Genomic DNA, 57,671 nt, shown 5'->3' with positions numbered 1-57,671 from the left:
TCCCGAGGTCATGGTGGCCTATCCGGGCGCTGCCGGTCCGATCTCTACACCAGTCTGGGAGACGATCCGGGACGGCATTAACGACTACCGTTATATCCTGGCACTTCGTGAACTGATTAACAGGGCTAAGTCGCGGGGCGACGGGCGGGGTGTCCACGTCGAGCGGGAACTGGAGCGCATCAGGGCAAGCCTTGGCGCCGGACCCTCTGCAGCGGAAGGGAGTTACGGCGCATGGCCGCCTGGAAGCTTTGATGAGGTTCGCGGCAGGATTATTGCCCTGATCCGGGAGCTGCGCTGACGACCTCGCGCAGGACGGACCGATTTCCGTAAGGATCGGTCAGTTCTGCGGTGAAGTGATAGGAGCTGCCGGGTTTCAAGCCGGTGACGGCAATAGTTGGCCTCCGCGAATAAAGAGCCGTTCGGGTTGTGGAAGGCTGAGTATCGGCTGCCGTGACGGTGACATTCATGAGGGCTACTTCCGGTGCGCTCGGATCGAAGTCCAGCTCAGTGCCGACCATGGCAGTGGCTTTGCCGTCTCTGACTGCCCACTGGATAGCGAGTCCCTTGGACGCCCGCGGCGGGGTCTCGTCCACGATGGTATGGTTCAGGTCGGGGTGGAAGAGGGGATCGCCGATCAGCGACGTGGACCAGTTCACGTGATAGGTGGAACGGAGAAAGCATTCCCCAAGGTCTCTGCCGCGCAAGAGATATTTCAGCAGAACCCGGTTATCCCAGAAGGTTGTGTTGGTAATGTGGGGACCGCCGCTGCCGGCTGGCGAGCCTGCCGCAGTAACGGTGACTCCCTGAGATATGAGCTGCCAGATGCCGGCGTCTTTTTTGTTGAGGCCGTTGGAGCTTTTCACAAAGCGTTCAATCCCACCTGGGTAGAATCCGGATCGCCGCCAGTCTCTCGTACCGGATTTGTCGGGGCTTGCTGTGTCGCTTGCGGGACGGACCATGAAGGGAACCCCTTGGCCACCCTCCGATTCTCGGATCGGGAAACCGAGGGCAGCGAGTTCTTTCCCCCCCGATGATTTCTCCACGACCGCCGATTCGAGGAGCGAAGAAAGCTTCGGCGTCAAGAAGCGTTTCAGGGTGTCGACCCGCTCTTCGGCATCCATTTCGGAGCGAAGGTACTTCGAGGCGTAGACGGCGTAGTCAATCAGCCGCTTGGCCTCTTCGGGGGTGTTACCGTCAATGCGTGAGACGGCGTAGGCGAAGAAGGCTCCTTTCTTTTCCCGACGCTCCCGCTCAAAGGGAGGGAGGTTGATGAAGGTGGGGGGAGGCGCTCCTTTCTGCAGGTAGGAGTAGGTGTCGGGGTGCATGTAGGGATTCCAGCGGGCTCCCCCGAGGGGATTCCGCATGGCTGTCGTTATCAGGTGATTGATTACCCCCTTGTCGGAGTCTTTTCCCCGGGAATTGTAGAGAGAGATTACGGGGGGCCGCAGGGTTGCCCAAGGGTAGTAGATGGTCTGCAGCCGCTGCTCGACAGAGGTGAGGGATCCGTGTTCGCCCCAGCTTGAGGTGACGCCGTGGTCGACGCCGAAGATGCCGTTTCCCGCATAGGGGACGCCATGCACCACGACGATATAGAGAATGTGATCCTTGAGGCGTGTGCCGTCGGGAAGGGCATTTCGTGGGTCTTCGAGGAACGTTCTCACTGGTGTCAGCAGATCTTCCTCAAGGATTTTGTCGTCGGGAATGTTATCGGGACCGGTGGGGGAGAAAATGAAGTTCCGGATGTCATGGTAGCGGAGCTTGAGGTCTCGAAGCACCGTGCCGGCATGGTTCTTCAAAGTGATAGAAACGGTGACGGTTCCGGCAAAGAACCTGGTGGCGTCGAGCCGGATGCTTCTGCCCTTGCCGTCCGCAGGGGGAGGATAGACGGCATCGTTACCCGGTTTGGCCGGAATGCCGCTGATTTGCAAAGCCGTTGAGATTGGGGGGACGACTTTTTCCTCTCCGGTCACCTCGGAACGGCAGGAAATGCGGAGGGTCTCCCAGTCGGCGTCCGGCTCTGAAATGTGGACTTCCACCTTGCGTGAATCACGGATCAGTTCACCACGGCCCGGGGCCGGGCCCTTGCCTCTGAACGCGATGCCGTTGCGGTTATCGGTGCTCGCTTCCCGGATGGCCCAGTCATTCAGATGTTTCTTGCCCGGGTGACGGCAACTCAGGCCGAGGAGATAGGGTTTCTTCCCGGATTTCGGGTCGGCGTGCATGGCCGCGAAGTACTCGGCCACTTCCCGCGAATCCTGTTCAGCGGCGCTCCCTTCACTCCGGTTTTTCCAGTCGGCGTTGTAGATGACGAGAACCCGGTCTGGAGTTGCAGCATAGGGCTTCAGCTTGTCGCCGGCTAGGGCGCTTGCAGCGGTAATGGCAACGAAAACGGCAACGATGAGGAATTTATTGAGGGGCATGGAGTCTCTCCTTGGGTTCGACCCAGAGTATACCAGAGTCTGTCTGTCGGAACAGTTTACATTTGTCACGCAGTTTCTTTTTTGTGTCGAAATTCTTTACGGATATAGTGCAGTCTGGTAAAAATATATTCATTGTAGCGTGACAGCCGGCAACGCTGTCTCTGACAATAACTGACAAGGAGCATTCATGAATTCACTCAATCGTACGGTTTCCGTCGTGGGCCTCGGCTACGTGGGGCTACCCGTGGCGGTGGCTTTTGGCAAGGTCAGGAAAACGGTCGGTTTCGACATCAACCCGGTGCGCATCAGAGAGCTCAAGGAAGGACATGACCGGACAGGGGAAGTGGAAACGGAGGATCTGAAGGCTGCTGATATCCTTTTTACCGATTCCATCGACGAGCTGAAGCAGGCGGATTTTCATATCGTCGCCGTGCCGACGCCGGTTGACGAGGCCAACCAGCCCGATCTCACCCTGATGCTGAAGGCATCGGAAACAGTGGGCAAGGCCCTGGAAAAGGGTGACATCGTCGTGTACGAGTCAACGGTCTACCCCGGTGTCACCGAGGATGAGTGCGTGCCGGTGCTGGAGAGGGTGTCGGGTCTGAAGAGCGGCAGTGACTTCACGGTTGGCTACAGCCCCGAGCGGATCAACCCCGGCGACAAGGAACATACCTTTACGAAGATCAAGAAAGTGGTGGCGGGGCAGGATGCGGCGACCCTGGAGACCGTCGCCCAGGTCTATGAGTCGGTGGTGACGGCCGGGGTTCACCGGGCGGCGAGCATCAAGGTGGCCGAGGCGGCAAAGGTCATCGAGAATACCCAGCGGGATCTGAATATCGCCCTCATGAACGAGTTGGCAATTATCTTTGGCCGTCTCGGCATCGACACCAATGATGTGCTGGAGGCGGCCGGAACCAAGTGGAACTTCCTGAAGTTCCGGCCGGGGCTCGTGGGCGGACACTGCATCGGCGTCGACCCCTACTATCTGACCCACAAGGCGGAGAAGATCGGTTACATCCCCCAGGTCATTCTGGCGGGCCGCCGGATCAACGACGGCATGGGGAAGTATATCGCCCAGCAGGCGGTGAAGGGGATGATCCATGCGGGGCATTGCGTACGTGGCTGCACGGTGACGGTGCTGGGACTCACCTTCAAGGAGGACTGCCCCGATCTCCGTAACTCCAAGGTGATCGACATCATTCGCGAGTTGGAGGATTACGGCGTCGAGGTCCAGGTGCACGACCCCTTGGCCGATGCGGGAGAGGCTTCCCACGAGTATGGCGTCCGGCTCGTCCCCTTCGGGGAGTTGAGACCTGCGGCTGCGGTGGTTGCCGCGGTTGCGCATCGCGACTACCGGGAACTGTCTGTGGAAGGGGTCAAGGGGCTGATGGGGGACGGGCCGGTGCTCGTGGATGTGAAGGGTATCTATGATCCAGCCGCGGTCCGTGCCGCTGGCATCAGGCTCTGGAGGCTGTAGCGTTACGGGTAACGAATGATTCAGATCGTCCTTTCATCGATAGCTCTGCTCCTGGCTGCGGTCTACGTTTCGTGTACGCTCTGGCGGAGCGGGCGCACCATCGCCGCTTATCTGTCCGTGGTGGCCATTGCGGTCTCGGCGTCCGTTGAATTCTGCGATTTGGCCGCAGTGGCAGGGTACTTCGGTGATCCTCTCGATTGGAAGCGTTACAGCCTCATTGCCGAAGGGGTTGTGCCGGCGGCATGGCTCGCCTTCAGCCTCACCCATGCCCGCACCGTGGCTGTTCGGTTCGTCACGATCGTCCAGAGGATTTTCCTGACGGCAAGCCTGATATTTCCCGCCGCTGTCCTCGCACTCCCGCGCTCAATGTTTTTCTACTCGCCCGACTTTGATTCCGAGCGGATACTTTTCCTCTCAAACGCCGGATATGTCTTCTACTGCGGGCTCCTGGTCTACGTTGTGATCTCGCTTATCAATCTGGAGGCCACGTTCAGCAACGCTTCGCTTTCGTCGCGGTGGAAGATCAAGTTCGACTTCATCGGTGCGGGAAGTTTCCTGGCCGTGCTCATATTTTATTACAGCCAGGGGCTCCTCTACCGGACTATAAACATGAACCTGATGCCGCTACGGTCCCTGGTCTTCATCCTTGCCTTGGGGATGATGCTCTATTCCCTGCTGGTTCGCGGCAACGGGGTCAGGATCGCCGTCTCCAGAAGCATGGCGTACAAGTCAGTGGTCCTCTTTGCGGTGGGTCTCTACCTGGTTGCTCTGGGGATTATGGGGGAGGGACTCCGGTATTTTGGGGAAGGACACCAGAAGACACTTGCACTTGGGGGGGCGTTTATCGTCGGCATCTGCCTCCTGGTGGTGCTCCTTTCAGAGAGCGCAAAGCGCAAGGTCAAGGTCTTTATCCACAAGAATTTCTACCAGAGCAAGTACGACTATCGTACCCAGTGGCTTCAGTTCACCGATCGCCTGGCTTCGGCACGGCAGGGGGAGGAACTGATGGCGGCCATTCTTTCTGGCTACTGCGCGATATTCGCCATGGGGTGCGGTGGACTGTTTGTTCGCAATGCCGATAGCAACGAGTTCAACTGGGCAGCCGGCCACGAACTCCCGAGCACTGGCGCCGTCCTGAGACCGGATGATCCGGTCCTGACTCCCATGATCGAACGGTCATGGGTTATCAATCTGCGGGAGGACTCGCCCGTTTGCCTTCCCGAGCAGGAAACCTATTTCGCCGCCAATGGCATTCAGTTCCTGGTGCCGCTTTTCGGCCCCGACAGGTTGGAGGCCGTGCTGGTCCTCGGCAGGCCCGTCAACAAGAATGAACAGTATCTTTACGAGGACTACGACCTGATGAAGACCCTTGCCCGTCAGGCGGCGTCGGCGCTTATGAACTACCGTCTTTCCGAACAACTGGCCCGTTCGAGGGAACTGGAAGTCATGGGCCGGGTTTCGGCCTTCATTATCCACGACCTCAAGAATTTGGTCTACACGCTGTCGCTGACAGTGGACAACGGTCGGGAGCATATTGCCGACCCTGAGTTTCAGGACGACTTGCTTGACACCCTTTCGAACACGGTCAACCGCATGAAGGTGCTGATCTCGCGCCTAAAAAACCTGCCGGAGAAACGGTCGCTGGAGCTTGAGCTGGTCGACCTCCACCGTCTCGCCGTCGACACTGCGGCCATGGTGCCGGGAAACGGGGGGATTTCAGTCACCGGTAGCGATACTTCCGCGGAGGTGGATCGAGAGGAGATTCAGAAAGTGGTGATGAATCTTCTGGTGAACGCCCTTGAGGCAACGGACGGCAAGGGGCCCGTGATGGTCGAGGTCGGCGCCGGAAGCGCCCCATTCATCCGGGTCAGTGATTCCGGCTGCGGGATACCGGAAGAGTTCCTTCGGACGCAACTCTTCTCGCCGTTCAAGACCACCAAGAAAAAAGGGCTCGGCATTGGCCTCTATCAATGTCGGCAGATCGTCGAGGCCCACGGCGGACGAATAGACGTGGCAAGTACCGTTGGGGTTGGTACGGTTTTCACCGTATGGTTTAACTGCGGTGATCAGGGTCGGATCGGGATAACCGAACCGGAATTCATCTGAGGTGCAATTGATGGAAAAGCTGCTCATAGTTGATGACAACGAGGATATCCGCCGTCAGCTTCGATGGGGGATTGGGAAGGAGTATTCCCTTCATCTGGCCGCCGATGGCACAGAGGCGCTGGAACTCTTCCGCAAGCACCGCCCCCAGGTCGTTACTCTCGACCTGGGGCTCCCTCCCCATGAGGACAGTTCAGAAGAGGGGTTTCGCTGCCTCGGTGAGATGCTTCGCATTGCCCCCGACGCAAAGGTGATCGTCATTACCGGTAACGAGGGGAAGGAGAACGCCGTGAAGGCGGTGCAGATGGGGGCCTATGACTTTTACCAGAAGCCCATCGATCTGAATGAGCTCAAGGTTATAATCAAGCGGGCTTTTCACCTGCAGACCCTTGAGGATGAGAACCGTCGCCTGCAGAGCGCCCTTGGGGGGAGCGGCCCGGATGTCAAAGGGATAATCGGCCAGTGTGCCGAGATGCAGCAGGTATTTTCGACGATCAGGAAGGTTGCCACCTCTGACATCTCTGTTCTTATCCACGGCGAGAGTGGCACCGGCAAGGAGCTTGTGGCTCGCGCCATCCACGCTCAGAGTCTGCGCAAGGACGGCCCGTTCATCCCCATCAACTGCGGTGCTATCCCTGAAAATCTTCTTGAATCAGAGCTGTTCGGGCATGAGAAGGGCGCGTTCACTGGAGCAATGGCCCGGGTTCAGGGGAAGGTGGAATATGCCCACAAGGGGACACTCTTCCTGGACGAAATCGGTGAGCTTCCCCTCAACCTCCAGGTCAAGCTCCTTCGTTTCCTGCAGGAAAAAGCCATTCAACGGGTTGGGGGGAGGGAGGATATCTCCATTGACTCCCGGATCATAGCGGCCACCAATGTCGATATCGTTCGCGCCATGGAAGAGGGGAGGTTTCGGGAAGACCTCTATTACCGGATCGGGGTGGTAACCGTCACGCTTCCTCCCCTCAGGAACCGCGGCGATGATGTTATGCTGTTAGCCAATTTCTTCCTGAAGCGGTGCGTCAATGAGTTCAAGAAGAAGATAAAAGGTTTTAGTGAAACATCCCGTGAATACATCGAAAATTATGGTTGGCCGGGGAACGTGCGCGAATTGGAAAACAAGGTTCAGCGGGCAGTGCTCATGGCATCGGGGGCAGTAATCGAGCCCGACGATCTGGGCTTCACCGAGCGACCCTCGGCACGAAAAGCAGGCATCGGTGAGGTGACGACCCTGCGTGAAGCCAGGGAACAGGTTGAGCGGGAGATGATCAGGGGGGCTATTACCAATAGCAAGGGGAATATCGCCAAGGCTGCGGAAGAGTTGGGAATCAGCAGGCCAACACTCTATGATCTCATGAGGAAGCACGGCATTAACGCATGATTGGTGACTGGCACGGCGGAACAGCCGTCCGCTGGTCTTGCTACTCCACCCCCTCGCCAACGACGAAATCCAACGCCTTCACCACCTTCGGGTCGTAGAGCGTCCCCGTATGCTTGTGAACTTCTGCAAGGGCATCGGCCATGTCCATTCGGGGACGGTACGGCCTTTCCGACGTCATGGCGCAATAGGCGTCCACAACCGACAGGATCCGCGAGATGAGCGGAATCTCGTCTCCCTTCAGTCCGTCGGGATAACCGGTCCCGTCATACCGTTCATGGTGGTGGAGAATCCCCCGCTTGATCTCTTCGGAGAATTCGAATGAATCCAGGAGCCCCACCGTTGTGTAAGGGTGAATCTTGAGGGTGTTTTCTTCCGAGGGGAGGAGTTTCCCCTTCTTGTTCAGGATGCTCTCTTCGAGGAGCACAAGCCCCAGGTCGTAGAGAACCGACGCAAAGAGTATTGACCTTCGCTCATCTTCTCCGATTCCGATTTGAGCAGCGATGCCCATGGCAATGTCGGGGAGGCGGGGATCCTTCTTGTGGTATTTCTTTTCGGCAGTGATGAGGCTGTCGAACGAGGTCATCAGCTGCCGAAATTCGTCCCCCTGGTGATCCCCCCCGTGGACCCGGCCCATGAAGTAGGCAACCCGTTCGCACATCGCCTGGGCCAGATCGAAGTCCCGCCCGGTGAAAGGACTGGCTGAGCGCTTGTTGTTGAGGTTCAGGACGCCGATGACCTTGCCGCCCACCTTGAGGGGGAGCGAAATGAGCGATTTGCTGTTGTACTGGGGAACGCTCTTTCTCCCAAAACGGGGATCCTGCTCGATATCCTCGATAAAGAGCGGTTCACCCTCAAGGGCGACCCACCCGGCGATCCGGTCTCCCATCCGCACGCGGGTCTGCTTGATCATGTGGTCGTCGAGGCCTCTCGCGCCCTTGATCATGAGATCGCCCGTCATGTCGTCGCAGAGCATCACCGAGCACATGTTCACATCGAGTACCTCGGCAATGAACTCCAGGAACATATCGAGGGTTGTATTGACGACGGCGTCTACCTTCTGGCGGGCGCTCTTTGGTATGATAAGCGAAACTAGGAGACCCGTGGCGGTGTTTTCCGCGACCAGATCCCAGCGATGAATGTCCACTACCTTCCGGGCCAGGTAGAGTTTGAGTTTTTCGTCGGGGGAATCGGTCTGAAACAGATGATTCGAACTGAAAAGGTAAGGGGTGATGCTCTCGGGCAGTCTGCGCGGAAGTCCTATGGATACGTGAATGTCATCGTTCTCCCGGGCGGAAATGCGAACCACGTCGCCCCGCTCCAGAAAGTAGCTCAACCCTTCAAGAATGTTGAGGAAAAACTGAACTATCCTGATTCTGTCGCCGACTACATCTGAAAGTCCATCACCTATCTCCACATCAATGCTTATATCTTTGCGGGCAAAGAGGGTTTTGATGTTCTTTGAGCCGCACACTTCATTCAGTACCTCCCTGAGGCTTACCAGGGTCTTGTTTATGAGCATCGTCTCGTCTTCAAAGCGGAGGAAGTCAAGCTGGTTTTCCACGATGCCGATCAGTTTGTCCGTCTCGCCGGAGATGATGTCGTAAAACTCTTCCTGTTCGCGCCGCGAGAGGCGTTCGGACTGCCTCAGGTAGTAAACGGAACCCTTGATGGAGTTGAGGGGGGTACGCAATTCGTGGGATACCCGGGTGATGAATTCGGTCTTTACCACGTCACTTTCGATGAGCTTGCGGTTGATCCCTTCCTGTTCTGCGGCTTTGAATCGGAGTTGTCCGACGAGAATGGCATTCTCCATGGCAATAGCTGCCTGATTGGCAATGATTTTGATGAGGGAGAACTCGTCTTCGTTGAAGGGGGCTCCGTCAACCTTGTCGTTGATGTTGAGGACACCAAGGAGCCGGTTCTTGCTTATGATGGGGCATGATGCGAAGGAGTTGGTCCGGTAGCGGTCGCGGGTTATCCCCTTGAACCGCGGCTCGTTGGCCAGATCTTCCACAAGCACGGGAGTGCGGTTCTTTGCCACAACCCCGGCAATCCCTTCGCCGATCTTTGCCCGGTAGGTTCGCACAAGGTTGAGATCTATGCCGCGTCCCGCAAGAATGTAGAGTTCATCCCGCTCGTTGACGAGCATGAGAGACCCCTTCTCGGCCCTTGTGTAGTTGATGGCCAGGTCGAGCATGAGGTTCGCGATTGCACTCAGGTTGTCCGTAACCACCAAGGCATTCGATATTTCCTGTAGTATGGAGAACTTCTTTTCGAACATCCGGAGGTCGTCTGGTACGGAGGTCATGTGAACGCCTACTCCCGCAATGGGGTATCTTTTTTCAACATCGCTGAAAGAAGAACGGGGTCACGTAATAGTACGCAACAAGAGTGCCAGAATTTAGTGTAAATATTTCATTGTATTTTCAAGGGGTTCTGTTGTTGTGGGTGGGTGTGGAGACTTTTCTGTAAAGTTTTTTGAATTTTGGCCAGTAATTGTGTCGGTTAATTTAACAAGTATTAGGGTTTGACTTTCTTCTCCAGTTGCAGGTCCAGGTTTTTTATCTTCTCGATATTGAGCCTCATTTCCTTGTTTTCCCGAGTCAGAGAGAGGTTCAGGTCCCTAAGGCTTTTTATCTGACGACGGAGTTCCGTTGTCGATTGAAGGTGACGCGGCAGGACGGCGAGCAAGTCGGTAAGTGATGACGACTGGGTTGCCCAGGGGCTGACCGGATACTCTTTCTGAAGTCGTTCGAGATATTTTACCGCATTGGCCAAATCTTCCCGATTCAGATCCGACGGCATGGACAGGAGAGCAAGACGAAACAGGGCTTCATCGGTGATCCCCCGCACTCCTTGTGCCGCCACGACCTCCTCAAGGAGCGTTTCGGCCTTTTCTGTGTTTCCCCTTTCAATGAGTTTCACCGCTTGCTCGAGCTTGTCTTGTTGTGTGGTGCGCAGGCGCTGATTTTCCAGAGACTTCTGGACGGTGGTGCAGCCTGAGAGGCAAGCCGTAACCATAAGTATGATGATCGTACGTGAAGTCATCGGGGATTCCTGCGTCGGTTGATCAGGTAGTTGCTGCCGGGAGATTTTTTCAGCAGATCCTTGATGTCGGCCGCCGCCTTTGCTATCTGCACCGCCGAGGTGAACTCTCCCTGTTGACTGATAACGACGGCCACAGAGATGCTCATGATGGGGAAGGTGCGGGAAACGCCATAGCGGTCAACACCTTCAATGGCGCCACGAGCCAGATCCTCTGCCGAATAATGGTTGCGGATGAAGTCGTCAAACCTTTTTATGACCGCTTCACAGAGGGAGCCCCCCCGTTCGGCCGCCACAACCATTACGAAATCATCACCTCCCACATGGCCGACGAAAGCGTTGCCACCGGCAAGTTCACGAACTGTATCGTGGATCAGTTCCGCGGTCAATTTAATTACTTCGCTAGCTTTGATGTAACCGTAACGGTCATTGTAGGCCTTGAAATTATCGAGATCGGCATAGCAGACCGCAAAGGGTTCACCGGATTGGAGAAGTTTGTTCAGCACTCGCTCGATGGCAATGTTGCCGGGGAGCCGGGTCAGCGGACTTGCGTCGAGGCTGATCTGCTCCAGTTCCTTTAATTTTTTCCCCATGCGTGAGAAATCCTCTGCCAGGGCACCGATTTCGTCACCGATGGGAATTTGGGGGTCGTAATCGAAGTCACCTTCTGCTATCCGGTGCATTCCCTTTTTGAGTTTTCTTATGGAGGTGGATATGGAGTGTACGTTGAGTGCCGCTACGGTAACAGCAAGGATAAAGCCTGAAAATGCCAGGAAGAGGGTTAGTTTTACCGTGTCGGCCTCGCGCCGGTCGGCTTCCGCCAGCTTTTTCCCAAGGAGCTTTTGCCGGGAAGAGGAAAGATCTTCGATCAGGCTTACGACGGCGTCGGCCTCCTTTTTGGCGGGCAAGGGCTCAGTGGTGCTGGCGGCGAAGGCGCGTTCAATTTCCTTCCGATAAGCATCGTATCTGGCAACCAGGGAGCGGAAGAGACCGTTGTTGTCCCGCTGGCCAATTTCGCCGAGAATTGCCAGGAATTCAGACTGGCGCTGACTGTAGAGAAGTTTGAATTCGTCGCTCTTGAGGATTGCATATTTCCCCGCGATACGTTCCTGGGCCAACATTGATTCCCGGAGACGATTCGCGGAATCGATTATAAAAAGATCGGTTTTCGCTATTTCCTTTGCGGTACGATTGAGGGAATAAAGCCCCATAACCGAAAAGGCGAGGGCCGTCGTGGTCAGAAAGAGCATCGCGACATAACTGACGATGAGTTTCTGGATAAGGGTGAAGCGGGTGCGGGTTTGAAGGGGTTTTGTTGAGTCGCTCATTCAGTTTTTCCTCGAAAACGCTCTATTGTAGTTCAGTGATTGAGTCAAGTCAACAATACGACACAACATGACTCTGGAAATGCAAGGGGGGAAGCCCGAGCCGCGCCCTCTTTGCGGTTGCGGCTTCCCGTCTCCTGTGCTATATAGAGGCTTAATTTTTCTGATGCGGAGAGCCCATGACCGGCATAGACAAGATCATCGAAAACGCCCTCATGGAGGATATTCATACCGGGGATATCACGACTCTGGCGGTGGTTCCCGGGAGCCGTCCGGCCCGCGCCCGACTCATCGCCAAGGAGCCCCTGATTCTGGCTGGCATTGACGTGGCGGCCCGGGTCTTCACGTTCCTTGACGCGTCGGTCTGTTTTGAGGCACGACATGGGGACGGAGCGCGGCTAGCTGCCGGCGATCTGATTGCCGAGCTTACCGGCGACTCCGCTCTCCTCCTCCAGGGTGAGCGGGTGGCTCTCAACCTGCTTCAGCGCATGTGCGGCACCGCGACCCTTACGGCCAGGTATGTGGAGGCCGTGGCGGGAACGCGGGCTCGCATCGTTGATACGCGGAAGACAACTCCGGGGCTCCGGGTCCTGGAGAAATACGCCGTTCGGGTTGGCGGGGGAATCAACCACCGCACCGGCCTCTATGACGGTGTCCTCATCAAGGAGAACCACATCGCCGCCGCGGGCGGCATCAGCCGGGCCGTAAGCCGGGCACGGTCCTACATCCCCCATACCCTGAAAATTGAGGTGGAGACCGAATCCATCGCGGAGGTGACCGAAGCACTTGAGGCCGGTGCCGATATCATCATGCTCGACAATATGGATCTGCCGACGATGACTGAGGCGGTGGCCCTCATTGGTGGCCGTGCCCTGGTGGAAGCCTCGGGGGGGGTAAACCTCGAAACAGTCAGAGGAATTGCCGAGGCAGGGGTTGACATCATTTCCGTGGGGGCGCTTACCCATTCTGCCCGAGCCATGGACATCTCGATGCTTCTGGAGGCTGAGTGAGCGGAGAGTTGCCACGCCCCGACGCAATCGGCAGCAAGGAGATCGACCGGAAGATTCTGGAAATCTTCAGGAGCCGTGACGGGGGCGTTGTTTCCGGCGAGGAATTGAGCCGGTCTCTGGATGTATCACGCACGGCTGTCTGGAAGCATATCAAGACCCTTAATGGGCTCGGCTACCGCATCGAGGCAGTCCCCTCCCGGGGGTATCGTCTCGTATCAACTCCCGATATCCTCACCCCCGCAGAACTGTCGGTCGGACTTAACGTAGCCAGGATCGGCACATCTCTTGTTTTTGTCGGCGAAACTGACTCAACTAACACCCTTGCCTATCGTCTTGCCGAAGATGGTGCCGTCGAAGGAACCGTGGTCATCGCCGACGCACAGAACCGCGGCAGGGGGCGGCTCGGGAGGCAGTGGGAGTCGCCCGCCGGGGTCAATCTCTATTGTTCCATTATTCTTCGCCCGCCCATAATGCCTCTTCACGCGCCCCAGCTCACCTTCCTGTCGGCCGTTGCGGTGGCAGAGGCCATTGAGCGTTCTGCCGGGCTTGCACCCGTCATCAAATGGCCCAATGATGTACTCGTGAACGGTTTCAAGGTTGCCGGCATGCTCAACGAGATGAGCGCCGAAACCGAACGGATCGATTTCCTTGTCCTTGGCATCGGGGTGAATATCAATATGCAGCGGGATCAGTTCCCGACCGATCTGCGCCATCCCGCAAGTTCCCTGGCCATTGAGGCGGGGCATGAGGTGTCCAGGCTCTCATTTGCCCGGGCGCTTCTCGAGTCTCTTGATGTGCATTACTCACAGTACCGTTCAGAGGGTTACGCTCCGCTCCGCCAGGCATGGCTTGGCCGGAGCGCCGTCATGGGAAGAAGGGTCCGGGTAAGCGGCAATCAGGGGGATATGACGGGGACTGTCGAGGGGATTGACGAGATCGGCGCTCTGTTGCTGAGAACCGCTCATGGCACCCTTGAGCGGGTTCTGGCAGGGGATGTGACAATTGAAGGGTAAGGTGGCGCCGTGCTTTCTGTTCTGGAGGTAAACCCATGCTTCTCGTCATAGACGTGGGCAACACGAATATCGTTCTCGGCATCTATGACGGTCAGAGGCTTGTGCGTGACTGGCGCATATCCACCGACAAGGCCAAAACGTCAGACGAGTACGGAATCCTGATCCGTGAGCTTTTCCGTGGCGCCGACATCGAATTCAAGGATGTGAAGGCCATTATTATTTCTTCGGTGGTGCCGACCCTGTCCGGAGTTCTGGAACGGCTTTCCCGGAACTACTTCGGCTACAGTCCCCTTGTGGTTGGGCCGGGGATCAGGACCGGCATGCCGATCCAGTACGACAATCCCAAGGAGGTGGGGGCGGACCGGATTGTCAATGCGGTGGCAGGCTACGAGAAGTACAAGACGTCTCTGGTCATCGTCGATTTTGGCACCGCCACCACCTTTGATTACGTGAACCGCAAGGGAGAATACTGCGGCGGCGCCATCGCCCCAGGGCTTGTCATATCTATGGAGGCCCTGTTCCAGAGGGCGAGCAAGCTTCCCCGCGTCGATATCGTGAAGCCTCCGGCAGTCATTGCCCGCAATACGGTCAATTCCATGCAGGCCGGCATCTTTTATGGGTATGTGGGGCTTGTGGACGAGATCGTGGCCAGGATGAAAGCAGAGAGCAAGGAAACTCCACGGGTCATCGCCACGGGGGGGCTTGCCGGGCTGATCGCCCCCGAGTCAAAAACCATCGAGGCGGTGGAGGAGTACCTCACGCTGGAGGGACTGCGGATACTGTACGAACGAAACAGGGAGTGAGATGACGAGATAGCGCGGAAGTCAAAAGGTCGCCAGACCTATACCTTATCATCACGGGAGGATGTATGGGCAAGTATGATACCGCAAAGCTGAGAAACCTCGGAATTGTCGCCCACGGCGGCGCAGGCAAGACCTCTCTCACCGAAGCCATACTCTTCACCACGGGGATGATTGACCGTATCGGCCGGGTCGACGACGGCACGTCCACCATGGATTTCGAGCCCGAGGAGATCAAGCGGAAGATCACAATCTCATCCTCCCTCGACCACTGTGAATGGAATGACTACTCGCTTCACATTGTCGATACCCCCGGTTACGGAAACTTTATCTCAGACACCCGCGCCTGCATGCGTGCCTTGGGCGGATGCATCGTTATCCTTTCTGCCATCTCCGGGGTAAAGGTCCAGACCGAGGAGGTCTGGGAGTGGGCCAACGAGTTCGAGCTGCCCCGCATCGCCTTCGTCAACAAGATGGACCGCGAATACGCCAACTTCCTCCGGGCCCTCGACGACATGGAGAAGTCTCTCAAGGCCCGTGGCGTGGCGGTCCAGATGCCCTTGGGCGCAGCTGAAACCTTCGAGGGGATCATTGATCTCATCGACATGAAGGCATACCGCTACGCCAAGGATGGTTCCGGAACATTCACGGAGGAGGAGATTCCCGCCGGGGAGCGGGACGAGGCCCAGCGACTCCGCGATATCCTCGTGGAAACCGTTGCAGAGGCCTACGATGCCCTGACCGAGAAGTACCTGGAAACCGGCGAACTTTCCCGGGAAGAGATTCTGGACGGCCTGCGGATCGGGACGCTCCGCTATACCTTTACGCCGGTTTTTTGCGGTTCCGCCACCATGAACATCGGCGTTCATCACCTCCTTGATTACATCTGCCACTGCCTCCCCTCTCCCCTCGACCGGGGTGTGGTGGTCGGCACCAATCCCAAAAACGGTGAGATGGAGGAACGCAAGCCCGATGAAACGGAACCCTTCTCTGCCCTCGTCTTCAAGACCACGTCGGATCCCTACACCGGCAAAATATCCATCTTCCGGGTCTACTCGGGTACCCTGAACTCCGACTCGACCATCTACAACCCGGTCCGCGACTGCGAGGAGCGGATCGGCCAGATCTACGAACTGGAGGGGAAGAAGCAGAAGTCTATCAAACAGGCCGTTGCCGGCGACATCGTGGCCGTGGCCAAGCTTAAGGAAACCCTTACCGGCGATACCCTCTGCGACAAGGACAAGCCGATCATCTTCGAGCCGGCCAAGCCGCTCCAACCGGTCATTTCCTACGCTATCCAGCCCAAGACGAAAAATGATGAAGACAAGATTCACGGTGCTCTCCAGAAGCTCATGGAAGAGGATCAGACGATTCAGGCGCGACGTGACGAAAAGACCCATGAACTGATTCTCTCGGGAATGGGGCAGGTACACCTTGAGGTCACCATCGAGAAGCTGAAGCGCAAGTTCAATGTCGATGTGGAAATGAAGACCCAGAAGGTGCCGTACCTGGAAACCTTCAAAGCCACTGTCAAGGCCCAGGGAAAATACAAGAAGCAGTCGGGGGGGAGAGGACAGTACGGCGACTGCTGGGTTGAGTTTGCTCCCCAGCAGCGTGGTGAGGGATTTCAGTTTGAGGACAAGATCGTCGGTGGCGTCATCCCGCGCCAGTACATCCCGGCGGTTGAGAAGGGGATCTTCGAGGCTTCCCAAGACGGTTTCCTGGCCGGTTATCCTTTGGTGGATTTCAAGGCCGCCGTCTATGACGGGTCCTTCCACACCGTGGATTCATCCGAAATGGCCTTCAAGGTTGCCGGTTCCCTGGCGTTCAAAAAGGCCATGGAAACGGCCAAGGTGATACTCCTTGAGCCGATGATGAACATGAAGATCACGGTTCCCGAAGAGACCATGGGTGACGTGATCGGAGACCTAAACTCCCGACGCGGCAAAGTGGTCGGCGTCGAACCCAAGGCCAATTCACAGATCATCAGGTCAGTGGTTCCCATGGCCGAGGTGCTTTCCTACGCCAACGACCTGAAATCCATGACCAGTGACCGGGGGCTTTTCACCATGGAATTTTCCCACTACGAAGAGGTGCCAAGTCATTTGGCCCAGAAGATCATCGCCGAATCGGCCAAGGTCAATGAGAAGAATAACCACTGACCACGGCATTAACAGGAGGAACGCATCAGATGAACATCGAATTTGATCAGGAACCTGGAGATACATCATCAAAGGGTGGGGGGAGCAATACCCGTCTCCTCCTGTTGGTGCTACTGCTTCTGGTGGCGGTATTCGGCTATCTTTTCTATTTCACTGATCTTATAAAGCCTCGTCAGGAAGTCCAGGCTCCGGCGCCGGTTCAGCCGAGCCAGGTCAAACAGCCGATTCCGCCGAGACCTGCGGAGCAGCCCGCTGGGTCCGCTCCCGTCGAGCCGGCTAAACCCGCGGCAGTCACCCCTCCTGCTACGGGTCAACCGGAGCCCGCAAAGGTGGCCCAAGAGCAGAAGACACCGGAAAAGGCGAAGGCCGAGCCTCCGGCACCGGTTAAATCGGCTGCTCCCCCGGCAAAGAAAGAGCAGTCGAAGCCTGCTGAACCTGCCAAGGCCCCTGTGGCAAAGAAGGAACAACCGAAACCTGCCGAACAGGCGAAGGCCCCTGTGGAGGCGAAACAGAAGGCTCTTCAGGCCAAGACGGATGACAGACAAAAGACTGCCGCATCTTCCAAGGAGGCGAAGCAGGCCGCCCCTGTTAAACCGAAGACTGCCGCTGCAAAGAAAGTGGCGAAGAAGGCGGCAACCGGAGTCAAGGCGTCCTCAGTCAAGGCTTCCGCTGCAGCGGCGGCAGGTGAGTATACTCTGCGAATCGGTGAATATGTCGTGCCATCGGCCATGGAAAAGGACAATGCCAAGGTTCGGGAGGCAGGGCTTACGCCGGTTGTGAAAGAGGGGAACAAGAAGAAGGAGCCGATGATCAGGCTGTTGTTCGGCGAGTTCGCCGATCAGGAAACGGCTCGCAAGGAACTCCAGAAGCTTCGTGATGCCACGGTTGAAGGGTTTGTCCTCAACGAGGGAGGCAAATACCGCGTCTATGCCGGATCCTACTTTGTGAAAGCGCGTGCAATGCAAGAGCAGCAGCGTCTGGAAGCACTCGGCTATAAACTCACCCTCAGGAAAGCGAACGTTTCCGTCCCGGTCCTTCTCCTGACCGCAGGCAAGTACGGCAGCCGGGAAGAGGCGCTCAGGGATGTGTCGCGTCTGAAGAAAAAGGGGCTTTCCGCGGCAGTGATTGCAAATGTAAAGTAGTGGAGCAGATTCCCTGAAAGTAACGCTGAAAATATCTCCACGGGCTGCCGCCTTCCTTGCTGGCGGCGCATCGCGCGGGGAAAAGCTGAAGGTGATCGGGGGAGAGGTGGAGCTCTCTTCCCCGGACCTGACCACAGTTCTCTTTGTTCTGGCCCACGACCCGGACGGCGAGGTCAGTGGCGGAGCACGCAAGTGTCTCGCGGAGCTGCCGGAAGGTGTGCTCCGCGAGGCCGTTTCAGCTCCAGCCCTTCATCCAAGGATACTTGACGGTTTAGCCCGTCTCTATCTCCGGAACCGGGAAATTGCATCGCTGATAGTCTCACACCCCCACTGTCCCGAAGAAACCAGGCTGTTTCTTGCCGAACAGGGCATTGAAGTGCCACATCGCACCGTGTCGACCTCCCATAGCACCGCAGAAGAGGCTGCCCAGGAGTTTCCTGACAATGGCGAGGAGGAAGTCGACGAAGAGAGCGAGGCGTTCCGCGGAAAGTACCAGTTGGCCCAGGTCATGGGGGTGTCCGACAAAATCAAGATTGCGCAGACAGGCGACAAGGAGTGGCGGATGATCCTTATCCGTGATTCCAACAAGCTCGTGTCGGGAACCGTTATCAAGAACCCCCGGATTACCGAGCAGGAAGTGCTGACAATCTGCAAGTCGTCGATCCAGAATGACGAAATTCTCCGTGTCATCTGCGCCAACAAGGAATGGATCAAGAACTACCAGATACGTAAGGCGCTTGTGGAGAACAACAAGACGTCGCTTCCGTCGGCCTTGCGCTTCCTGGCAACTCTGAATGAGAAGGATTTGGCCCATCTGGCCAAGAGTAAGGGCATCTCGTCGGTGCTCTCGACCCAGGCGCGGAAGCTGCTTCTCAGTAAGAAAAAGGACAAATAGGAGGACGGCCGCAATGGCCCTGTTTAACAGAACGAAGCGTGAGATCAACGCTAAGATCGTTTACTTCGGATCTCCCCTTGCCGGCAAGGCCACGACACTTCAGTTTATCCACCGGAAATTGAAGCCGGAATGCCGCGGCCCCATGAAAACAATGGGGGGGCAGTCGGACCGAATGCTCTTCTTTGATTTTATGCCCCCTGAACTGGGGGAGGTTAACGATTATCGGGTCCGCTTCCATCTCTACACGGTTCAAGGAGAGGTGACCAATCGCTCCACCTGGAAGACCGTTCTCAAGGGGGCCGACGGCATAGTATTCGTTGCCGACGCATCGCCGGAATCAGCCGCGATTACCCGGGAGAGCATGGAAAACCTGAGGGAATGCCTGAGAAGTTATGGGCAGGATTTGGAGAAGCTTCCCTGTGTGGTACAGTGCAACAAGAGTGACCTGCCCGATGCCCTCTCCACCGAAGAGTTGGCGCAACTGGTCGATTCTGCGGGGTTCCCCGTGATTAGATCTGCTTCCAGAACAGGCGAGGGAATCCTTCAGGTTCTTTCCTCGGTGGTGAAAGGAGTCATGAACGCGCTCCGGGACCAGGAGGGGAGTGTGACAGCGGACTCTTCAGTGGGACTGGCAGGAATGGGATCAGAGGATGAGCAGGCGCCGGTGGAGAGGGGCGAAAAGATGGCTACCGTTCCCACCGATTTGGCGGAGAGAGTCGATACTCTCCCGGGTGCAGCTGTGCCTACCCTTGCCATGGGGGGGGCGGTAACGGTAGCGGCGGACGGGACTCTGCAGGTACCCCTCACTGTTGGGTGCGGTGGGGCCGAAAGGGGATTTGTCCTCACACTCGAGCTGACCCCTGCCGCATCCGTGGTCGCATGAAAATCGAACTATTTTCTATACTCCCCACAGCGTTCGGTACCTTCCTCGGACAGGTGAAATGATGGAATTCAACCTCTACATGATTGGCCGTCTTCTCCTGGCATCGCTCCTCGGAGGGCTCATCGGCCTGGAGCGGGAGATCCACGGGCGTCCGGCCGGTTTCAGGACGCATCTCCTGGTGTCCTTGGGTTCGTGTCTTTTTGTGGTCGCGTCCATCGAATTTTATCGGCTTTACGGTAATTTTTCCGGTGTCGGCCCACTTGGCGTCGATCCTGGTCGGGTTGCCGCCCAGGTCGTGACCGGTATAGGATTTTTGGGGGCAGGTGCCATCCTCCGCGAGGGGTCGTCCATCCGCGGTCTCACCACGGCGGCATGCCTCTGGATTGCTGCAGCCATTGGCCTTTCGTGTGGGGCGGGCCTCTACACCGTTTCTCTGGCCGTCACGGCAATTTCACTGATAACCCTTCTCTGCCTGAAGAGGGTCGAAAGTGTTTTGAAGCGTGATTCCTACTACTCCGTCAAGGTCTGGAGTGATGATATGAGGGGATTATCAGACCGGATTGAACAGGTCCTGAAGGCTGGGGGACTGGAGATTCTGGATGTTAATGTGGAAAAAGATATTGATTCCGCACGCATGTACTTTGAATTTGATGTGAAGTTCAGTACGCGCGGTGCCAAAGGTGCTATCGTGGAATCCCTCGTCTCCGTTGATGGCGTGAGGAAAGTGCGTCTCGATTGAATTTGCATCTACCCCTGCTTGGCGGGTTTGTTCATGCCCGCTCTCCCTCACCCTATAACCGTGGAACCTCCTTTTTTGCCGGAATGAACATCGGTACATTTTTCTGATAGTTCCGATACGTTTCGCCGTATTCGGCAATCAACCTTCGCTCCTCTATTCGTGCCCCAATTACGAAATATACCGCTGAGAAAACTGTTAGCAGCAACCATTTGAGGGTCATTACCGGGTTGAGAGCCAGAAAGACGACCGACAGTGAGTAGAGCGGATGTCGTACCCTTGCGTAGCATCCGGTGGTTACTAACTGCTTACTGCCGGGAGTGCCGCGCATCTGTCTCAGCCCGAGCAACTCGTCAATGCCGGTCTGGGCCGCGCACCGGGCAAGAAGAACAATGAAAACAAGCTGAATAAGATAAAATATGAGGCTCCCCGTGCCTGGCACAATATAAACAACCGGTGAAAAGTGCCATGCAGACAGTGCCCAGGTGAACGTCACGAGGGCGACCAGGTTGTACGCGAAGCGGTAGAAGCGCCCAAGACGCGGGAATATATCCCCCATGCGCCTTTGAAGTGCGGGAAGTGCAAGGATCGAGTGTGTCAGGGCGAAAACGAACAAACGGGCAATGAAATCAGCCATATGGCTCCTTGGTGAAAACTCAGTGAAACAGCATCATGATGCGCATGGTACCATACAAATTACCCCCTTGTATACGTACCCCATGACATGGTAATATCGAGCACTTTTTTGCAATACCGGGGGTACTATGGCAATTATCACTATTTCAAGAGAGATGGGAACCGGCGCCTACCTGATCGCTCGCGAGGTGGCGAAACGGCTGAAATATACACTAGTTGACGGTGCAAAGATTGCAGAGCTTGCCCCCCAGTATGGCCTCGACCGGGAGATATTCAATCGGGTTGATGAAAAACCGCCAGTGTATATCACCGCTGAAGACAGGCTCCAGGCAGCTCATCTGAACACCATCGAGATTATCATGCTCGACTGTGCCCGCAAGGGGAATGTGATTCTCTACGGGAGGGGTTCCCAGGATCTTCTTGCCGATGTTGAAAATATCCTCCGGCTTCGTTTTGTGGCATCCTTCGAGGATCGGGTGGAAAGCCTTTCGGAGCGGGAATGGATTGATCCTGAGTTGGCCCGGGTGCTCATCCGCAAGAGTGATCATCAACGGGGTGGTTTCATACATTTTTACTTTAACCGCGACTGGAACGATACTTTGGGGTATGACCTTGTATTCAATACCTCGCGCATGTCTCAGGGGGCGATTGTCGAAAGCATTGTTGCCGCTGCCAAGGATCCTCGACTGAAAAACGGCGAAGATAAGACGCGTGAGATCGTCGACGATATCATCCTCTGCAAAAAAATCGAGACCGAACTCTTTCGTTCAAGCACCATCGAGAATCTTCACTTCAAGATCAGCGCACAAAAGGACGTAGTCCTTCTCTCCGGCCATGTCTATTCTGATAGCGAGAGGGAAGACGTGCTTCGCATTGTTGCAGGAGTGAAGGGGGTCACGAGCATAGAGGATGACCTGCAGGTGGTAAGCTACAAGCCTTACAAGGAGTGATGCTTCAGTTAGTGTTGGCCGAGACAGAATAGGCAACCGGAGATACGTAAAAGGACCCTTGTGCATGTCGGGTCCTTTTTTGGCTCTTTAGCAGAATCTGTGGTGACACAGGGGTTCTGGCAAGTCGCCAAGTGTGTGATATAGCGCCACTTGCAGGCACTTGATGGTTCGGAAACCGTACGCTTTTCTGATAGTCAGTTTTGCTTTGAGGTTCAGACCCTCTACCGCGCCGCTGGAAAGTCGGCCTTTTGCCTTGAACCAGTTGAGAATCATCGGTTTGTGGTTGCGTAACATCCTGGCAACCTTCTTCATCGGTTCCAGGTCAGTTTGCATTGTCCTGATGACCCAGTCGTCGAGGAACTTGCCAGCAAAGTCAGACCGCTGGTAGTCCCAGAACTGCTGAAAGTCCTCGCGCAGCAGATATGCCTTGATTGATGAGAGGTTGAGCTTGAGCAAATCTCCCAATCGTGACGTCTGCTTCTCGGACAGATTTTCCGGCCGTTTCAGCAGCAACCAACGGCCCTTTTCCAGGACGTTCTCCTGCTTGGCGGCCTTGAACTCCTTGGCTTCGGTGCGCCGAACCTCGTCAATCGCTTCGTTAAACTTCCGCATGATGTGGAAGCGGTCGAGGATGTTCACGGCATTGGGTGCCCGCTTGGCGATAACCTTGAGATACGGTGCCCACATGTCGCTGCAGACATACTTGAGCTTGGCGCTGCGTTCTTTGCCGAATTCCCGAAAGAAGCGCAGTAGCGTTCTTATCCGACGTTGCGGACCACACCAGAGAAGACGCCTGACGCCGGCATTGAGCTGATAGACCATCGTAAGATACTGATGGCCCTTGAAGACGGCAATTTCATCAACACCGATTTCCGTAACGCCATCAAGGTTTCTGTTTGCCAGGCCGTAATCGACAGCATACTGCACCGCCCGAAAGATGCTGTCCCAACTGGTCTTAAAGATTTCGGCAACTTCCTTCCAGGAGAGTCGCCGAGCCCACCGGGCAAGATAGACCTGGTACGAGATCGTCATTTGCTCTTTGCCATACCCCCAGGGGAGGGATTCAACCTTTACCCCATGGATTGGGCACAGAACCCGACGGGGAGCGTAGCGAAAGAAGACCTTGAACGCCCAGATCGGCACATACTCGAACAGTCGGGCCGGTTGCGTGTCGTATGTCTTGCCTCGCTTGCCACATTCCGGGCATTCGGGCTTGCTGTTGCGACGAGCCTTGATGTCAATGACCAGTGCTTCTGAGCCGCCGACTTTCGCCAGTCGGCAATCTCCGTAAATGAAGGACTTGAAACGCTCGAACTTGTTCAGTACAGTCTTGATAAGCATTGCTTCTCCCGTGTCGGACTTGATCGTTTCTCGCAAAAACAATCTTATCCTTCACGGAGGGGCAATGCCCTTATTTTTTCAGCCAACTACCCACAGATTCTGCGGACGAGGCCCTTTTTTTAGGTTCATCCGGGAATTCCGGGGAAAGCGGCTCTGATCTTGAGAAAGAAGTATTCGTGATCCCGGAAGCCGTAGGCCATTCTTTTGATCACCTTGATCTTGTTATTGATGCCTTCGAGGATTCCGGTGTGAAGGGGCCAGAGGCAGTGGTTGAGGATTCCTTGGAGATAGCCCTTTAGCCGGCGGGCAAACAGGATGAGTGGCGGTATTCCACTCTCCATCGCCCTTTGGTGCCACTGCTCCCAGAATAGTCCCGCCTCTTCAATGCAGGTAAACTTCCACAGTTGCTTCAGATCGTCTTTGAGCAGGTAGACCGTAAGGAGGCTGCGGTTTGCCTCCAACAGTTCCTGGAGGCGAAGCATGTCGTCGCCCTTGACGTTCTCGCTGTTTCGTAGCAGCAACCACCGCGATGTTTTGACTACCTTCCGTGCCTTCTTGTCTTCCTTCAGGCGGTTTGCCTCATCGACTCGCACCCTGTCGATCACTTCCCTGCCATACTTCGCCACCACATGGAACAGGTCGTAGACTATGTCTGCCTGGGGCGAGTGCTGCTTGATTTCCTCCTCATATGATGCGTTCATATCCATCACGACCGCTTTGAGCCGTTTACAGCCATGTGGGCCAAGCTGCGTGAAGAAAGGACGGATACTCTCGCGACTCCTGCCTTTGCCGATCCATAAGACTTCCTTACGGTATGGCTCGATGATAACCGTCGCATAGCGGTGCCCCTTGTGAAGGGCGAACTCATCCATCCCGAGAACTTCGATGTTTGAGAGGTCGACGGTGCCGACCCGCTCTGTGAGTGAGCGCTTGTCGATTTCCTTCACCTGGTCCCAAGAAAGCCCCAGATACTGCGCCACGTGCTTCACAGACACGACACCACACAGTCGCGCTACGCTCTCTGCAAGCCTGCGCGTCACGCGGGCGTATTTCGCCAGCCATGACAGACGCTCCAGCGTTGGCCCACACTGAGGGCACAGCAGCCTGCGGCGGTGAACGATCAGATAAGTCTGAGCATCGAGAATCGGCAAATCTCGAATTACGCGCTTGGTCGTTTCATGGACGCTTGTGCAACGCCCGCCGCACGAGCCACACACCATCTCATCCTGGGACAGGGCAATCAGTTCTACCTCGATCCGTTTGGCATCACCTGTGACGATAGTGCGTGTCCCAGCAACACGATATCCTTCCCACCCTCCCGCAATTGCGATAACATCGGAATACGACAACGGCAGCCTCCTGCGATCTTTTTTGGTTGGGGAACCATCAAGATACCGCAGTGCTGCCGTTGTTGTTTATTAATCTTCCCCGGAATTCCCTGAAGAACCTTTTTTTATGGGGAGAGATTGTCAGGGTGTTTCTTCGGTTGAGGGCTCGACGAGCCTGATGCTGATGCGGCGGATCAGGTGCTCAATCTGCGCCAATTTTTCTTCGTACTGCCGGAGATAGTAGCTGCGCCGCTCATTGTCGTAGAAGGTTATACCGTCACGCAGCATGGAAATTCTTGTCCGTGCCACCTCTCGCATCATTTCCAGGGTTTCCCGCGCGTCGGCCATATCGGATTCTTTCAGGTACGGCTTCCCGGTGGAGTGATCCTCCGTGATTCCGCCAGATTTTTTACTGCTTCCGCAAGCCGATGTGAAACCGCGAGTCCCCCTCGACCACTACCGATTTCCACATCATCCTCAAATCCGTGAAAGTCTGAGCCGCCGGTCATGAGAAGGCCGGATTCCCTGCACAAAAATTCCAGGAAAAGCATGTCGTCCTTGTAGCACATGTTGTTGAACACTTCAATGCCATCAAGACCTAGTGCGACAAGCTCCGATACGATTCCGCGGAGCACCTGCCTGTCGTCGCTGACGGTTATCGGGTGAGCCAGAACCGCCACGCCTCCGGCCCTCCTGATTTCCGTGATGGCGTCCCCGGCGGGAATATAGCGCTTTGGGACATTACATGGGATGAGATACCTGCGGAATGCGTCCTCCATATTCCTGGCGTAGCCGCGTTCAATGAGCATCCTGCCGATGTGGGGCCTACCGACTGCGCCCTCTGCCAAATTGAGCACTTCATCGTAGGAGAGGAGCGGTTTCCGCCCATCAGCAAGCCGTTGGTTTATCTTGTCGACGATGGCCCGTCCCCTAATCTCACGGTTTATCCTGAATTCTGCAAGCATGTCCACGAGACGGGGATCGCGGTGATCAAGGTGATACCCCAGGATGTGCATATCGCGATAACGGCCGTGTTCGGCCGAAAGTTCAACCGCGGGAACTACCTCCACGCCTAGGCGTGCGCCGGCGATCAGCGCTTCGTCGATGCCATCCACCGTGTCGTGGTCAGCAATGGCGATGGCGACCAGGCCTCGCTCTGCGGCCATCTTGACCAAGTCTGCCGGGGGGTGGATGCCATCGGAATAGTTTGAGTGAACATGGAGATCGATTGTTGACATCATTAGTTCTTCTCTGTGATGAGGTTATCAGAGAATAAACCATGCTCCTCTGTCGATTGCAAGCTGAAGCATACTATTTCGGCTTCAACAGAGAGATAGCGGTTGCCATGACTTGGCGCTTTCGGTAGTATTTTCTACCACAGCGGATGCTTCAGGGGCATTTTTCAACGGTAACATCCGCTGAACACCACTGGAGAGGATTTAATCATGGCAAAAAATCAAGGGCTCGCCCTGGGAATCGCAGCAATGGCGCTCTATATAATCGGCGGCATACTTACCTTCATCGGACTCTATCTGATTGTTTTCATGCACGGCAGTGATGTCCTCGGATGGGGCGAAGGGCGGAGTCTCGGTTATCTTTTCTTCTGCGTGGGTATCAGCCTCTCCGTCATGGGGGTCCTCTTTATGCGCATTTTCAGGAACCGGGGCCTGTCGTGAAAGACAGCGATATCCATGAGGCCATGGCTCTCCTGGCGGAGGCTGTGAAATCGTGGCCGTCCCCCGCAGTTACCATCGTCTCGCAGCGGGAGGGAAATCCCTTCAAGGTCCTAGTCTCCTGCATCCTTTCTCTTCGTACCCAGGACAGGACCACCGGTCCGGCATCGGAACGACTCTTTGGCCTGGCCGATACCCCGGCGAAGATGCTTTTTCTCTCCTCGGATGCGATTGAACAGGCCATTTACCCTGTGGGATTTTATCGAAACAAGGCAGCCCAGATTCTCGATATCTGCAGAACCCTCGTGGATAAATACGACGGACAGGTTCCCGATGATCTGGATGAACTGCTGACTTTCAGGGGGGTAGGGCGCAAGACAGCGAACCTGGTTCTGACTCTTGGTTTCGGTAAACTGGCCATTTGTGTCGATACCCATGTCCACCGCATTTGTAACCGGTGGGGATACACCAGCACGAAGACGCCGGCGGAGACGGAGTTTGCGCTTCGCGCCAAGCTTCCCCAAAAGTACTGGCCCGTAATCAACGATTACCTCGTCACTTTTGGCCAGAACCAGTGTACGCCTGTTTCGCCCCGTTGCTCCACCTGTGTGCTTGTTTGTTTCTGTGACAGAGTAGGCGTGACAAAATCGCGATAAAGCAAACGGTGTTATTTTTTTAAACTCTTCTATTGTACAAGAGACAAACACATTGTACTATTAACACCGTTCGGAGATGTGATTACTTACTGTAAATTCAGGAGGCATGCAATGTTGAAAAATGTCGGTTTCTTGGGTCTGGGTACCGTCGGCCGGCACATGGCCATCAATCTTCTCAAGGGAAGCTACACTCTTACGGTTTACGACTCGGATCCCGAAGTCGTTGCAGAACTTGTCAAGCAGGGAGCCCTCGGAGCCGGAACGCCGCGGGAGGCTGCCAAGGGGCAAGATATTGTCATCTACATCCGTCCCGAGAAGGAGCGGCTAAAGCCTGACATTTACGGGGAAGACGGCATTTTCGCGGGGATCGACCCCGGCACGATCCTCGTTGACATGGGAACCCATTCCCTTGAGAGCACGAAGGAAATGGCCGAAGAGGCCGCAAAGCACCGTGTCATGTTCCTTGATGCTCCGGTCTGGGGGACCAAGGAACACGCAGCCAATGGGCTCCTCACGATTCTCGCCGGCGGGGATCCGTCGCTTCTCGGTCGGTGCCGTGAACTCTTCTCGTTCTTCGGACTCAACATCATCCATGTCGGATCCATCGGTGACGCTACCCGGATGAAATTCGTCGTTAACCTGGTTCAGGCCGAGTTGATGGAGACTCTGGCTGAAGCCATTGTCTTCGGCGAGAAGATGGGTTTCAACGTTGATAAGATTCTCGAAGTGCTCGATTCCGGTGGTGTTGCCTCCCCCCTGTTCCACTCCAAGGGGCGCGTCATTGCCAGGGGAGATTTTACCCGTAACCTGGCCCTCAAGTACGTTCACGAACAGCTGGAACTGGTGCTCGAAAAGTCTCAGAAATTGGGTCTGGATCTGCCGGCCGCCATGGTGGCGTGCAAGACGTATGAGCAGGGGGTCAAGGATGGCCGCGGCGAAGAGGACTTTTCCTCAGTGGTCAAGGTCCTGAGAAAATAGTTACCAGGCACGATAGTCAGGTGGAGAGAGGGGCACCCGTTCAGGCGGATGCCCCTCTTCTTTTGTGCGTGAAATGTTGCCGACCTTGGGGGGACGTTGTTTTTCCGTGGTCATCCCGCGCGTGACGGGCATCGACGAGAAGAGCCACATTTTCAATGTGAGGAGTCTGGGGGAACATGTCCACGGGCTGGATCTCCCGTGTCTGGTAGCCGAGCCCCGCGAGGATGTCGAGGTCGCGGGCCAGGGTGGCGGGGGAGCAGGAGACATAGATCATCCGGCCAGGGCCTGAGTTAACGGCAGCCTCAAGCACCCGGCGATCGCACCCCTTGCGTGGCGGGTTAAAGATGACCACGTCGGGTTCAGTCCCTTCTTCCACCAACTCTTCCAGAAGTTCTGCCGCATCACCCGCCTCGAAGGAACAGTTGCGAATCCCGTTGAGGCGCGCGTTTCGTTCCGCATCGGCTACCGCCGCATCCACGTACTCTATGCCGTGAACCTCCTGTGCGCCGGGGGCCAGGAAGAGTGAAATCCCCCCGATGCCGCAATAGAGATCAACGACCTTCTCATTGCCGGTCAAGGCGCTCCATTCCCGGACCTTTTCGTAGATGATGCGGGCGCTGCCGCTGTTCACCTGGAAAAACGAGCGGGGCGAGATGGAAAAACGGATCCCGGCAAGCTCTTCAATGATGGCATGGTCTTTGGTCAGGAAGTGGTCATGGGGGGCGAGGATGACATTCCCTTCGGAGGTGTTCACGTTCTGAACCGCCACATCCAGTTCCGGGACCGCCTGCCTTACGAACTTGGCGAGATGGTGAATCTCATTGTAACTTCTCTGGGCAGTGACGAAGACGGCCATGGCCCGGCCAGTGTGTTCGGAAACCCTCACCACAAGGTAGCGGAGGATGCCGGTGTCGGTGCGGGGATTGTAAACCGGCACCTTCCCCTTTCGTATTCCTTCCTTCGCGGCAGCCACCACCCGATTGATGAGTGGGTTGTGAAGGGGGCAGGCACTGATATCGACCACGTTGTGGCTGTTGCGCCGATAGATGCCGATGATTGGAGATTTGAAGGTTCCCGCCACAACAAGCTTTGCGGAGTTTCGGTACTGTAGGGGGCGGGGAGAGGAAATGACATCGTCTATGGGGACTGCGCGCAGCGAGGCGAAGGAGCGGATCTCCTTTTCGACGAGGCTGCGTTTCAGGGTAAGCTGTGCCCCATAGTTCATGGATATGAGAGGACAGTTGCTGCAGGCGGAGGTGGTGCATGAAGGAGACGCCATGCGGTCGGGGGAAGGGGAGAGTATGGTGATTGCCTCCCCGAACATGGTCCGTGGTCCGTTGTGAGTTACCCTGATGCTGACCGTTTCACCAGGGAGGGCACCTGCCACGAGGACTTTTTTCCCTTCGTGGGATGTCGTTCCGAATCCTTCATCGTCAAAACCGGTGATGGTGAGTGTTACCGTTTGGCCGGTGGCGGTCCGATGGTTTCTATTATCTTCTCGTTTCCTGTATCTCGTAGTCATTTCCCTATTAACAATGAGTCGCACTTCCCTGTCAAGGAACTTATTAAACCTGTGGGCGGTCCTGACATCAAGCCGCAGGCCAAAGCTCAGACCTTCCAGAAAAGCTATTGCAGCATGAAGGTCTTGTACTCCAATGTGTCCAGATCCCGGTCCAGCAGGAACATGCCGCACATGATCGTTATGCACAGCGAACCGGCAAAACCATAGCCGTAAAAGTACGGGCCGAGGTTGATGGATATGATTGATAGAATGAAATTCAGGGTGGCAAACAGTACTGTCAGGAGCAGGGCGCGTTCTCGCCGGTCAAGATAGAAATAGATGTTGATGAGCCCCAGCAGAACCACCTGCAGACCGGTAGAAACCACGTCGATGTTAAGCAACGGCACGTAAACCAGCGAGATTCCCGCCAGGGAGAGCATGGCGGGGCCAAAGAGGAATATGATGATGGTGGCGATGGACTGGACCTTGATGATGTCGTAGATCCCTTCCCGTGCCGTGTGTACCATTTCATTCTTCATAGCCTGTATGGTGGTCAGTGATCCCCCTTCGCGAACCGAATCATAGAACCGATCATAATACTCGACGAAATCGGTTTCCATCCGCACCAGGAACACGGCCATGCCGGGCAGAATTGAAAGATAGGCGAGGAATATCGGAAAATCATATATTTCCGAAGCGTGCAGGGGGCCGATCACGTTGCTGCCGGTATAGGGGTGAAACCAGAAAACAAATTTATCGGCCCAAATCGCCAGGTTGTAGAAGAAGCCGGTAAGCATCAGGGAGTAATGCACTCGCCGCTTGCGCAGAAAATCGAACTCCACGAAGGTGCGTGACGGGTAGTTGCGGAAAATTACAAACAGCATCCCTTTGAGGAGCACAAACTGGCCGGTCAGGAATGCCAGCAACAGTCCTTCCAGCTTCCAGGTCCGCAGGAAAAAAGCAAGAAACAGCGCGGTACCATAGCCGAGGGCGAAATTATACAGTATTGTCTTGTAGGCTTTCAGGCCTGAAAGAAGAATGGCGGCCATCCAGACGCAGGAGACCGTAACAAAGGTGGTTGCGAAGAGAAGGCGGTAGATCAGCGATGTCTGGGGGAACAGCACGATGGCCAGGGGGAAGGAAACCAGACCTCCGACAGTGGTCACCAAGAGGAGCAGGCCGTTCAGATTGGGAAGCAGTCTGAAGTGTTCCTTTTCAAAGATTCTGTCGGCCGAATAGCGGGTGAAGGCCAGTTGGAACAAGCCCGTATAGATCAGGGAAAGGGCGATCAGGTACGTGATGGATGTCTGGAACTGCGATACCAGAACTGGCGGGATGACGACCGGCAGCGAAATGAAGCCAATCAACATCACTGCGAAGATGGAGAGCACCCAGGGGCCGGAGCTGATAATCCCGGCATAGCCATAGGTCTGCAGCAGTGAAAAAAAGGTGTCGCGTTTGAGCAGTTTGCGCAGTTCGAAGCCGATGCCCGCCATCAGTCTATTCCTCGCTGGTACAATTGCCGGTAGCTGTCGAACATCTGTTGCTCGGTATAGTAACGTTCGACCCTAGAAATGGCCGCATTGCTGGCGCGTTTCCAGTGGTCGGGATCCTTCAGGAGCCGCAGGGCCTCCCCTGCAAGGTCATGGGGGTTGTTGATGGATACCACCCCTCCAGCCGCGCCGATGGCCTCGTCCTCCTGGCCGTGGCCCATGATCAGCTGGCGGCAGGCGCCGACATCGGTTGCCACGACCGGTATGCCGGCGGCAAACGCCTCCAGAATGACCAAGGGTACCCCTTCGCTGACCGAGCTGAGGATCATGACGCCGGTATCCGGGAAAATCTCCATTGGATTCCTGAATCCCATGAAGCTGAGATTCGAGGCGATGTGGAGACTTTCCGCAAGATCACGGCACTCGGCGGCATACTCAGGGTTTTCGTCTTCGGGGCCGATGATCCATCCCTGAACCCCCGGCAGGCTGTTGGCAGCCAGCCGTAGGGCACGGATAAAAGTTTTGATGTCTTTGATAGGCACCACCCGCCCCACCAGGGTCAGTACCGGTGGAGGGTTGTCAGGGCGTCGCTCCCGCAGCTTCGCGAACCGGGCGATATTGATTCCGTTGGGTACCACCATGGTGCGCTCACGGGGGGCTCCGTCACCTATTTCGCGTTCCCTGGCCCCTTCGTAGAGTGACACGATATTGCTTGCCGCCCCATAGCAGAAACGGCCGATGGTTTCGAAAAACCGTATCCAGAGGTCGCGGTAATAGCTTACTTCCGTGGGGTCTTTCTGCAGGGCATTGCGGTTGTCCTGGATCCAGTCGCTGCTGAAGATATCGATGCGCCGCTCCTTGGTGTAGATGCCATGTTCGCTCAGGATCAGCGGCCGCCCGCTGTTGTGGTGAAGAAGTGCGCCCAGGAAACCGGCATAGCCGGTTGACACCGTATGATACACCCGCGCCGGTATGAGTCGCTTTGCGATGGCGGCCAGCAGCCAGATGGGAGTATGCATGTTACGGACTGTCCAGAAATAATCGACGAAGGAAGGATCAGTGCAGCGTTCCTGGTAGAGATCACAGATCAGCTCCCAGGATTTTTTCGAGTAGAGGAACTGTTCGAAGTTCGCTCCGTTGTTGGAGTCAAGGTAGAAGTCCGGCGTTTTCAGAGCACGGTCAAGCGTACCTTCGTCAGGACGCAGAAACAATTCATGGATGCGCCGCACGGTTTCGAATGCGCCGGAGTTGCCCGCCATGGGGCGGATGGCGGGCATAGCCAATTCGTCATGGAGGTAATGACACTCCAGGTGGACCAGGTTTGGCGGAAGATCATACTTAAATTCGCCGTAATCACTGCGGCTGCTGCCGATGAATAGCGCGCCGAACCGGTATTCCGGAAACGCCAGTATGATCTGGTTGACCCAGCTGGATACCCCGCCGCTGACGTAGGGGAAGGTCCCCTCCAGAAGCAGCATGATATCCACGTTATCTGATTTCGGGAAACGATCCATAGTGGTTAACCCATCCAGAATTGCGCCACCGGCCCTATCCCGGGCTTGTGGCGAAGCAGAGGATTCAGTTCGAAGCAGCTATTCATGGTGACGAAATCCCTGCGGAGGAAAGCCAGTTCAGCCAGATACGGAACCACTCGGTCACGGTGCGCGCCATTGTTCATGGCGTCGTTAATCGCCTTTTCGGCGGACTCCAGATCCTCCCTCCACAGGTGCAAGCGTCCCAGCAGTAGCAACAGGTTGGGGTCAGTGGCGTCCATATCCAGGGCTTGGGTGGCATAAGTGATTGACTGCAGAACATAGAATTCTGCCAAGTCTTTCTGGGCAAGATCGTTGAAGATGAGCTCCCAGTACGAAAAGGCCAGCTTGCGGCAATGCAGGAGCCGTTCGTCACGGTCTGAGGCATTTTTCAACTCGGCCAGCGACTGAGATATGGTCTTGCTGATGACCTTCTCGCGCTGGTCTGCCAGGTTGAAGGCCAGCAGGCGAATTTCATCATCATTATCGCTGGTGGCAAAGTGCAGCAATCGGCTGGCATCACGACTGTTGCTGGAACCGGCGGCCAGCAGGGCCTTCAGGCGCATGGGGCGGGGCAGGGATTCTGACCGCAGTCGCGACCACGCGCCTCCTTCCCCCATCCCTGGAGCCGGTCCCCCTGATTCCTGCATGAACGGGGTCATCGGAACGCTGAAAAATTCGGGCCGGGCATCGAAGCGGAGTAAGAAGCGGAAATAGACAAGTGCACCCAGCATCCCTATGCATCCGAGAACAGGGATGAAAAAGGCGAAGCTGAAGAATAATGCCAGACTGCCCCATTTTTTCGTGTCAGCTTGACGAGGAAGGGACAACCGGAGCAGGAGCGCAAGGGATACTGCGGCGATCAGGTGAGAAACAATAAACAGAATCAGGCGGATCCATACCTGCTGCTGGCTGAAAAGCGCCTGAAGGGCTGTATACTCGCAAAGAAACCCCGCTAGCAACAGTATGATCCGAATCATTGCTTCTCCTCCAGCAGGGCAACCAGTTGAACAAGGGGATCATCGGTTGTCACACTCGTGGAGTGCATGGTGATGCCTTCTTGCCCGGTACTTCTGCCAACCTGGCGCTGCAGTATTTCATGAATGCGCGACTTATACCCTTCAATGGAGGCCGGCCCTGAAAAAGGCATCAGGGTAACGAACTGTGCCCCCCAGTCCGTTGTTCTCAGCCACGAGTGATCCAGGCCCCGTTGCTGTCGCTCCATGGTTTTGCATATCTCGTCCAGACGGGAGTCGGCCATGACTTGTACCATCACCAGGGCGCTGCTTACATGAAGGTCACGCTTAAGACGAACGGTCTTGATCAGCTCAGCGGCAAAATTGGGGGGGCAGTCCGGAAAGAGACCCAGTATATCCCTGGCCCGCTCGACGGATTCTGCCTGATCGGAGGAATAGGCCAACAGAACACCCATTATCTGCAGTGTTTCGCGATGCAGGTTGAGGAAAGGCATTTCCGTGACCAGCAGCAAACCGAGCAGTTTGCCCGAACTGGTGCGCATTGGTGCGACAACCAGATAGGACGTCTGCTCCTTCGATTCGTCGCGTGATACGTCCACACTCCAGACCGCCGACGAGAGTGCTGACGGCGCTGAAGGCCGCCCCTCAACGATATGCCGGTTTATGGCCTGGTAGGCGGAATAGCCTGACTCGATGGCCGAGCGGAGCAGCAGGTCGTCTCTATTCAGCGGTGCGCCCTTGCCGCACTTGGCAATGGGAACATCCAGTAGTTCGCCGTCATCGTTTGCCGGATAGATGGCGGCGCTTTCCAGGCTGCAGTAATGCATGAGGATCGAGAGGAGGGCTGCGCTGGTTTCACTGTCCATCCTCCCGTCATGTTTTGCCAGCAGATTGCGAAGGTTAATCATGGCATCCCGCAGCGTGACTGGCCGGCTGATCAGGTTCTGTTCCAGTCTGTCATGGGACAGACGGACCATGAAGTAGGCTCGGGACAGTTGCTCGAAGCGCTCACTCGTATGGTTGCTCAGCTGGTTGGCGTGTCTTAGGCGCTTGCTCCAGATATCGCTGAACTGTCCTGTTATCAAAACCATGAGCAGGCCACCCAGCACGTAGTTGGTGGGAAACTCACCAATCGGAAGACCGAAGCGGGGCATGACCAGGAGCGCCAGACAGATTCCCCCTGTCGAGACGAGTCCCGGAGCGATGCCATAGCGCAGGGCAATCAGCAGTGGCCCGAACCAGACCCATGGGAATCGGGCATGCACGAATAATGGGTCGCTGCTGTTGAGGAGAAACCCTCCCGTTACCGCGATGGCGGTGATGGCAAAGGTCTCCAGCCACCTGTCAAGTATCATGGTGCTGTCTTTGTTGAATGCCATGTTATTACTCGTCACTACTTGGTGTTGGTTGCAGCCGCCTTTTCAAGATCTCCAATAAGGCTGTCGAGAACCTGTTGGGCAACGGCGCTGACCGCATCACGGCTCCAGCCGCTTTTTCCGGCCACGCCACTCCAGACCACCTTCTCCTCGGGCAGTTCAATCACCTGCAGGGTGAAGCCGGCCACAGGCTCGCCGTCAAGGCCAACCTTGTAACGCCACTCGTTGACCGTGCCGGCAATGGCGTAGCGGACTTTCTTCTGTTTGGCCGCTTCCAGGGCCGCTTTCTGCTTCAGCTCACCCCGGTCAAGCCCGAGATGGTCGTCACCCTTGGCTGTTTCCGTCACTGTGCGCTCAAGCTTCTGCATTCCGTGGGTGTGGAGCAGCGCGGCGGTCACTGCCTCGGCCCGCTCGGCGGCGTAGGGCGTTTCGGTGTTGTTGATGAACGGCAGAAGGGCCCAGCTGTCAGTGAAGGAAACGGTGCCGCCCCCCTGTCTCAGGGTCACACAGCCGGACAGCAGCAGGCCGACCAGCAAAACCACGAATATCTTCTTCATAATGCCTCCTTTACAATTTTGAACAGGTTGTGTTTGAGCACGTCCATACGACTTGGTTTACTTCTTCATTCCCCTTGCTGTCGAAGGCCCGCAAGAGAAGATAGTAGGTGGTTCCGCCCTGCAGGCCGGGAAGTGTTACGGAACTCTGGTAGGGGTAAACGTTCTGTAACGCCAGCCCGGGATCAGGGGTTTGCCAGACCAGATCGTAACCTGATCCGACCGAAGGTGTGAGGACCGCCTTGGTGGCATTGGCAAGAGGTTGGGGCAGCGCGAAGTTGAAGGGGACGGTCTGGTAGTAGAGCGCATAGCTGACCCGGTTCATGTCCAGGGCCACGTCCCATGACACGGTGACGGTGTCGCCGCTTAGATCGATTTTCCCGATTCCGGGACGCACATCGGGCGCACTGGTGGGGTAATCGTTATAGTGGATATTGAACACGCTGGACCAGGCCGGTGCCGTTGTGTCGTTCATGTTCTCATTGTTCATTACGAACGAGTTCACCAGATCGACGGGGGCATTGGTGATGTAATGCCTGAAACCGACCGAATGGGCCTCCAGAATATCCTGCATCAGAATGTCATATCCTGTGGTTGAATTCCCCAGCAGGGTCTGCACATCCATGCCCGGTTTCGGTCCACCGAATCCATTGGCATAACCCAGGGAGAGCATCTTGAAGCCGTCCGGCAGCGGACGGTTGGCTTCAGCCATGATCTTGGGCATCGAATTGTACTTGTTGTCCGGGAAATAGGGGGAAACGGCCGTCTGTGAATCGTTGTCGAGATAGTAACTCTCAAAGAAACCGATATCGATGGCCCCCCGCGCCGAAACCTGGTAATGGGGTTCCCGTGGATCGAAGAAGAAGAGGCCACGGTTTTGGAGAATGATTTTGTTGGGGAAATCAGCCCTTAGTCTTCGAATGAAATCCGAGAATCCCTTTGCGGTCCACTCCGAGCTGGAATGATTGGTGTCCGAGCAGGCGGTGTATTTGTTGGGCGCGGCCGTATCGATGGTGTCCAGGAAGACACCGTCGCATCCCAATCCTTGGACGTCCGGGTCTTCAGTGAGGAGTTGACGCAGGCCGGGAGGGGTGTGGCGTTTCACATCCATCACCATTGTTTTGACAGTGTCGTACCAGAGCGGGTCTCCGGCATTGACGAAGCGGGTCCTGAAGTTGCCGTTCTGGTCGGGTACGTTCTTCGGGTCCCCGGCACAGCGCAGGGCGTTGTCGTTGACATAGTACGATGCGAATCCACCGTTGGTCGGTGTCCCCTTCGGGTCGAGGCCGACCAGTGATCGGACGCCGGGGCCCCGCGGATCGATCGACGGACCGCTTCCGTCGCCCGTGAAACGAGAATCAGCCCGCATCTGGGCGTCGGTGAGCTGGAAGGTGCGGGTGTCCTCGCCGATGGACACGTAGCAGAGTACCACCGGGTTGTCGCTGGGGTCATTGGGGTCAACCCCTTGCTTGATCCACATGATATGGTCCCTGGTGAGGTTGCCGTTGTACGGATGGACGATGACCAGGGGATAGGTCTTGAGCGTATCGATATCCGCCTTGGTGAGGGGGCCGTAGGTGATGGCGTAGGAATCGGCCTTGGCCGCCTTATCTCGCACCTTCATGCCCAGGTTGGGATCCGGACCCGTAAAAGGCTGGACCGGGGTGCTGCCACCGGGCTGGTTGCCGTTGTTGGCGGGCGAGGAACCGTCCTTGGTCCCACTGCTGCATCCGGCGGCGAATGCCAGCACAAAGGCCAGGGCAAGGCGCGCCACTATTCCCAAGTGGCCGTCGGCTCCGCTTCTGTTGTCGGAGTACTGGTTTGCCATGTGTTGATCCTATCTGAAATAGTAACGGTAGTTCAGGTCAAGGCGGCTGTTGATATCGCTTGTTCCAAATGAGCCTTTTTCCTGGGAAAAGGCCCCTTCCAGCTTATCCAGTCCCAACAACGGCCCCACCACGCCTACTTTGTAGTAAAACCCGGTGCCGCTGTTGCTGTTCCAGCTGACATCAAGAGCCCCGAACGTGCGCCAGTCGCGGGTATAGTTGTCCCGACCTTCCTCTCCGAACAGGATTCCCACCCCGGCCTGGGCGAATGATTCCGGCACAAAATAGGCCGAACCGCTGGTCGCTCTCTGTTGCGCCGGTATCAGCAGGAGGGTTCGGCCAACGGGATCGGGGCCGCGATTGAAGCTGTGGTAGCCGCTGAAGAGACGCAGCGTAGTATCGGGACCGGTAAAGATAATGCGGTGGGTCAGTTCTGCCTCGAAGGAACCGCCGTCACCCAGCCGGCGCCACTGCTGGTCACGCAGGATGCTTCCGCTGAGGCGCAGCAGCAGCGTGTCGCGAGGTGTAAGGCCTTGCTGCAGTCCCAGGCGGATTTCGTCTTTCATCCCGCCAATCTTGAGGCCAAGGCTCTCATCGCTTTCTGCGCCGCTCAGCAGGGCCATTTCCAGTGTTGCTCTGCCGGTCAGTTTCCAGTTCCCCAAAAGGCCGGTCTGGGGATGGGTGTAAAGGGCATCGCGCACACCGGCGTAGAGTTCGGCGCTCCCCCCCGGGTGACGCATGATGGCGCCCACGCGTGCCGTCCGGATGCCGGCAGGGTAGATGCCGACCACATCCATGTCCCGGTGGCGGATATCGCTGTTTCCCGCCTCAACCTTCAGTGAAAACCGGGGCGTCAAGGCGGTCGTTACCGAGAGCAGCTGTTCCAGGAAGCCCACACCCTCCCGGTCTAACAGCGAGAGCCGATAGCGGAAGCCGCCGCTCCTGCTGCCAAACAGATCACGAACCTGATTGTCGAGCAGGTAGTCTCGGTCATTGACCTGGAACCGGTCAAAGGCGATGGATTCGGCCAGCGGTGTCTGGCCGCTCCGTACCGTGGCCTCGATTGCATCACGGTAGGGGAGCCGCTCCAAATCCTCCTGAAGCAGACGGGCCATGGCGGGCCGGTCATTGTTCTCAAGGGCAAGTGTCAGTTCAACCCAGCGCGGCCGCCTGGTCATGCGGGCATACTCGCGCCAGAACCACAGCCTGGCCAGGTCGTTGCGCTGGCTTGATAACGCCCAGGCTGCCACTAACTCGCGGCTTACATCGTCCTGGCGACCGGCGGTAATCTCCTTCATCAGACCGTCGACACCGTCTCCCGGTTTCAGCAGCATCGCCACTCGCGCATAATCCCTGACCAAAGTCTCTCTTTCCCCGCCGTTGCCGGCCGGTGCCGACTTCATCCTTCTGCGGCTGAGGGCGAGTGCATTCAGTCGTTCAAGGAAAGCAGCCTCCACCCAACCGGCCTGCTCCATGGTGTCGGCATAGGCCGCCAACCAGGCGGGATCACTGCGCTTTTGGCTGTATCTGGCCTGGAAGTAAGGGAGAGCCTTATGATATTCCCCGAGATAAGCAAGCGCTGCTCCGAATGGTTCGTAGAGTGAAGGCATCGTATTCTCGCGGCCTTTCCAGGCAATGAGCAGCTCCCGCAACTCCTCCCTCCGGTCGAGGTCCAGCAGCAGCCAGACATATTCGGCTGCCAGTTCACTATCGGTAGGTGCACGCCTGAGGGCTTCGCGATAGCACCTGATGCTTTCACCGGTCGCACCTGTACCGCGATGAACCTGGGAGACTAGGCTCCAGAAATAGGCATCCTGCTCCTGCGGTTTCAGATTACCTTCACGCTCCTGCCGGGTCAGCATGTCGGCCGTGGTACGGTAGTCTTTCATAGCAATGCCCAACTCCAGGGCTGATTTGAGAAAATCGGACCGCCTGAAGCGTTGCCAGCCATCCATAGAGAGTCGGTAGGCGGCCTTAGGGTCGTTGTCCCTGCCGAGCAGGATCAGGCGCTGGTAGTCTTCTTCCCGTGCCTTGCCACTCTCCAATAGTTTCCGCGAAGCCAGCTCGACGGCCTGCATGTCCTGAAGCGACCAGGCAAGATCGTCGAAGCTTTGCCAGTAGGCTGTGGCCGAGGCCGGGATAATCTGTCTCCCGCGGTCAAGAATAGCGTAGGCACCTTTGACGTCGCCGGTCCCGAAAGTAAGCGCGGAAGCCCTGAGGATTCCTTCTTCGGTCAGGCCGAAGGCGTTCATCTGTTCCAAAAGCGCATCAACGGCCTGCTTTGGACGGCCAACAGCTTCGTACAGCCTGGAAAGCTGCTCCAGGACCTCTTTGCGGTACGGACCGCCACGGTGACGCTCGAGCAGATCTATGGCATTCTCCGGCAATCCCAGTGCCTCGCACACGGAAGCATACTCGACAAGAGTCTCCCGGGTTTTCCCCGGGCCACGTTGTTCAAGCAACTGCTTGAGATAACGGTTATGCCGTGTGGCTCTCGCCAGACGCAGGGCGTTCTCGGCTGCATCCTTCTGCCCCACAGAGTTTAGGTGCATCCAGTGTTCGAGGGCTGCAAGACTGTTGCCCGACCATTCGCCGCTCTGGGCAGCCCTGCGGCGCCAGTCGATGTCGTTGGGGTGTATGGCTACGGCCCGTTCAGCCAGAAGGAAGGCTTCGTGGGGGTTGCTGTTCGCCAGAAAGACATCGTAGCCAAGGCTGTACAGCTCGGCATTGAAAGGGGTGGAGGGGCCTAGCGGTGGCATGCCCTGGTCGGCGTGGCACAGGGAGGGAGCACTCGACTGTGTGACTGCCAACATAATGGCTGCTGTTATGACAATCAGTATCTTCATGATGGATCCGCCGGTTTGTGGTCCGGCGCCATTCCAAGCGCCTTTCTGACGAAGTACTGAGCCCGTTGCGGTTGGTTGGCCGCGAGGCTCACCCTGGTCAGGAATATGAGGGTGGATCTGTCACCGGACAGGCCGTCCAGGTGCTGTTCTCCGGCCCTGAGGGCCTCAAGGGGAAGGTTGCCGGCCTGGAGGGTGCGCACGCCTTTCATGAACAGTCCCCGGCGCTGTTGCACTGTGGCGGCCTTGTGCATGCCGCTGAAGCAGATTGCCGCTGCCGCGCGGTAGTCGCGCCGGGCAAGGGCGAGGGTGAAAGGATCCTGCCGCGGCTGACCGGCCGTTACGGCAGTGGCTTCCCGTGCTGCGATCTCTTTCTGGTATTTACCCCAGGCATCAAGGTCGCCAGCTTTACGGGCATCGGACGCCAGCTGCTGGAGGCGCCATAGCGATGGATTCGGGCCGGTCAGTTCCATGGCCGCAGACCGCACGCGCGGTTTCAGGCTCTGCCATTGCGGGGTGCCGATCCCTGCACCGAGGAGCATGTTCTGGAAGGTGTTGTAGCGCAGCTCTGCCACCGTGCGCTTCTGCTCCGTGGAAAGACCGGCGGGGAGCTGTTTGAGGGTTTCCAGAGTCTTTGGGTAATTGCCGGACCGGAACAGTGATTCTGCTACCTTGATGCGCAAGCCGGCGTCATTCGGGCGCACCCTCAGAATCTCCTCGCGGTAGCGGATAGTGGCGGCATCTTCCTTGCCATCTAGGCTCTTCAGCAGACTGCGCTCAGGAAAAAGCAACGCTAGCACGGCCACAAAGGTACAAAAGACACCCAGTACCGTCACCGGCTTTAAAAAACGTGCGCGCTCCAGGGGATGCGGGTTATTTACACGTGATCGCCAGGGCATGGCTTCCTTCCGTGAGAGTTACCGTTGTGTCGCCCTTGACCGAGTAAGGTGTGGCGTTATCTGCATGTATGGTGCAACCGTTGGTTCCGGTGAGCTTAACGGTGAAGGGAGTATACCCGGAGAGGGAGAACCGCATATTTTTACCGTTGCGGCTGAAATCGGTCAGCCTGGCTGCGGCGGATTCCACGGAAACTCCGGCCGACGGCGTAGCGGTGAGCCTTACCCGGGCCTCCCCTCCGGTGCCCATGTGCAGGTAGCGGCTGTCACCCAGGTCGCTGTATCCCGCCAGATTGGAATCATCATCCAGCAGGGGAAAGCCGGCACGGGACGGAATGCGCAGTTGGCGAAGGCTGCCTCCGTTGCGCACCAGCCACTCGTCGCCACTACGGGCGATTACGGTGCGGTTGAAGTCGAGTGCCTTTTCAAGGTATTCGGAGGTGAAAATTCCGAACAGGCGCTGGCCCATGGCCCAGTCGTAAACTTGGCGCAGGGCTGTCAGGGAGGCTTCCTTGCTGGCCGAATAGAAGTGGTAGTAGATGTTCACCGGCTTGAGCCGGCGCGGAGATTCGGTCAGGCTGAAAGTTTCCATGATGCGCCTGTACCCGTAATAATTCCTGATCCAGAGCTCGGTATAGACGTTCTCGTTCTGGTTGGGGGCAAAGACCTGAAACCATTTACCGCGGCTTATTCCCAGCGGGGCAACTGCCGTGAGGGTGCGGTTCGAGTTGGTAATGATGGTGTCGCCGCCATTGATATTAAGAAGCCCGCTTTCATAAGTCAGGCGCACGGCATCCTGAGAAGGGAGACAGTTGCCTGTCCACTGGAAAATGCGCACTTTCTTGCCGGTCGGCATCAGCCTTTCATTGATGTACTTTGTAGAGCCGCTGATTTCTGACTCAAGGTTGAATTTGTAGCCGGGGACATTCAGGGTATGCCATATTTCGGCTTCGAGCCCTGTGTCCTCCTGGTCCGGCTTCCAGCGGAAGGGGTGCGAAAAGGAGTGGCTGGCACCCTCGATCCATGGCAGTGCCAGAATACCGTGGGCGATCTCTTCATACTGGGCCGATTTCTGCGGGTAGAGGCCGTCAGGAGCCAGAATGCTCGTGATGAATGAAATTGTAGTCGGGATTCGGTACCGTTCTAGGATCTTGCTTCGCAACTCCTCGGCGGCCAGTTTTCCTCCGGGCCATTCGGCCTGGCTTGTAAATCCGTCGCCGTCCACATGAGACAGGAGGAGGCGAACCCCGTTTTCCGTGGTTGTGTCCGGCACCGGCATCAGCGGTAGTTTCAGTGCCTCGCCGAAAAAACGGAAGGGGTCAATTACCCATGCTGCTTGACTTTCCATGAGTTGGGTAACCACGTATGGGCCCGAGACATAACCACCCCAAGGGGTGATGACAACGGCATCGCTGGTGACGCCATTGGCCGTTGAAAGCTGCAACAGAACCCGGCCCTTGTTCGCCCTGATCGGCAGATAGGCATCAATGCGCGGCAGCGGTTGCTGCTCGAAGCCAACCATGTCATCCTTTGCCGTAACCTTGGCCGGCGGTTCAAGTCGGGTGTATGATTCCATTCCAAGTCCGAGTGAACTGGTAAGATCATTGTCGAGGTTCATGCCGAACCGTTCCAGAAAAACCAGTGGCAGACCTTGTTCAACACAGTTCAAGACCCACTGCTTGAGCCCCTGCTTTTCGCCTGAACTGGTGGAGTAGGGCCATATGACAGCGCCTGCGTAGCGTCCCCTCAGTACGCCCCCCGGCAACGGCTCTCTCATGTCATGCATCTCGACGGTGTAGCCGAGGTAGTTAAGCGGCATTACCACATAGCGCTGCAAGTTGGTGAAATAGAGATCGCCACCGGCACCCTCGCCGCCATCGTACAGACCGAGTACCGTGCGCGGCATAACCTCCACGCTCCCTATCCCCAGACCTGCCAGGTCCTTGTCGGTCACCCAGGGGGTAAAACCGAGGGATCTGATTTTATCAGCAGTCTCTCTCATCAGGGGACGGTTGCCAGGGTCAACATAGTCGATGGCGATCACGGGGACACCGGTTTCCCTGATAACATTCAGGCGGCTTGTCAGCCATGAGCGATCTTTGTCGTCAACTGCTCCGTACTTGCCACTAACGGTATTGAAATTCTGGAACAGGGATTCGGCTGCCACGGCATAGACCAGATCTTTGACGCGGTCGAATATCTCGAAGCCGCGATTCAGAATCAGGCGCGCTTCAGGGTGCCGTTGCCGAATGGCGCGCACGACAGACACTAGCCCCGCCTCCATGCGCGGATGAGCCTCAGTGGGGGCCGCTATCAGGTAGGAATCCAGGGTGTCCAGGAAAAAACCGCGATAGCCGGCCTGCCAGAGCGGTTCCACTACGTCATCCAGGAAGAATTGTTTCCACTCTTCGCTGGAAACATCCACGATTTTCGATTTCCATACCGGATTCTTGCCGATTATCCATCTATCCGGCATTTGCTTCGTGTAGGAGCGGGCCGTGTCCGCCTCTCCGACGCTGACGTAGGCAAAGAGTTCGCTCCGTCCGCTGCCATACTCGGACGGAGTAAGACCGCTGTCCGGATCAATAACCACAATATCAAAGGCGTGCAGATCGTTGACTGGCGGCTGTTTGCCATAATACAAGGCCACGCTTAAAGGAGGTGTCTCTCCCCAGACAACGCCTGGTAGCAATAGTATGATCAGCAGCAATATACGACGATAAAACTCCACCGCATTAACCTCATGATGTGAGTAAAGGAGCTGTGCTCGTAATTGTGGAACGAAGATGTAGAACAAACTTTGCAGTTATATATGATTAATTTAAAAATGACAACTTGATAGAATTTTATGCTTATGGCTGCAGAGCTGCCTCTGATGACCTCATCGGCTGAACTTGCCCAGTCTTTATATATTTTTCGCGGTCACTTTTCCTTTGGCAGGGACATAGTTGCCTTACCCTCCCGCAATTGACTTTCACTAGCCAATCTGCTAGAGATAAACGGCTTTTATGTATCCGGAGAATCCCGCCCAATGGAACAGTTTTTCCTCAAGTTTTCGATCATGCTTGTACCCGCCCTCATGGCGATCACCTGCCACGAGGTATCCCACGGCTTCGTGGCCGACCGCTTGGGCGACCGGACGGCACGCTTCATGGGACGGCTCACTCTCAACCCCCTCAAGCATCTGGACATCCTGGGCACCCTCATGATCTTTCTTGTCGGCATCGGATGGGCCAAGCCGGTGCCGGTCAATTTTCACAACCTGAGAAACCCCAAGCGGGACATGATCTGGGTCGCCGGTGCCGGCCCGGTGACAAATTTTGTTCTTGCTCTATTCTCGGCCCTGATTATGCGAGGGCTCGCTGCCCTAGGCGCAGGGTTTCCCGACGGTTCCCATGCTCTAACGTTTCTTGACCCGCTGATTCTGATGACGGCCTTTTCGGTCTACATCAACCTGCTTCTCTGCATCTTCAACCTGATCCCGGTTCCTCCTCTTGACGGCGGACGGGTGGCAGTGGGTTTGCTCCCCTATCGTCAGGCGGAGATGCTGGCGCGGGTGGAGCCCTACGGCATGATCATCATTATCCTGCTGGTCTTTTTTACCAATATCTTCAGCTCGGTCATCTCACCGATCCTCGATATGGGGATCCGTATTCTTGCCGGGCCTCAAAGCGGTCTGGTGTACAGCGTTACCCACTTTCTCATGAGATAAACGGCACAGCCGTCGATAAAAGGAGCAGACGATGAGCAACAAGCGGATAGTCAGCGGCATGAGGCCAACCGGAAAACTCCACCTTGGCCACTTCCACGGCGTGCTCGCCAACTGGCGGGAACTCCAGGAAGAGTATGAATGCTTCTTCTTCGCTGCCGACTGGCACTCCCTTACCACTGAATACGACAACACCGCAGGTATACGTCAGAACACCGACGAGATGATCCTCGACTGGCTTGCCTTCGGGGTCGATCCCGCCAAGTGCGTTATCTTCCGGCAGAGCCGCGTACCCCAGCACGCGGAACTGAACCTGATCCTTTCCATGATCACGCCGGTTTCATGGCTTGAGCGGAACCCCACCTACAAGGAGATGCAGGAGAATCTTTCCACCAAGGATCTCTCCACCTTCGGTTTTCTCGGCTATCCGGTCCTCATGGCGTCGGACATCATCGTCTACAAGGCATCCAAGGTTCCGGTGGGGCACGATCAGCTCCCCCACTTGGAGATTACCCGCGAGATCGCACGGCGCTTCAACTACCTCTACAACAGAGAGGTCTTCCCTGAGCCCGCGGCGCTCCTCACCGAGACGCCCAAGGTGCTGGGGCTCGACGGCCGCAAGATGAGCAAGTCCTACGGCAATGCCATTTTTCTCTCGGAGAGTGCCGAAGAAACCCGCAAGAAGGTGATGTCGATGGTTACCGATACTCAGCGGGTCCGGCGGAGCGATCCGGGGGAGCCCGACCGTTGTGTTGCCTTTTCCCTCAACAGCCTCTACCTCCCCGAAGAAAAGAAGGCAGACATCTACGCAGGGTGCCGCAGTGCCGCCATTGGTTGCGTTGAGTGCAAGAAGCTCCAGGCCGAGTACCTGGTCCAGACCCTTGCCCCCTACCGGGCACGCCGCGACGAACTCACCGAAAAGCCGGGGCTCGTGGCCGAAATCCTTGCCGAAGGGGAGGCCCGTGCCGCAACCGAGGCCGCGCGAACCATGGCCGAGGTGCGGGACGCCCTCAATCTATGAGCAACGGCGGGAATCTTGACCTCTACCAGGATGAGGAGAGCCCCTCCTATACGGTGAAGCTCGAGGTCTTCGAGGGGCCCCTCGACCTCCTGCTCCACCTCATCAGGAAGAATGAGGTGGACATCTATGATATTCCCCTCTCAACAATCACGAAAGAGTACCTTGAGTACATCAAGATGATGAAGGAGCTCAACCTGGAGATTGCCGGCGAGTTCCTCGTCATGGCATCAACTCTCATCCAGATCAAGTCGAAGACGCTTCTCCCGACGCCGGTCGATGAAGATGCCCCGGAAGAAGAGGAGGAAGACCCGCGGGCCGAGCTGGTACGGCGTCTTCTCGAATACCAGAAGTACAAGGAAGCGGCAGTATCTCTGACCGGGCGGGATCTGCTCGGCCGGGATACCTACGCCCGAAGCTTTATCTCCCCCGAGCTGGCGGAGATGCTGCCCGAGGAGGAACCGGTCGAGGTGGAACTGTTCGAGCTGATAGAGGCATTCCGGAAGGTTCTCGACCGGGTTTCCGAGGAGAGCTTCCACGAGGTGGGGGCCGAGTCGATCACCATCGCCGAGCGGATCAACGAGATCCTCTCACTCCTGGAGGGGAAGGAATCGCTTCTCTTCGACGAGCTTTTTCCCGAACACTTCAACAGAGATTTCCTCATTGCCACGTTCCTGGCCGTGCTTGAACTCTGCAAGCTCAAGATGGTGAAGGTGGTCCAGGCAAACCGCTATGGCTCCATCTGGATACAGCCTGCGGTCATGGATGGGGAGGGGAGTCTCGTCGATGCCGAATCTTAAGTCCATTGTCGAAAGCCTCCTGTTCGTTGCCGATGCCCCGATGACCTTCGACCGTCTCTGCTCCTTCCTTGATGAGTTTGACCGGGGAGATATTCGGGAGGCACTGGGCGCGCTTCAGGAGGAGTACGGACAGGAAGGGAGGGGAGTTGTGCTGGTTGAGGTGGCTTCCGGTTACCAGTTCCGCACCCCCGTAGAAAATGCCGACTACCTTCGGCGCCTCACAAAAACCAGGCCAGTCAAATTCAGCCAGTCCGCCCTTGAAACCCTTGCCATCATCGCCTACCGCCAACCGGTGACCCGTGCCGAAATCGAGTATCTGCGCGGAGTCGATTGCGGCGGCGTCCTGAAGACCATCCTGGAAAAGAAACTCATCAAGATTCTCGGGAAGAAAGACATTCCGGGAAAACCGCTCATTTACGGTACCACGCGGGAGTTCCTTGAACTCTTCAGCCTCAAAGACCTCAGGAGCCTGCCAACCCTCAAGGAAATTCGCGACCTGTCGGAAACTGCTTCCTACGAACAACAGGAGGAACTCCCGCTGGAGCAGCCCGAGGATGACAGGGAGCTTTTGTAAGGCACTGTCGTCTGAGTGAATCTCTGCTATAGTTAGTGCTGATGGTTTGTCGAACGAGGGGGTGCGGATGACACGCCAACCCGCAGTTGCCGGACAGTTCTACACCGATGAGCCGAAACGGTTGCGGGGGGATCTCCAGCGGATGATCCCTGCCGAGACCATGAAGCAGCGAGTTAAGGGTATCGTGGCCCCCCACGCAGGCTATGTTTATTCCGGTCACGTTGCAGGTGCCGTGTACGGCGCCATCGAGATACCGTCGACCGTTGTCATCCTCGGCCCCAATCACCACGGTTTCGGGGCCGCCGCAGCCCTGTATCCCGAAGGAGAATGGCTCACGCCCCTTGGCTCCGTCCCCATTGACGTTCGCCTCTCTCAGCTTGTGCAGAAGCATGTCCCGCTCGTGGAGCCAGAGATGTCGGCCCACCGGTTCGAACACTCCCTCGAAGTTCAGGTGCCTTTTCTCCAGTATTGTCGCGCTGACGTTTCTATTGTGCCGATCTGCCTCGGATTCGGTGATTATGAGCGGTGCAGGCTTCTGGGGGAGGGGATTGCAAGGGCGATCAGGGAGTTCGGCGAAGATGTCCTCATCGTGGCGAGTTCTGACATGACCCACTATGAGTCAGCTGACGCCGCCCGGGCAAAGGACGAGCAAGCTATTGCCGAGGTACTGGCGCTGAATCCGGAGGGACTGGTGCAGATCTGTCGTCGCAAAAACATCACCATGTGCGGGGTTATTCCCGCAACGGTCATGCTGGTGACAGCCAAGGCTTTGGGGGCTAGCAAGGCAGAATTGATCAGTTACGCAACAAGCGGAGATGTAACGGGGGACAACCGGCAGGTGGTTGCTTATGCTGCAATGGCGGTGTATTAGGGGGTGGGCTTGAAAACAAAGCTCTTTCCTGTCCCCGGCCCCATTTTTATCACTCTTCCTTCTCTATTCTCACGACCTGGAGTACGCCGGGCATCCGCTCCAGTTCGGCTGAGTCGAGGGAGTCGGTGTCGCCGATGACGCCGATGATGGTCCGGTTGGCTCCCGTCGACTGGTGAATGTCAAAATTCCGGGAAATCAGGTATTCCTTTATCTCCACAAGTGCCTCTTCAGTGGCACTTTTCTTCATGATGATGAGCATTACGACTCCTCCTTGCCGGTGGTTTCTTCCGGGTGGGTCATGATCCGCTCCAGCCGGCGCGATTCGTCGATCACACGCTCGAAGAGACGCACGATTGCCCCGTCATCGAGGGGCCCCGGGTTGTCCGCCTTCATTCTCTCGAAGATAAGTTTTTCACGCTTGGGGTCGTAGACTGGAAGCCCGCGCTCCTTCTTGATCAAGCCGATTTCCAGCGCCAGGGAAGCCCGCCGGTTGAAGATCCGGAGAAGCTCGCTGTCCATCCGGTCAATTTCCTGCCTCAGTTCGTCTATCGTCATGCAAGAGGTTCCTCAGAACTGTTTTTTCAAAAAAGTATCTTTCTTCCAGTGCACGTCGTCACGTTCCAGATAATCGATGGTGTAGTGGAGGCCGCGGGATTCCTTCCGTTGCAGGGCGCATTTGACGATCAGTTCCGCCACCGTGGCGATGTTTCGCAGCTCAATAAGGTCAGAGGTGATGGTGAAATCCCAGTAGTAGTCATCAATTTCTTCCTGGATCAAGCGGATGCGGTGCTGTGCACGCTCGAGACGCTTGTCCGAACGGACAATTCCCACGTAATTCCACATAAACCGCCGAATTTCGTCCCAGTTTTGGGAGACGACGACCATTTCGTCACTGTCGGTGGCAGTTCCCGCATCCCACTCGGGGATTTCCGGAAACTCGAAATGGTTCTGTTGCAGTTCCTCAATCGCCCGTTTGTAGGCACGTCCCGCTAAGACTGCCGCTTCAAGGAGGGAGTTGCTTGCCAGGCGATTTGCGCCGTGGAGACCGGTGAAAGCTACCTCACCGATAGCATAGAGACGGCTTAGGTCAGTTTCACCGTTCATGTCCACCGCCACACCGCCGCAAAGGTAGTGGGCCGCAGGAACCACAGGCAGCGGTTCTTTAGTCATGTCCAATCCGAATTCCAGACATGTCTGGTAGATATTGGGGAAGCGGGTGCGGACGTATTCCGGGTCTTTGTGGGTGATATCCAGGTAGACACAGTCGTCGCCATGGGTCTTCATCTCATTGTCGATGGCCCTCGCCACGATGTCACGGGGGGCCAGATCCTTCAGCTTGTGGTATTTCTCCATGAACGCAGTTCCGTCACGGCGGCGCAGGATGGCTCCCTCGCCCCGTACCGCTTCGGAAATGAGAAAAGATTTTGCATGGGGATGGTAGAGGGTGGTGGGATGAAATTGCATGAATTCCATGTTGGCGACGGTAGCGCCGGCCCGGTACGCCATGGCTACGCCGTCGCCGGTGGCCACGTCGGGGTTGCAGGTGTAGAGGTAGACCTTGCCGGCGCCTCCGGTAGCGAGAAGGGTGATTTTTGCCCTGAAGGTCTTCACGCTGTTGGTAGCGATGTCCAGAACATGAGCGCCGAGGCAACGGTCCGGCTTGACTCGCTTGTGGGTCACCTTTGACATGGTGATCAAATCAATGGCAATGTGATGCTCGTAGAGCTGTATGTTGGGGTTATCGCGGACCGCCGCCACCAGTGCCCGCTCAATTTCGCGGCCCGTGACATCGTCAGCGTGGAGGATGCGTCGCTGGCTGTGCCCACCCTCGCGGGTCAGGTCAAATGCCTCGCCACTGCGGGTAAACTGGACCCCCCACTCGATGAGGTTGCGGATGACCTTGGGGCCTTCTTCGACCACCATCCGCACCACATCTTCATGGCAGATGCCTGCGCCAGCCACAAGAGTATCCTCTACATGGGCATCAAAGGTGTCTTCCTGGGAAAAGACCGTGGCGATGCCCCCCTGCGCATAGTTGGTGGCGGATTCCGTCACTTCGCGTTTGGTGACGATGGCCACGGTGCCGTGTCGTGCTGCCTGGAGAGCAAAGGTGAGCCCGGCGATACCGCTGCCGATAACAAGAAAATCAGTCGCTAATTTCATGGGGCTTCTCCTTCATTATTGGGTAAAGGATGTGTAAGTATTTATGAAGAATGCCGATTATTCTCCTGCCTCCCCCCTTTGTCAAGGTATTTAAGGATGGTTACGACCTTTGAGATGACCGTTGGGGTTGCATTGCCTTCTGAGTTGGTCTATATTTTGAATGGCTTTCGGCAGGGACGCCGATCAGCGCTGTTTGGGAGGAAACATGCCGAAAGTTGCCAGTATTCTGGCTCTTGCCCTCTTGCTCCTGGGGGGAGTGGGGTACTTTGACGCCAACGCAGACATTTACCGGTACGAAGATGAAGAGGGGGTCGTTCATTTTACCGACGCCCCCACCGATAAACGGTTCAAGATTTTCATGAGGGATATCAAGCGGGACCGGAAGCTTCGCACCACGTTTAAGCTTGCACGCTTTACCCGTGACCCTGCCGAATTCGAGCCGATCATCACCCAGTGCGCCCAGGAATTCGGCGTTGACAGATCGCTGGTGAAGGCTGTAATCCATGCCGAATCGGGATACAACCCCAATGCCGTCTCCCCCAAGGGGGCAAGTGGGCTCATGCAGCTCATGCCCAAGACGGCCCGGGATCTGAAAGTGGCTAACAGCCTCGACCCGCGGGAGAACATTCGCGGTGGTGTCCGCTACCTTCGCTTCCTGCTCGATACGTTCCGGGGTGATGAGAGCTTGGCCCTGGCAGCCTATAATGCCGGACTTTCACGGGTAGCCCAGTATAACGGCATTCCCCCTTATCAGGAAACGCGCACCTATGTCGACAGGGTGCTTACTTACAGAAAATCCTACCAGACCACCAATTGAGAATCAGCGTACATGCCTGACACTAACGCCAAGACCATCTGGAATATCCCGAACATTCTCACTCTCCTGCGAATCGCTCTGATACCCGTTTTGGCGGTGCTTCTTCTGTCACCGTCCCGGGAAGCGGGATTCTGGGCCGCTGCCGTGTTCGCCGTCGCCTCAACCACCGACTGGCTTGACGGCTATCTAGCCCGCAGGATGGGTATCGTTACTGTCTTCGGCAAGTTCCTTGACCCCATTGCAGACAAGCTCATGGTGATGGCGGCACTCATCATGATCCTCCCCTACAATCGGGTTCCTGCCTGGATGGTTCTTGTAATCCTCGGCCGCGAGATCATCATTACGGGGCTGCGGGGGATCGCCTCCAGCGAGGGGATTGTCATATCCGCCAGCGATCTGGGAAAGTTCAAGACCATCTTCCAGATGGTGGCTATCATCGGGCTGCTTCTCCACTATGACTACCACTGGTTTTTCGGGGTCGACAACCCCTATCTCATCGTCAACATGCACAATGCAGGGATGTTCTATCTCTGGATCGCCACAATTATGACTGTCTGGTCCGGAGCCGACTACCTTGCCAAGTTCATGAGGGTAATAGCCCGCTGACCATTTCCTAGGTCTTATTTCTCTTCCAGTGCCATAGGCTCACAGACATTGTCCCCTGAATTTGCTTTGGACCCGCAGATAAAGCAGACGACGGTCGGGTTTGAAGTGAGATGGCTAACTTCTTTCATCATTCCCTTGCTCTTGAGAACACAGAGATGTCCTTGGTGCTTTTCGCCGCAACTGCATGTCATCTGTTCAGCCATGGATCGCCTCCCGGTAACGATGGATTTGGTACGGATAAATTCTGAGGCTATTGTCGCCGTAAAATATACAGTATGTCAAGCTGTCGGCGGTCACCTCCGATATCAATTTAACGTTGACACCGATAGTGAAAGAAGGTATAAAGCAAATTCTCTTTCACAACAGGGCGGCGTCGCCAAGTGGTAAGGCAAAGGTCTGCAAAACCTTTATTCACCGGTTCAAATCCGGTCGCCGCCTCCATGGAAATCAAGGGGTTAGCCAATATGGTTAACCCCTTTTTCTTTGTCATCAACCTCTTTTTGCGGAACCTTTTGAAGAGCGTTCTGCACTTTCTGTCTCGTTGCACAACAATTATCATTAAATTTCAGTTTGTATCTCCGACTCTTTTCCTTGACCGGCAGCAGTATATTCCTGTTGAGTCCTGGGGGAACACTTGGGGAGTGTTCCTCAATGAAGAGTTGAGCAAGGGGCTTAGGATGAGGGCGGGGAGGGCTGACGTCGTGATTCACTGCTTCAGCTTGATCCTTCCGTTTCTTGGGTGAGTCCTCTGCGAGGGGGTCTGGGGTTTGGTCAGGAGCAAGGAGGCCAGACCGGAGAAGGGAGGAGGTGACAGTATACTTTTGGTACCGACCTGAGGCTAACCCTTGGGCTTGCTTCCTGTCAGCGGTCTTCAGGGGGGGGCTTTACTGGCTCGACCCTCTCACCATGCAGGGAGCGGAGGTCTGGGGGGATCCATTGCAGGTGGTAATACCTACTGTTTCGTGTGAAGAGTTGTATGCTGGACATGAAAAAACCTGTCTCTCCTACAGTTCTAAAACTGTAGGAGAGACAGGTTCTCTCTGGTTTATTCAAGCCAAGGGCTTGATATCATTTAATTGGTGCCGAAGGCGAGACTCGAACTCGCACGAGCTATTGCCCGCCACCCCCTCAAGATGGTGTGTCTACCAATTCCACCACTTCGGCAAGGAAAAACTTTATATCATTGTCTGCTCTTAAAGGTCAATACTTTTTTGCGGCCTTTTATCTATTTTGTCTGAGGGGCCGACTCAGAGGAACGCTGAGATGGTTGCGGTGTCGGTGTCGATTGGACTGGCGCCTGCGGGGTGCCAGTCGGTTGCGTGGTAGGCGGTGCTGCTGTCTTCCGGGGTGAGGGGGCAACCGTTCCTTTTGGCATAATTGAAGAGGTTTCTGACTGTCCAGACAGGTAGGCAAGTGTAAGAGAAGTGAGCATGAAGATGATGGCTGCACCGGTCGTAAGCTTGCTCAGAAACGTGGTGCCTCCACCCGCGCCGAATACAGATTGGCTTCCCCCTGCACCAAAAGATGCCCCCATCTCTGCGCCTTTGCCCGATTGCAGCAGGACGATTGCGATAAGTGCGATGCATACCAGAATGTGAAGAATCGTGAGTAGAATAGTCATAAGACGTAACTCCAATGAATGTAGCAACTTAAAACTAATAGCACATCATTCAGGAAATGCCAATAGAGAATCAACCGTGGCGTTTTACGCTTTATAGTTGACGATTGCTCCAAATGAGTCTGCCTTGAGGCTCGCTCCACCCACCAAAGCGCCGTCGATGTCAGGTTGATTCATGAGCCCTCTGACATTTTCCGGTTTTACGCTTCCGCCATAGAGTATACGAATAGTTTCGGCTATCTGGACGGTAAACAGCTCGCCCACGACCTTGCGGATGAATGCATGCGCTATCTGTGCCTGCTCATCAGTGGCGGTTTTACCGGTACCTATGGCCCAGACCGGTTCGTACGCAATTACGATTTTGGCAAGATCGCCCCTTGCGAGTCCGGCCAAACCATTCTCGATCTGGGTCCTGAGCACCTCAAAGGTTTTGTCTGCTTCACGTTCGGCAAGTGTTTCACCGATGCAGAAAAGGACTGTAAGACCTGCTGTAATAGCCGCCTTGATCTTCCGGTTGACGGTTTCGTCGGTTTCACCAAAATACTGCCTCCGCTCGGAATGGCCAATTATAACATGGCTGCATCCGGCGTCCACAAGCATGCCGGGAGAAATTTCGCCGGTGAAGGCCCCTTCCTCTTCCCAGAAGCAATCTTGAGCAGAAAGCATTATGTTGCAATCGGCAATGGCTCGTTTAACGGCAGAAAGAACGGTAAATACAGGCGCAATAACGATTTCCACGTCAGTGGTTTTCTGGACGAGAGGGATCAGTTCGGCAACGAAGTCTTGTGCTTCGCTGCTCTTTTTGAAGAGTTTCCAATTGCCAGCAATAATCGGTGTTCTCATGTCGTCACCCCGTTTGTTATCTACTTGCCGTTTTCTTCCAGCACTTTGATGCCGGGAAGATGCTTCCCTTCGAGGAGTTCCAGGAACGCGCCGCCGCCTGTGGAAATGTAGCTGATCTTCGCGTATTCCCCCGCGCGATGGACGGCTGAATCGGTGTCTCCTCCTCCGACGATGGTGAGAGCATAGGAGTTGGCCACGGCCGAAACCATGGCAAAGGTTCCGCGGGAGAAGGCATCCATCTCGAATACGCCCATGGGACCATTCCAGATAATGGTTTTGGCGTTCTGGAGCGCTTCCGTGAAGAGGGTCACGGTTGCCGGTCCGATGTCGAGTGCCATCCACTCCTCGGGGATTTCCTGAATGGTCGTCACTTTGGTTTCAGCCTCGGGGTTGAAGCGGTCGGCCGCAACGCAGTCGACCGGTAGATAGAATTTCACGCCTTTTTCACGGGCCTTGGTGTAGGTAGTGAGGGCGATTTCCAGCAGTTCTTCCTCCACCAGCGATTTGCCGACGTTATAGCCGAGGGCTTTGAGGAACGTGAAGGCCATGCCGCCGCCAATGATAATCTTGTCTACCTTGTTGACCAGGCTTTCCAATACCTCAAGTTTTCCGGAAACCTTGGCCCCGCCGAGAATGGCGACCAAGGGCCTGATGGGCTTTTGCATCGCCTTCTCGAAATAATTAATCTCATTGTTCATGAGGAAACCGGCAGCGACGACCGGGAAAAACTTCGTGATGGCTTCGACGGATGCGTGGGCCCTGTGGGAGACGGCAAAGGCGTCGTTGATGTATATTTCACAGTCGTTGGCCAGGGCCTTGGCGAAATCGGCGTCATTTTTCTCTTCGCCCTCGTAGAAACGGACGTTTTCGAGTAGAAGGACTTCGCCCGGTTTCATGGCGTCGATCATCTTCTTGACTTCATCGCCGATGCAGTCGGGAGCCAGTTGCACTTCCTTGTTGAGCAGGCGCGAGAGGCGCTTGGCCGCCGGAGCCATGGAATACTTCGGTTTTCGCTCACCCTTTGGGCGACCCAAGTGGGATGCAAGAATTACCTTGGCGCCCGCATCAAGGGCAAAGTTGATAGTGGGAAGGACGGCCCGGATCCGGGTGTCTTCGGTTATATTCTGATGTTCATCCAGAGGAACGTTGAAGTCGACCCTGATAAATACCTTTTTCCCCTTGAGACTTTCGATTTCGTCGATATAGCGGATTGCCATGGTACCCTCCTGAAACCGTTGTGATAATGAAAACCATGTGCCAGAGGCAACGGATGCCGGGCTGAAGACAAAAAAAGGGGGGAATAATCCCCCCTGTGGGTTTGAGTAATTGTTATGCGATGAGTTTCATGAGATCAACGACGCGGTGGGAGAAGCCTGTTTCGTTGTCATACCAGGAAAGAACCTTGACCATGTTCCCCTCGATCACCTTGGTGCAGCCGGCATCAACGATGGAGGAGAGGGGATTGCCATTGAAGTCGATGGAGACGAGAGGTTCCTCCGAAAAGCCCAGAACACCCTTGAGGGAACCCTTGGAGGCCTTTTTCAGGGCCGCGTTTACTTTGTCGGCATCTGCCTTCTTGGAAAGGGTAACAACGAGGTCAACGACCGAGACGTTGGGGGTCGGGACGCGAATTGCCATGCCATCCAGTTTCCCCTTCAACTCGGGCAGCACAAGGGCGACTGCCTTGGCAGCGCCAGTGGAGGTCGGAATCATGGACATGGCGGCCGCGCGGGCCCGGCGCAGGTCTTTATGGGGAAGGTCAAGGATCTGCTGGTCGTTGGTGTAGGAGTGAACCGTCGTCACCAGGCCTTTTTCGATGCCGAAGGTTTCGTGCAACACCTTGGCAACCGGCGCCAGGCAGTTGGTGGTGCAGGAAGCATTTGAGATGATGTTGTGCTTCTTGGGGTCATAGAGGTTGCTGTTGACACCCATGACGATGGTGATGTCCTCGTTGGTGGCAGGAGCGGAGATGATAATTTTTTTTGCGCCTGCTTTCAGGTGAAGTTCGGCCTTTTCACGGGAGGTGAACAGACCGGTTGACTCGAGGACCACGTCGATCTTTTCCTTCTTCCAGGGGAGTTCCTCAGGATTCCTTACGGCAAGGATCTTGATCGGTTTGCCGTTGACTATGATTTCACCATTGCCGGCTTCGACTTTGCCGGGAAACGGTCCGTGAACAGAGTCATACTTGAGCAGGTGTGCTAGGGTCTTGGCATCGGTGAGGTCGTTGATGGCGACAAACTCGATACCTTTCTCCTTGATTGCCGCACGGAGTACGGAACGCCCGATTCTACCGAAGCCGTTGATTGCAACCCTTAGAGCCATTGAACCCTCCTGTTGGTTTGATATGTTAGCCTTGGACGGCTTTAATTGTAAACTTTGACATCATAATAAAGTAATTTGTTACGAGTCAACCTTTTTGTCCTTACTTGCTAAGGCATCTGCTCTTGGGAGATGCATTGGTTGAATTTTAAAGGTTATTGCTTTGAGGAAATGTGGTAGTATGAATTCGCTTGATAAGCCTAACTAGCCGAATAATCAAATTAATTTATGAAAAAAACTCTAGAAAAAAGAATAATCATCTTCGCCTTCATTATTCTTTTTCTCACGATTGCCGCAAATTCAGGTATGGATATCGTGGGGTTCAGAAGAGACTACATTCAGGCCCTTATCATGAGGTCTCAAAGCCTCGGTTCATCTCTGCGGGCGAATTTGGAAAAGGTGGTGGGGCTCGGTATCGATGTCAAAGACATCGAGGGATTGAATGATAAATGTCGCGAAGTTGTCGCATCGAGCCCTGAAGTTGCCTACTGTATTATTACTGACAGTGAGGGGAATATCCTTCACCTGAACGATCCTGTCTACCGGAACATCCGTTTCGATATTATTCGAAGGGCATTTACAACCCGCCTCGATCAGAACATCCACCTCATCGGTGACGACGGTTCCTACTACGATACCGTTACGCCGGTTCGCTCCCCTGACGGAAAGCAAGTCGCCCTCATACACATTGGTTTTTCGGTACATGTCGTGTCCGCGAAGGTGCAGGTGATAATCATTCGTTCGCTACTCCTTCTTGCGGTTGTCTTCCTGGTCTCATTTTCGTTGGTGGTGATTTTTGTCAAGCGAAACATCGGCCAGCCCATTGCTGCTCTTCTGGCTGGTGTCAGGAAGGTATCGGAAGGAGAGTTCAATCACCGGATTAATCAATTGCCTGTTTATGAATTCAATGAATTGGCCAGCAGCGTGAATCTCATGTCTGATACCCTCAAGAATCGCGAAGAGGAGATACGGAGCAATTATCAGGAACTGGAAAATATCCACAACGACCTTCATTCCTCGTATCTCAAGCTGGAGAGCCTGAGCCTCGACCTGGAAAAATCGGAGGAACTCTACAAATCGCTTCTCGAAGATGCAAGTGATGCCATTGTCGTCACTGACGAAAACGACATGGTCAAGATGGTCAACAAAATGGCTGAAGACTTCTTTGGCCATGATGCGGCCGAACTTGTCGGATTATCCCTTAGTCGTATGCTCACGCTGGTGGGAACCCAGAATTCCTCGATTGTCTACAATTTTTTTCAGGTGGCGGGGACTGGTAAGCATGTGGCGGAAGAAATTAAGTTCCTCAGGAAGGACAAAGAATTAGTGGTTGGTCTCATTCACGCCAACATCGTCACCATTGGTGCAGAACGGCTGA

General features: G+C 55.9%; 52 protein-coding genes and 2 tRNA genes (2 of these 54 running past the window's edge). 26 read left to right on the top strand and 28 right to left on the bottom strand.

All coding sequences use genetic code 11. From position 1 onward, the window contains the following. Positions 1-298 carry the 3' portion of a hypothetical protein gene (locus tag GMET_RS10080; protein WP_004512954.1) on the top strand. It extends 1,817 nt beyond the left edge of the window, so 298 of the gene's 2,115 nt are visible here — the last part of the coding sequence; the start codon falls outside the window, past its left edge; its stop codon occupies positions 296-298. Here the strand turns inward: GMET_RS10080 and GMET_RS10075 are convergent. Then, positions 270-2,420 (bottom strand): hypothetical protein, encoded by a 2,151-nt coding sequence (locus GMET_RS10075; protein WP_004512955.1) that lies wholly within the window; start codon positions 2,418-2,420, stop codon positions 270-272. The two genes, GMET_RS10080 and GMET_RS10075, sit on opposite strands and share 29 nt — an antisense overlap. A 187-nt stretch (positions 2,421-2,607) precedes the next feature. Here GMET_RS10075 and GMET_RS10070 point away from each other — a divergent pair, with 187 nt between their 5' ends. Genes GMET_RS10070 through prsR form a run of 3 tightly spaced genes read left to right on the top strand, consistent with a single transcriptional unit; the run spans position 2,608 to position 7,381 of the window. Continuing rightward, a complete protein-coding gene (locus GMET_RS10070; protein WP_004512956.1) occupies positions 2,608-3,897 on the top strand; it encodes a nucleotide sugar dehydrogenase in 1,290 nt (429 codons plus the stop codon). 15 nt (positions 3,898-3,912) lie between these two features. Then, a complete protein-coding gene (gene prsK / locus GMET_RS10065; protein ID WP_004512957.1) occupies positions 3,913-6,003 on the top strand; it encodes an XrtA/PEP-CTERM system histidine kinase PrsK in 2,091 nt (696 codons plus the stop codon). Between the two features lie 10 nt (positions 6,004-6,013). Next, positions 6,014-7,381 (top strand): PEP-CTERM-box response regulator transcription factor, encoded by a 1,368-nt coding sequence (gene prsR, locus GMET_RS10060; RefSeq protein ID WP_004512958.1) that lies wholly within the window; start codon positions 6,014-6,016, stop codon positions 7,379-7,381. 40 nt (positions 7,382-7,421) lie between these two features. On the opposite strand, the gene GMET_RS10055 is transcribed toward prsR, so the two are convergent. The 3 genes from GMET_RS10055 to GMET_RS10045 form a co-directional block, all read right to left on the bottom strand. Continuing rightward, positions 7,422-9,689 carry a GAF domain-containing protein gene (locus tag GMET_RS10055; RefSeq protein WP_004512959.1) on the bottom strand — a complete coding sequence of 756 codons (2,268 nt, stop codon included), beginning with the start codon at positions 9,687-9,689 and terminating at the stop codon, positions 7,422-7,424. Positions 9,690-9,901: 212 nt separating this feature from the next. Then, positions 9,902-10,429 (bottom strand): tetratricopeptide repeat protein, encoded by a 528-nt coding sequence (locus GMET_RS10050; protein ID WP_011365897.1) that lies wholly within the window; start codon positions 10,427-10,429, stop codon positions 9,902-9,904. After that, positions 10,426-11,754 carry a GGDEF domain-containing protein gene (locus GMET_RS10045; protein WP_011365896.1) on the bottom strand — a complete coding sequence of 443 codons (1,329 nt, stop codon included), beginning with the start codon at positions 11,752-11,754 and terminating at the stop codon, positions 10,426-10,428. The genes GMET_RS10050 and GMET_RS10045 overlap by 4 nt, the downstream gene beginning before the upstream one ends. 176 nt (positions 11,755-11,930) lie before the next feature. Here GMET_RS10045 and nadC point away from each other — a divergent pair, with 176 nt between their 5' ends. The 8 genes from nadC to GMET_RS10005 all read left to right on the top strand — a co-directional run bounded on the left by nadC (position 11,931) and on the right by GMET_RS10005 (position 20,395). Continuing rightward, positions 11,931-12,761, top strand: a complete 831-nt coding sequence (nadC, locus tag GMET_RS10040; protein WP_004512963.1) for a carboxylating nicotinate-nucleotide diphosphorylase — start codon at positions 11,931-11,933, stop codon at positions 12,759-12,761. Beyond that, positions 12,758-13,774 carry a biotin--[acetyl-CoA-carboxylase] ligase gene (locus GMET_RS10035; RefSeq protein WP_004512964.1) on the top strand — a complete coding sequence of 339 codons (1,017 nt, stop codon included), beginning with the start codon at positions 12,758-12,760 and terminating at the stop codon, positions 13,772-13,774. Before nadC ends, GMET_RS10035 begins: the two co-directional genes overlap by 4 nt. Positions 13,775-13,809: 35 nt before the next feature. Beyond that, entirely contained in the window at positions 13,810-14,577 is a 768-nt protein-coding gene (locus GMET_RS10030) for a type III pantothenate kinase (RefSeq protein ID WP_004512965.1), read from the top strand. Positions 14,578-14,642: 65 nt separating this feature from the next. Beyond that, on the top strand, positions 14,643-16,736 hold the full coding sequence (gene fusA / locus GMET_RS10025) for an elongation factor G (RefSeq protein ID WP_004512966.1): 2,094 nt from the start codon (positions 14,643-14,645) through the stop codon (positions 16,734-16,736). A 29-nt stretch (positions 16,737-16,765) separates the two neighbouring features. Continuing rightward, on the top strand, positions 16,766-17,878 hold the full coding sequence (locus GMET_RS10020; protein WP_004512967.1) for an SPOR domain-containing protein: 1,113 nt from the start codon (positions 16,766-16,768) through the stop codon (positions 17,876-17,878). Between the two features lie 91 nt (positions 17,879-17,969). Then, positions 17,970-18,773 carry a hypothetical protein gene (locus GMET_RS10015; RefSeq protein ID WP_004512968.1) on the top strand — a complete coding sequence of 268 codons (804 nt, stop codon included), beginning with the start codon at positions 17,970-17,972 and terminating at the stop codon, positions 18,771-18,773. Positions 18,774-18,786: 13 nt separating this feature from the next. Further along, entirely contained in the window at positions 18,787-19,656 is an 870-nt protein-coding gene (locus tag GMET_RS10010; protein WP_004512969.1) for a GTP-binding protein, read from the top strand. 61 nt (positions 19,657-19,717) lie between these two features. Next, a complete protein-coding gene (locus tag GMET_RS10005; RefSeq protein ID WP_011365895.1) occupies positions 19,718-20,395 on the top strand; it encodes an MgtC/SapB family protein in 678 nt (225 codons plus the stop codon). Positions 20,396-20,447: 52 nt separating this feature from the next. Here GMET_RS10005 and GMET_RS10000 read toward each other — a convergent pair whose 3' ends face one another. Then, a complete protein-coding gene (locus GMET_RS10000; RefSeq protein WP_004512971.1) occupies positions 20,448-21,029 on the bottom strand; it encodes a methyltransferase family protein in 582 nt (193 codons plus the stop codon). 127 nt (positions 21,030-21,156) lie between these two features. Between GMET_RS10000 and GMET_RS09995 the strand changes: the two genes are divergently transcribed. Next, on the top strand, positions 21,157-21,978 hold the full coding sequence (locus tag GMET_RS09995; RefSeq protein WP_004512972.1) for a cytidylate kinase family protein: 822 nt from the start codon (positions 21,157-21,159) through the stop codon (positions 21,976-21,978). 87 nt (positions 21,979-22,065) lie between these two features. Here GMET_RS09995 and GMET_RS09990 read toward each other — a convergent pair whose 3' ends face one another. The 4 genes from GMET_RS09990 to GMET_RS09975 all read right to left on the bottom strand — a co-directional run bounded on the left by GMET_RS09990 (position 22,066) and on the right by GMET_RS09975 (position 25,888). After that, on the bottom strand, positions 22,066-23,319 hold the full coding sequence (locus GMET_RS09990; RefSeq protein WP_004514804.1) for an ISL3-like element ISGme6 family transposase: 1,254 nt from the start codon (positions 23,317-23,319) through the stop codon (positions 22,066-22,068). A gap of 125 nt (positions 23,320-23,444) precedes the next feature. Further along, positions 23,445-24,668, bottom strand: a complete 1,224-nt coding sequence (locus GMET_RS09985) for an ISL3-like element ISGme5 family transposase (RefSeq protein ID WP_011365668.1) — start codon at positions 24,666-24,668, stop codon at positions 23,445-23,447. Positions 24,669-24,788: 120 nt separating this feature from the next. Next, the gene (locus GMET_RS09980) at positions 24,789-24,995 is read right to left on the bottom strand and encodes a hypothetical protein (RefSeq protein ID WP_004511868.1); all 207 of its coding nucleotides are present in this window, start codon (positions 24,993-24,995) and stop codon (positions 24,789-24,791) included. 11 nt (positions 24,996-25,006) lie between these two features. After that, positions 25,007-25,888: a PHP domain-containing protein gene (locus tag GMET_RS09975; RefSeq protein WP_004511869.1), complete on the bottom strand. Its 882-nt coding sequence runs from the start codon at positions 25,886-25,888 to the stop codon at positions 25,007-25,009. Between the two features lie 204 nt (positions 25,889-26,092). Here GMET_RS09975 and GMET_RS09970 point away from each other — a divergent pair, with 204 nt between their 5' ends. From GMET_RS09970 to GMET_RS09960, 3 genes are all read left to right on the top strand, one after another. Beyond that, positions 26,093-26,323: a hypothetical protein gene (locus GMET_RS09970; RefSeq protein ID WP_004511870.1), complete on the top strand. Its 231-nt coding sequence runs from the start codon at positions 26,093-26,095 to the stop codon at positions 26,321-26,323. Continuing rightward, the gene (locus GMET_RS09965) at positions 26,320-26,976 is read left to right on the top strand and encodes an endonuclease III domain-containing protein (RefSeq protein ID WP_004511871.1); all 657 of its coding nucleotides are present in this window, start codon (positions 26,320-26,322) and stop codon (positions 26,974-26,976) included. Before GMET_RS09970 ends, GMET_RS09965 begins: the two co-directional genes overlap by 4 nt. A gap of 111 nt (positions 26,977-27,087) precedes the next feature. Further along, positions 27,088-27,954, top strand: a complete 867-nt coding sequence (locus tag GMET_RS09960; protein WP_004511872.1) for an NAD(P)-dependent oxidoreductase — start codon at positions 27,088-27,090, stop codon at positions 27,952-27,954. Between the two features lie 40 nt (positions 27,955-27,994). Here the strand turns inward: GMET_RS09960 and rlmD are convergent, their stop codons facing one another. From rlmD to GMET_RS09910, 10 genes are all read right to left on the bottom strand, one after another. Further along, a complete protein-coding gene (gene rlmD, locus GMET_RS09955; protein ID WP_011365894.1) occupies positions 27,995-29,476 on the bottom strand; it encodes a 23S rRNA (uracil(1939)-C(5))-methyltransferase RlmD in 1,482 nt (493 codons plus the stop codon). A 104-nt stretch (positions 29,477-29,580) separates the two neighbouring features. Next, complete coding sequence (gene pelG, locus GMET_RS09950) at positions 29,581-30,951, bottom strand: exopolysaccharide Pel transporter PelG (protein ID WP_004511874.1); 1,371 nt, start codon at positions 30,949-30,951, stop codon at positions 29,581-29,583. Continuing rightward, a complete protein-coding gene (pelF, locus tag GMET_RS09945; RefSeq protein ID WP_238379025.1) occupies positions 30,951-32,426 on the bottom strand; it encodes a GT4 family glycosyltransferase PelF in 1,476 nt (491 codons plus the stop codon). Before pelF ends, pelG begins: the two co-directional genes overlap by 1 nt. A gap of 41 nt (positions 32,427-32,467) precedes the next feature. Further along, complete coding sequence (locus GMET_RS09940) at positions 32,468-33,460, bottom strand: hypothetical protein (protein WP_004511876.1); 993 nt, start codon at positions 33,458-33,460, stop codon at positions 32,468-32,470. Then, the gene (locus GMET_RS09935) at positions 33,457-34,836 is read right to left on the bottom strand and encodes a PelD GGDEF domain-containing protein (RefSeq protein WP_004511877.1); all 1,380 of its coding nucleotides are present in this window, start codon (positions 34,834-34,836) and stop codon (positions 33,457-33,459) included. The genes GMET_RS09940 and GMET_RS09935 overlap by 4 nt, the downstream gene beginning before the upstream one ends. 14 nt (positions 34,837-34,850) lie before the next feature. After that, a complete protein-coding gene (locus tag GMET_RS09930) occupies positions 34,851-35,390 on the bottom strand; it encodes a hypothetical protein (RefSeq protein WP_004511878.1) in 540 nt (179 codons plus the stop codon). Positions 35,391-35,400: 10 nt separating this feature from the next. Then, positions 35,401-37,215 (bottom strand): hypothetical protein, encoded by a 1,815-nt coding sequence (locus GMET_RS09925; RefSeq protein WP_004511879.1) that lies wholly within the window; start codon positions 37,213-37,215, stop codon positions 35,401-35,403. Positions 37,216-37,224: 9 nt separating this feature from the next. Further along, positions 37,225-39,972, bottom strand: a complete 2,748-nt coding sequence (locus tag GMET_RS09920) for a tetratricopeptide repeat protein (RefSeq protein ID WP_238378901.1) — start codon at positions 39,970-39,972, stop codon at positions 37,225-37,227. Positions 39,973-40,055: 83 nt separating this feature from the next. After that, a complete protein-coding gene (locus GMET_RS09915) occupies positions 40,056-40,856 on the bottom strand; it encodes a hypothetical protein (RefSeq protein WP_238378900.1) in 801 nt (266 codons plus the stop codon). A 73-nt stretch (positions 40,857-40,929) separates the two neighbouring features. Next, positions 40,930-43,602 carry a bifunctional glycoside hydrolase 114/ polysaccharide deacetylase family protein gene (locus GMET_RS09910; RefSeq protein WP_238378899.1) on the bottom strand — a complete coding sequence of 891 codons (2,673 nt, stop codon included), beginning with the start codon at positions 43,600-43,602 and terminating at the stop codon, positions 40,930-40,932. A 381-nt stretch (positions 43,603-43,983) separates the two neighbouring features. Between GMET_RS09910 and GMET_RS09905 the strand changes: the two genes are divergently transcribed. From GMET_RS09905 to amrB, 5 genes are all read left to right on the top strand, one after another. Beyond that, a complete protein-coding gene (locus tag GMET_RS09905) occupies positions 43,984-44,664 on the top strand; it encodes a site-2 protease family protein (RefSeq protein ID WP_004511883.1) in 681 nt (226 codons plus the stop codon). A 31-nt stretch (positions 44,665-44,695) separates the two neighbouring features. Next, positions 44,696-45,682, top strand: coding sequence for a tryptophan--tRNA ligase (gene trpS, locus GMET_RS09900; RefSeq protein ID WP_004511884.1), 987 nt, complete (start codon positions 44,696-44,698; stop codon positions 45,680-45,682). Further along, positions 45,679-46,479, top strand: coding sequence for a segregation and condensation protein A (locus GMET_RS09895; RefSeq protein WP_004511885.1), 801 nt, complete (start codon positions 45,679-45,681; stop codon positions 46,477-46,479). The genes trpS and GMET_RS09895 overlap by 4 nt, the downstream gene beginning before the upstream one ends. Continuing rightward, complete coding sequence (scpB, locus tag GMET_RS09890; protein ID WP_004511886.1) at positions 46,466-47,053, top strand: SMC-Scp complex subunit ScpB; 588 nt, start codon at positions 46,466-46,468, stop codon at positions 47,051-47,053. Before GMET_RS09895 ends, scpB begins: the two co-directional genes overlap by 14 nt. A 67-nt stretch (positions 47,054-47,120) precedes the next feature. Continuing rightward, positions 47,121-47,924, top strand: coding sequence for an AmmeMemoRadiSam system protein B (amrB, locus tag GMET_RS09885; RefSeq protein WP_004511887.1), 804 nt, complete (start codon positions 47,121-47,123; stop codon positions 47,922-47,924). Positions 47,925-47,973: 49 nt separating this feature from the next. Here amrB and GMET_RS09880 read toward each other — a convergent pair whose 3' ends face one another. Genes GMET_RS09880 through nadB form a run of 3 tightly spaced genes read right to left on the bottom strand, consistent with a single transcriptional unit; the run spans position 47,974 to position 50,087 of the window. After that, the gene (locus GMET_RS09880) at positions 47,974-48,183 is read right to left on the bottom strand and encodes a hypothetical protein (protein ID WP_004511888.1); all 210 of its coding nucleotides are present in this window, start codon (positions 48,181-48,183) and stop codon (positions 47,974-47,976) included. After that, a complete protein-coding gene (locus tag GMET_RS09875) occupies positions 48,183-48,479 on the bottom strand; it encodes a chorismate mutase (protein WP_004511889.1) in 297 nt (98 codons plus the stop codon). Before GMET_RS09875 ends, GMET_RS09880 begins: the two co-directional genes overlap by 1 nt. A 12-nt stretch (positions 48,480-48,491) precedes the next feature. Then, complete coding sequence (nadB, locus tag GMET_RS09870) at positions 48,492-50,087, bottom strand: L-aspartate oxidase (protein ID WP_004511890.1); 1,596 nt, start codon at positions 50,085-50,087, stop codon at positions 48,492-48,494. A gap of 205 nt (positions 50,088-50,292) precedes the next feature. Here nadB and GMET_RS09865 point away from each other — a divergent pair, with 205 nt between their 5' ends. Next, positions 50,293-50,904, top strand: coding sequence for a lytic transglycosylase domain-containing protein (locus tag GMET_RS09865; protein WP_004511891.1), 612 nt, complete (start codon positions 50,293-50,295; stop codon positions 50,902-50,904). Between the two features lie 12 nt (positions 50,905-50,916). Next, a complete protein-coding gene (pgsA, locus tag GMET_RS09860; RefSeq protein WP_004511892.1) occupies positions 50,917-51,510 on the top strand; it encodes a CDP-diacylglycerol--glycerol-3-phosphate 3-phosphatidyltransferase in 594 nt (197 codons plus the stop codon). Positions 51,511-51,524: 14 nt separating this feature from the next. On the opposite strand, the gene GMET_RS18360 is transcribed toward pgsA, so the two are convergent. Beyond that, the gene (locus GMET_RS18360; protein ID WP_004511893.1) at positions 51,525-51,713 is read right to left on the bottom strand and encodes a hypothetical protein; all 189 of its coding nucleotides are present in this window, start codon (positions 51,711-51,713) and stop codon (positions 51,525-51,527) included. 163 nt (positions 51,714-51,876) lie between these two features. Between GMET_RS18360 and GMET_RS09855 the strand changes: the two genes are divergently transcribed. Next, a tRNA-Cys gene (locus tag GMET_RS09855) sits at positions 51,877-51,951 on the top strand. Beyond that, positions 51,951-52,253, top strand: a complete 303-nt coding sequence (locus GMET_RS18805) for a hypothetical protein (protein ID WP_004511894.1) — start codon at positions 51,951-51,953, stop codon at positions 52,251-52,253. The genes GMET_RS09855 and GMET_RS18805 overlap by 1 nt, the downstream gene beginning before the upstream one ends. Before the next feature lie 334 nt (positions 52,254-52,587). Here GMET_RS18805 and GMET_RS09845 read toward each other — a convergent pair. The 5 genes from GMET_RS09845 to gap form a co-directional block, all read right to left on the bottom strand. After that, positions 52,588-52,674: transfer RNA gene (locus GMET_RS09845), tRNA-Leu, on the bottom strand. 61 nt (positions 52,675-52,735) lie between these two features. Next, a complete protein-coding gene (gene secG / locus GMET_RS18355; RefSeq protein WP_011365892.1) occupies positions 52,736-53,131 on the bottom strand; it encodes a preprotein translocase subunit SecG in 396 nt (131 codons plus the stop codon). A gap of 84 nt (positions 53,132-53,215) precedes the next feature. Continuing rightward, positions 53,216-53,971, bottom strand: a complete 756-nt coding sequence (gene tpiA, locus GMET_RS09840) for a triose-phosphate isomerase (RefSeq protein WP_011365891.1) — start codon at positions 53,969-53,971, stop codon at positions 53,216-53,218. A 20-nt stretch (positions 53,972-53,991) separates the two neighbouring features. After that, positions 53,992-55,188, bottom strand: coding sequence for a phosphoglycerate kinase (gene pgk / locus GMET_RS09835; RefSeq protein ID WP_004511896.1), 1,197 nt, complete (start codon positions 55,186-55,188; stop codon positions 53,992-53,994). Between the two features lie 112 nt (positions 55,189-55,300). Continuing rightward, positions 55,301-56,296, bottom strand: a complete 996-nt coding sequence (gene gap / locus GMET_RS09830) for a type I glyceraldehyde-3-phosphate dehydrogenase (RefSeq protein WP_004511897.1) — start codon at positions 56,294-56,296, stop codon at positions 55,301-55,303. Positions 56,297-56,521: 225 nt separating this feature from the next. On the opposite strand from gap, the gene GMET_RS09825 reads away from it, so the two are divergent. Then, positions 56,522-57,671: the 5' portion of an ATP-binding protein gene (locus tag GMET_RS09825; protein ID WP_011365890.1), read on the top strand. Its footprint extends 923 nt past the window's final position; only the first 1,150 of its 2,073 coding nucleotides appear in the window; the start codon lies at positions 56,522-56,524; its stop codon lies off the right edge, out of view.

The sequence above is a fragment of the Geobacter metallireducens GS-15 genome (assembly GCF_000012925.1).
GTDB classification, from domain to species: Bacteria; Desulfobacterota; Desulfuromonadia; order Geobacterales; family Geobacteraceae; genus Geobacter; species Geobacter metallireducens.
This window is presented reverse-complemented; position numbering and strand designations above follow the sequence as displayed.

Coding starts and splice junctions, on each gene's coding strand:
- GMET_RS10075 (WP_004512955.1), bottom strand. CDS start 2,420: ATGCCCCTCAATAAATTCCTCATCGTTGCCGTTTTCGTTGCCATTACC.
- GMET_RS10070 (WP_004512956.1), top strand. CDS start 2,608: ATGAATTCACTCAATCGTACGGTTTCCGTCGTGGGCCTCGGCTACGTG.
- prsK (WP_004512957.1), top strand. CDS start 3,913: ATGATTCAGATCGTCCTTTCATCGATAGCTCTGCTCCTGGCTGCGGTC.
- prsR (WP_004512958.1), top strand. CDS start 6,014: ATGGAAAAGCTGCTCATAGTTGATGACAACGAGGATATCCGCCGTCAG.
- GMET_RS10055 (WP_004512959.1), bottom strand. CDS start 9,689: ATGACCTCCGTACCAGACGACCTCCGGATGTTCGAAAAGAAGTTCTCC.
- GMET_RS10050 (WP_011365897.1), bottom strand. CDS start 10,429: ATGACTTCACGTACGATCATCATACTTATGGTTACGGCTTGCCTCTCA.
- GMET_RS10045 (WP_011365896.1), bottom strand. CDS start 11,754: ATGAGCGACTCAACAAAACCCCTTCAAACCCGCACCCGCTTCACCCTT.
- nadC (WP_004512963.1), top strand. CDS start 11,931: ATGACCGGCATAGACAAGATCATCGAAAACGCCCTCATGGAGGATATT.
- GMET_RS10030 (WP_004512965.1), top strand. CDS start 13,810: ATGCTTCTCGTCATAGACGTGGGCAACACGAATATCGTTCTCGGCATC.
- fusA (WP_004512966.1), top strand. CDS start 14,643: ATGGGCAAGTATGATACCGCAAAGCTGAGAAACCTCGGAATTGTCGCC.
- GMET_RS10020 (WP_004512967.1), top strand. CDS start 16,766: ATGAACATCGAATTTGATCAGGAACCTGGAGATACATCATCAAAGGGT.
- GMET_RS10010 (WP_004512969.1), top strand. CDS start 18,787: ATGGCCCTGTTTAACAGAACGAAGCGTGAGATCAACGCTAAGATCGTT.
- GMET_RS10005 (WP_011365895.1), top strand. CDS start 19,718: ATGGAATTCAACCTCTACATGATTGGCCGTCTTCTCCTGGCATCGCTC.
- GMET_RS10000 (WP_004512971.1), bottom strand. CDS start 21,029: ATGGCTGATTTCATTGCCCGTTTGTTCGTTTTCGCCCTGACACACTCG.
- GMET_RS09995 (WP_004512972.1), top strand. CDS start 21,157: ATGGCAATTATCACTATTTCAAGAGAGATGGGAACCGGCGCCTACCTG.
- GMET_RS09990 (WP_004514804.1), bottom strand. CDS start 23,319: ATGCTTATCAAGACTGTACTGAACAAGTTCGAGCGTTTCAAGTCCTTC.
- GMET_RS09980 (WP_004511868.1), bottom strand. CDS start 24,995: ATGGCCGACGCGCGGGAAACCCTGGAAATGATGCGAGAGGTGGCACGG.
- GMET_RS09975 (WP_004511869.1), bottom strand. CDS start 25,888: ATGATGTCAACAATCGATCTCCATGTTCACTCAAACTATTCCGATGGC.
- GMET_RS09970 (WP_004511870.1), top strand. CDS start 26,093: ATGGCAAAAAATCAAGGGCTCGCCCTGGGAATCGCAGCAATGGCGCTC.
- GMET_RS09960 (WP_004511872.1), top strand. CDS start 27,088: ATGTTGAAAAATGTCGGTTTCTTGGGTCTGGGTACCGTCGGCCGGCAC.
- rlmD (WP_011365894.1), bottom strand. CDS start 29,476: ATGACTACGAGATACAGGAAACGAGAAGATAATAGAAACCATCGGACC.
- pelG (WP_004511874.1), bottom strand. CDS start 30,951: ATGGCGGGCATCGGCTTCGAACTGCGCAAACTGCTCAAACGCGACACC.
- pelF (WP_238379025.1), bottom strand. CDS start 32,426: ATGCTGCTTCTGGAGGGGACCTTCCCCTACGTCAGCGGCGGGGTATCC.
- GMET_RS09940 (WP_004511876.1), bottom strand. CDS start 33,460: ATGATTCGGATCATACTGTTGCTAGCGGGGTTTCTTTGCGAGTATACA.
- GMET_RS09935 (WP_004511877.1), bottom strand. CDS start 34,836: ATGGCATTCAACAAAGACAGCACCATGATACTTGACAGGTGGCTGGAG.
- GMET_RS09930 (WP_004511878.1), bottom strand. CDS start 35,390: ATGAAGAAGATATTCGTGGTTTTGCTGGTCGGCCTGCTGCTGTCCGGC.
- GMET_RS09925 (WP_004511879.1), bottom strand. CDS start 37,215: ATGGCAAACCAGTACTCCGACAACAGAAGCGGAGCCGACGGCCACTTG.
- GMET_RS09920 (WP_238378901.1), bottom strand. CDS start 39,972: ATGCCACCGCTAGGCCCCTCCACCCCTTTCAATGCCGAGCTGTACAGC.
- GMET_RS09905 (WP_004511883.1), top strand. CDS start 43,984: ATGGAACAGTTTTTCCTCAAGTTTTCGATCATGCTTGTACCCGCCCTC.
- trpS (WP_004511884.1), top strand. CDS start 44,696: ATGAGCAACAAGCGGATAGTCAGCGGCATGAGGCCAACCGGAAAACTC.
- GMET_RS09895 (WP_004511885.1), top strand. CDS start 45,679: ATGAGCAACGGCGGGAATCTTGACCTCTACCAGGATGAGGAGAGCCCC.
- scpB (WP_004511886.1), top strand. CDS start 46,466: ATGCCGAATCTTAAGTCCATTGTCGAAAGCCTCCTGTTCGTTGCCGAT.
- amrB (WP_004511887.1), top strand. CDS start 47,121: ATGACACGCCAACCCGCAGTTGCCGGACAGTTCTACACCGATGAGCCG.
- GMET_RS09880 (WP_004511888.1), bottom strand. CDS start 48,183: ATGCTCATCATCATGAAGAAAAGTGCCACTGAAGAGGCACTTGTGGAG.
- GMET_RS09875 (WP_004511889.1), bottom strand. CDS start 48,479: ATGACGATAGACGAACTGAGGCAGGAAATTGACCGGATGGACAGCGAG.
- nadB (WP_004511890.1), bottom strand. CDS start 50,087: ATGAAATTAGCGACTGATTTTCTTGTTATCGGCAGCGGTATCGCCGGG.
- GMET_RS09865 (WP_004511891.1), top strand. CDS start 50,293: ATGCCGAAAGTTGCCAGTATTCTGGCTCTTGCCCTCTTGCTCCTGGGG.
- pgsA (WP_004511892.1), top strand. CDS start 50,917: ATGCCTGACACTAACGCCAAGACCATCTGGAATATCCCGAACATTCTC.
- GMET_RS18360 (WP_004511893.1), bottom strand. CDS start 51,713: ATGGCTGAACAGATGACATGCAGTTGCGGCGAAAAGCACCAAGGACAT.
- GMET_RS18805 (WP_004511894.1), top strand. CDS start 51,951: ATGGAAATCAAGGGGTTAGCCAATATGGTTAACCCCTTTTTCTTTGTC.
- secG (WP_011365892.1), bottom strand. CDS start 53,131: ATGACTATTCTACTCACGATTCTTCACATTCTGGTATGCATCGCACTT.
- tpiA (WP_011365891.1), bottom strand. CDS start 53,971: ATGAGAACACCGATTATTGCTGGCAATTGGAAACTCTTCAAAAAGAGC.
- pgk (WP_004511896.1), bottom strand. CDS start 55,188: ATGGCAATCCGCTATATCGACGAAATCGAAAGTCTCAAGGGGAAAAAG.
- gap (WP_004511897.1), bottom strand. CDS start 56,296: ATGGCTCTAAGGGTTGCAATCAACGGCTTCGGTAGAATCGGGCGTTCC.